Source organism: Myxococcus sp. RHSTA-1-4 (assembly GCF_020037125.1).
GTDB lineage: Bacteria > Myxococcota > Myxococcia > Myxococcales > Myxococcaceae > Myxococcus.
Genome location: NZ_JAIQDG010000001.1, coordinates 573,445 through 631,115 on the forward strand (window position 1 = coordinate 573,445; position 57,671 = coordinate 631,115).

General features: G+C 71.3%; 41 protein-coding genes and 1 riboswitch (2 of these 42 only partly in view). Of the genes, 20 read left to right on the plus strand and 21 right to left on the minus strand.

The genetic code is table 11. From position 1 onward, the window contains the following. The 13 genes from K8638_RS02360 to K8638_RS02425 form a co-directional block, all read right to left on the minus strand. On the minus strand, positions 1-159 hold the beginning of the coding sequence (locus tag K8638_RS02360; protein ID WP_223752726.1) for a hypothetical protein. It extends 303 nt beyond the left edge of the window; only the first 159 of its 462 coding nucleotides appear in the window; it begins with the start codon at positions 157-159; the stop codon falls past the left edge of the window. 74 nt (positions 160-233) lie between these two features. Beyond that, positions 234-614, minus strand: a complete 381-nt coding sequence (locus K8638_RS02365; protein WP_223752727.1) for a cupredoxin domain-containing protein — start codon at positions 612-614, stop codon at positions 234-236. 771 nt (positions 615-1,385) lie between these two features. Next, positions 1,386-3,671, minus strand: coding sequence for a cation-translocating P-type ATPase (locus tag K8638_RS02370; protein ID WP_223752728.1), 2,286 nt, complete (start codon positions 3,669-3,671; stop codon positions 1,386-1,388). A 93-nt stretch (positions 3,672-3,764) separates the two neighbouring features. Further along, positions 3,765-4,856 carry an aromatic ring-hydroxylating dioxygenase subunit alpha gene (locus K8638_RS02375; protein ID WP_223752729.1) on the minus strand — a complete coding sequence of 364 codons (1,092 nt, stop codon included), beginning with the start codon at positions 4,854-4,856 and terminating at the stop codon, positions 3,765-3,767. Between the two features lie 60 nt (positions 4,857-4,916). After that, positions 4,917-5,330, minus strand: coding sequence for a four-helix bundle copper-binding protein (locus tag K8638_RS02380; protein WP_223752730.1), 414 nt, complete (start codon positions 5,328-5,330; stop codon positions 4,917-4,919). Positions 5,331-6,147: 817 nt separating this feature from the next. After that, positions 6,148-8,625, minus strand: coding sequence for a heavy metal translocating P-type ATPase (locus K8638_RS02385; protein ID WP_223752731.1), 2,478 nt, complete (start codon positions 8,623-8,625; stop codon positions 6,148-6,150). Between the two features lie 171 nt (positions 8,626-8,796). Next, entirely contained in the window at positions 8,797-9,816 is a 1,020-nt protein-coding gene (locus K8638_RS02390) for a GIY-YIG nuclease family protein (RefSeq protein ID WP_223752732.1), read from the minus strand. 183 nt (positions 9,817-9,999) lie between these two features. After that, complete coding sequence (locus K8638_RS02395) at positions 10,000-10,560, minus strand: RNA polymerase sigma factor (protein ID WP_223752939.1); 561 nt, start codon at positions 10,558-10,560, stop codon at positions 10,000-10,002. A 39-nt stretch (positions 10,561-10,599) separates the two neighbouring features. Next, on the minus strand, positions 10,600-11,709 hold the full coding sequence (locus K8638_RS44805; RefSeq protein ID WP_305071139.1) for a cupredoxin domain-containing protein: 1,110 nt from the start codon (positions 11,707-11,709) through the stop codon (positions 10,600-10,602). Between the two features lie 38 nt (positions 11,710-11,747). Further along, entirely contained in the window at positions 11,748-14,924 is a 3,177-nt protein-coding gene (locus K8638_RS02410; RefSeq protein ID WP_223752733.1) for an efflux RND transporter permease subunit, read from the minus strand. Further along, positions 14,921-16,129 carry an efflux RND transporter periplasmic adaptor subunit gene (locus K8638_RS02415; protein ID WP_223752734.1) on the minus strand — a complete coding sequence of 403 codons (1,209 nt, stop codon included), beginning with the start codon at positions 16,127-16,129 and terminating at the stop codon, positions 14,921-14,923. Before K8638_RS02415 ends, K8638_RS02410 begins: the two co-directional genes overlap by 4 nt. Beyond that, a complete protein-coding gene (locus K8638_RS02420) occupies positions 16,126-16,680 on the minus strand; it encodes a hypothetical protein (protein ID WP_223752735.1) in 555 nt (184 codons plus the stop codon). Before K8638_RS02420 ends, K8638_RS02415 begins: the two co-directional genes overlap by 4 nt. Beyond that, positions 16,677-18,062: a TolC family protein gene (locus K8638_RS02425; protein WP_223752736.1), complete on the minus strand. Its 1,386-nt coding sequence runs from the start codon at positions 18,060-18,062 to the stop codon at positions 16,677-16,679. Before K8638_RS02425 ends, K8638_RS02420 begins: the two co-directional genes overlap by 4 nt. A 232-nt stretch (positions 18,063-18,294) precedes the next feature. Here K8638_RS02425 and K8638_RS02430 point away from each other — a divergent pair, with 232 nt between their 5' ends. The 8 genes from K8638_RS02430 to K8638_RS02465 all read left to right on the plus strand — a co-directional run bounded on the left by K8638_RS02430 (position 18,295) and on the right by K8638_RS02465 (position 28,170). Then, on the plus strand, positions 18,295-19,836 hold the full coding sequence (locus K8638_RS02430) for a peptidoglycan-binding protein (RefSeq protein ID WP_223752737.1): 1,542 nt from the start codon (positions 18,295-18,297) through the stop codon (positions 19,834-19,836). A 131-nt stretch (positions 19,837-19,967) separates the two neighbouring features. Further along, positions 19,968-20,091: riboswitch (SAM-I-IV-variant riboswitch) on the plus strand. Between the two features lie 305 nt (positions 20,092-20,396). Further along, entirely contained in the window at positions 20,397-22,898 is a 2,502-nt protein-coding gene (gene thrA / locus K8638_RS02435) for a bifunctional aspartate kinase/homoserine dehydrogenase I (RefSeq protein ID WP_223752738.1), read from the plus strand. A 33-nt stretch (positions 22,899-22,931) separates the two neighbouring features. Continuing rightward, a complete protein-coding gene (locus tag K8638_RS02440; RefSeq protein WP_223752739.1) occupies positions 22,932-24,059 on the plus strand; it encodes a PLP-dependent aspartate aminotransferase family protein in 1,128 nt (375 codons plus the stop codon). Next, a complete protein-coding gene (locus K8638_RS02445) occupies positions 23,971-25,128 on the plus strand; it encodes a PLP-dependent aspartate aminotransferase family protein (RefSeq protein ID WP_223752740.1) in 1,158 nt (385 codons plus the stop codon). Before K8638_RS02440 ends, K8638_RS02445 begins: the two co-directional genes overlap by 89 nt. Before the next feature lie 279 nt (positions 25,129-25,407). Next, complete coding sequence (locus K8638_RS02450; RefSeq protein WP_223752741.1) at positions 25,408-25,677, plus strand: hypothetical protein; 270 nt, start codon at positions 25,408-25,410, stop codon at positions 25,675-25,677. Beyond that, positions 25,670-26,665 (plus strand): ATP-binding cassette domain-containing protein, encoded by a 996-nt coding sequence (locus K8638_RS02455; RefSeq protein ID WP_223752742.1) that lies wholly within the window; start codon positions 25,670-25,672, stop codon positions 26,663-26,665. The genes K8638_RS02450 and K8638_RS02455 overlap by 8 nt, the downstream gene beginning before the upstream one ends. Continuing rightward, a complete protein-coding gene (locus K8638_RS02460; RefSeq protein WP_223752743.1) occupies positions 26,658-27,317 on the plus strand; it encodes a methionine ABC transporter permease in 660 nt (219 codons plus the stop codon). Before K8638_RS02455 ends, K8638_RS02460 begins: the two co-directional genes overlap by 8 nt. Before the next feature lie 25 nt (positions 27,318-27,342). Next, positions 27,343-28,170, plus strand: a complete 828-nt coding sequence (locus tag K8638_RS02465; RefSeq protein ID WP_223752744.1) for a MetQ/NlpA family ABC transporter substrate-binding protein — start codon at positions 27,343-27,345, stop codon at positions 28,168-28,170. A gap of 336 nt (positions 28,171-28,506) precedes the next feature. Here the strand turns inward: K8638_RS02465 and K8638_RS02470 are convergent, their stop codons facing one another. Together K8638_RS02470 and K8638_RS02475 are read right to left on the minus strand one after the other, a co-directional pair. Further along, positions 28,507-29,928 (minus strand): sigma-54 dependent transcriptional regulator, encoded by a 1,422-nt coding sequence (locus K8638_RS02470; protein WP_223752745.1) that lies wholly within the window; start codon positions 29,926-29,928, stop codon positions 28,507-28,509. Next, complete coding sequence (locus K8638_RS02475; RefSeq protein ID WP_223752746.1) at positions 29,925-31,385, minus strand: ATP-binding protein; 1,461 nt, start codon at positions 31,383-31,385, stop codon at positions 29,925-29,927. Before K8638_RS02475 ends, K8638_RS02470 begins: the two co-directional genes overlap by 4 nt. A 1,332-nt stretch (positions 31,386-32,717) precedes the next feature. Here K8638_RS02475 and K8638_RS02480 point away from each other — a divergent pair. Together K8638_RS02480 and K8638_RS02485 are read left to right on the plus strand one after the other, a co-directional pair. Beyond that, positions 32,718-33,653, plus strand: coding sequence for an MBL fold metallo-hydrolase (locus K8638_RS02480; RefSeq protein WP_223752747.1), 936 nt, complete (start codon positions 32,718-32,720; stop codon positions 33,651-33,653). 31 nt (positions 33,654-33,684) lie between these two features. After that, complete coding sequence (locus K8638_RS02485; RefSeq protein WP_223752748.1) at positions 33,685-35,448, plus strand: M14 family zinc carboxypeptidase; 1,764 nt, start codon at positions 33,685-33,687, stop codon at positions 35,446-35,448. A 114-nt stretch (positions 35,449-35,562) separates the two neighbouring features. On the opposite strand, the gene cglD is transcribed toward K8638_RS02485, so the two are convergent. Further along, on the minus strand, positions 35,563-38,961 hold the full coding sequence (gene cglD, locus K8638_RS02490; RefSeq protein ID WP_370643906.1) for an adventurous gliding motility lipoprotein CglD: 3,399 nt from the start codon (positions 38,959-38,961) through the stop codon (positions 35,563-35,565). Between the two features lie 221 nt (positions 38,962-39,182). On the opposite strand from cglD, the gene K8638_RS02495 reads away from it, so the two are divergent. Both K8638_RS02495 and K8638_RS02500 read left to right on the plus strand, forming a co-directional pair. Beyond that, on the plus strand, positions 39,183-40,064 hold the full coding sequence (locus K8638_RS02495) for a TIGR02266 family protein (protein ID WP_223752941.1): 882 nt from the start codon (positions 39,183-39,185) through the stop codon (positions 40,062-40,064). Between the two features lie 2 nt (positions 40,065-40,066). Then, positions 40,067-40,996, plus strand: coding sequence for a serine/threonine-protein kinase (locus K8638_RS02500; protein WP_223752750.1), 930 nt, complete (start codon positions 40,067-40,069; stop codon positions 40,994-40,996). A gap of 18 nt (positions 40,997-41,014) precedes the next feature. On the opposite strand, the gene K8638_RS02505 is transcribed toward K8638_RS02500, so the two are convergent. Together K8638_RS02505 and K8638_RS02510 are read right to left on the minus strand one after the other, a co-directional pair. After that, on the minus strand, positions 41,015-44,809 hold the full coding sequence (locus K8638_RS02505; protein ID WP_223752751.1) for an AAA family ATPase: 3,795 nt from the start codon (positions 44,807-44,809) through the stop codon (positions 41,015-41,017). Further along, complete coding sequence (locus tag K8638_RS02510) at positions 44,806-46,050, minus strand: exonuclease SbcCD subunit D C-terminal domain-containing protein (RefSeq protein WP_223752752.1); 1,245 nt, start codon at positions 46,048-46,050, stop codon at positions 44,806-44,808. Before K8638_RS02510 ends, K8638_RS02505 begins: the two co-directional genes overlap by 4 nt. Positions 46,051-46,339: 289 nt before the next feature. Here K8638_RS02510 and K8638_RS02515 point away from each other — a divergent pair, with 289 nt between their 5' ends. Together K8638_RS02515 and K8638_RS02520 are read left to right on the plus strand one after the other, a co-directional pair. Beyond that, on the plus strand, positions 46,340-46,981 hold the full coding sequence (locus tag K8638_RS02515) for a hypothetical protein (RefSeq protein ID WP_223752753.1): 642 nt from the start codon (positions 46,340-46,342) through the stop codon (positions 46,979-46,981). Between the two features lie 172 nt (positions 46,982-47,153). Further along, positions 47,154-48,428 (plus strand): hypothetical protein, encoded by a 1,275-nt coding sequence (locus K8638_RS02520; protein ID WP_223752754.1) that lies wholly within the window; start codon positions 47,154-47,156, stop codon positions 48,426-48,428. A 119-nt stretch (positions 48,429-48,547) separates the two neighbouring features. Here the strand turns inward: K8638_RS02520 and K8638_RS02525 are convergent, their stop codons facing one another. Then, positions 48,548-48,919: a hypothetical protein gene (locus K8638_RS02525; protein ID WP_223752755.1), complete on the minus strand. Its 372-nt coding sequence runs from the start codon at positions 48,917-48,919 to the stop codon at positions 48,548-48,550. 512 nt (positions 48,920-49,431) lie between these two features. After that, complete coding sequence (locus tag K8638_RS02530) at positions 49,432-50,868, minus strand: Kelch repeat-containing protein (protein WP_370643896.1); 1,437 nt, start codon at positions 50,866-50,868, stop codon at positions 49,432-49,434. Positions 50,869-50,936: 68 nt separating this feature from the next. On the opposite strand from K8638_RS02530, the gene K8638_RS02535 reads away from it, so the two are divergent. From K8638_RS02535 to K8638_RS02550, 4 genes are all read left to right on the plus strand, one after another. Then, on the plus strand, positions 50,937-51,914 hold the full coding sequence (locus tag K8638_RS02535; protein ID WP_223752756.1) for a hypothetical protein: 978 nt from the start codon (positions 50,937-50,939) through the stop codon (positions 51,912-51,914). Positions 51,915-51,978: 64 nt separating this feature from the next. Further along, positions 51,979-52,488 (plus strand): RNA polymerase sigma factor, encoded by a 510-nt coding sequence (locus tag K8638_RS02540; protein WP_223752757.1) that lies wholly within the window; start codon positions 51,979-51,981, stop codon positions 52,486-52,488. Then, positions 52,485-53,225, plus strand: a complete 741-nt coding sequence (locus tag K8638_RS02545; protein WP_223752758.1) for a tol-pal system YbgF family protein — start codon at positions 52,485-52,487, stop codon at positions 53,223-53,225. The genes K8638_RS02540 and K8638_RS02545 overlap by 4 nt, the downstream gene beginning before the upstream one ends. 105 nt (positions 53,226-53,330) lie before the next feature. Continuing rightward, a complete protein-coding gene (locus K8638_RS02550; RefSeq protein WP_223752759.1) occupies positions 53,331-54,473 on the plus strand; it encodes an SMP-30/gluconolactonase/LRE family protein in 1,143 nt (380 codons plus the stop codon). A gap of 47 nt (positions 54,474-54,520) precedes the next feature. Here K8638_RS02550 and K8638_RS02555 read toward each other — a convergent pair whose 3' ends face one another. Further along, entirely contained in the window at positions 54,521-55,252 is a 732-nt protein-coding gene (locus K8638_RS02555) for a hypothetical protein (protein WP_223752760.1), read from the minus strand. A 413-nt stretch (positions 55,253-55,665) separates the two neighbouring features. Between K8638_RS02555 and K8638_RS02560 the strand changes: the two genes are divergently transcribed. Beyond that, on the plus strand, positions 55,666-56,979 hold the full coding sequence (locus K8638_RS02560) for a family 16 glycosylhydrolase (RefSeq protein ID WP_223752761.1): 1,314 nt from the start codon (positions 55,666-55,668) through the stop codon (positions 56,977-56,979). A gap of 386 nt (positions 56,980-57,365) precedes the next feature. Next, on the plus strand, positions 57,366-57,671 hold the 5' portion of the coding sequence (locus K8638_RS02565) for a DUF4256 domain-containing protein (protein WP_223752762.1). 297 nt of this gene lie beyond the right edge of the window; 306 of the gene's 603 nt are visible here — the first part of the coding sequence; its start codon is at positions 57,366-57,368; the stop codon falls past the right edge of the window.

The following is a 57,671-nucleotide window of genomic DNA, read 5'->3' on the forward strand; positions in this document are numbered from 1 at the left end:
TGGGTCGGCATCGGCCAGCACCTCGGCCAGGGTGGGACGGGGAGCTTCGGGGGCACGAAGGGACGTGGGCGACGTGGGGTCCGCGTCGAGCGCGCTCCAGGAAGCGGCGGCGCAGGCGGACAGCGGCGACACGAGGGAAAGGACGAGGAGCTTCTTCATGGTGGGATTCCTTTCGGAGCGAGTGCTTCAGCGCCGCAAACGCGGAAGGGGCCGGAGACTTACAGGCGCGAAGCTCAGGTCTCGGCGATGAGGCGGCCGCGCAGCATGTTCATTCCGCAGGTGAAGTCGTACGCACCTGGAGTGAGCGCAGGCAGGTCGATGCTCACCACGCGCCCGGTGGGCAGGGAGCGCGACACGCCGAGGTCACCGAGCACGAGCTGCTCGGAGCACGCGGAGCGGTCCGTGCGCAGGACGTTGAGCTTCACCGGCACGCCCGCGCGCACCACGATGCGGTCGGGGCGGTAGCCGCCGTCCACCATCAGGTCCACCTCCTGGGCGCCGCCCACCTCACTCCGGGCCCGGGTGCGCTTGCGCGGGCCGAAGAAGAACAGAACGGTGGCCACCGCCAACAACATGCTTCCCGAGACGACTCCGACTTCCACAGGGTCCAACATGGCGCTCTCCGTTGACGCGAGGTCCGAGCGGCGGGGAGCTGCCTTCCGAGCCCGCCGCCGCTTTCATCCACGCAAACGCGGAGGGCGCCGGGCTCTTACAGGTGCCGATGGGAGCCCGCGTCCGGGAGCGGGCACCGAGCGGAACCGGGCGTCCCTGAGGCGAGCGCCACGGCCCCCGAGTCCCACACGTTCAGCGGACGTGAAGGCACGTGCGTCACGGCCTCGCGCGGAGGAGCCGGAACGGAATGCCCATTCCGCATGGCCTTGCCCTGCCTCCACCGCTCACGGGCCCTTCCGCCCGTGCAGGCCAGCCCCCCGGAGCGCCCGTGTCCGGAATGGAATGTCCATTCCGCGTGGCCGCCCCAGCCTGCACCGCTCACGGGCCCTTCCGCCCGTGCAGGCCAGCCCCCCGGAGCGCCCTTGTCCGGAATGGAATGTCCATTCCGCGTGGCCGCCCCAGCCTGCACCGCTCACGGCCCCTTCCACCCCTGCATGCAGGCCAGCCCCCGGAGCGCCCGTGTCCGGAATGGAATGTCCATTCCGCGTGGTCTGCCAGCCCCGCCCCGCTCGAGGGCCCTGCCTGCCCGGCCTGTCAGCCTCCTGGGGGAGCATGTCCGGAATGGAGCCTCCGTTCCGCATGACCTGCCAGGGTCCTCGCCGGTCGGGGGCCTTCGCCGCCTCGTCGGGCCCGGAGGCGCCTTCGATCCCCCCCGTGGCCCAGGCCTCAGCGGGCGGCACCTTGCCTCATGCGATTCCCCGCCGCGTCATGAATCAGACCGCGCGGGTGACCGGCAGCGACAGGCCGCGCAGCCGCAGGCTGTTGAGCAGCACCGACACGCTCGACAGGGACATGGCCAGGCTGGCGAGCATGGGCGACAGCAGCCAGCCCGTCATTCCGTACAGCAGGCCCGCGGCCACCGGAATGCCGAGCGCGTTGTAGAGGAACGCCCAGAACAGGTTCTGGCGGATGACCCGCATCGTGGAGCGGGCCAGGCCGAGCGCCGCGGGCAGGCTCCTCAGGTCGGCGCGCAGCAGCGTCACGTCCGCGGCGTCCCGAGCCACGTCCGAGCCGGAACCCATGGCCACTCCCAGGTCCGCTTCGGCCAGCGCGGGGGCGTCATTGATGCCGTCCCCCACCATGGCCACCCGCCGCCCCTCGGCTTTCAGCGTTCGCACCACCTGCGCCTTGCCGGACGGAAGCACGCCCGCGAAGACCTGGTCGATGCCGAGCGCGCGCGCCACCCGTGCCGCCGGTGCCTCGTGGTCTCCGGTGAGCATGACCACGTGCAGCCCCATGCGGTGCAGCACCTGGACGGACTCGGCCGCCTCCTCTCGCGCGGTGTCGGCCAGCCCCAGCGCACCGGCGAGCCGCCCCTCCACCGCCACCAGCACGGGCGTCTGCCCGTCGGCGGCCAGCTCCTTCTCCAGGGCCGCAGCGCCGGCCACGCCCTTCGTGTCCAGCAGCTTCCGGCTGCCCACGAGTACGGTGCGCCCGCTCACGCTCGCCTCCACGCCCAGGCCCGGGGTGGCGTTGAAGGACTCGGCGGCGCCCGTCGTGAGCCCCCGGGTGGACGCGGCGGAGACGACGGCCCGGGCCAGCGGGTGCTCGCTGCCGGACTCGGCCGCGGCGGCCAGGGACAGCACCTCCGCCTCCGTGAAGCCCCGCGCGGCCAGGATGCGCGTCACCTCGGGGCGTCCCCGGGTGAGCGTGCCCGTCTTGTCGAGCACCACCGTGTCGATGCGGCTGGCGCCCTCCAGTGCGGCGGCGCTCTTCACCAGGACGCCAAGCTGCGCGCCCCGCCCCATGCCCACCATGAGCGCCGCGGGCGTGGCCAGGCCGAGCGCGCAAGGGCAGGCGATGACCAGCACCGCCACCGCGTTGAGCACCGCCATCGTCAGCCGCGTCTCCTCCGGGGCCAGGACGAACCAGGTGGCGAAGGTGGCCAGGGCCACCAGCAGCACCACCGGGGTGAACACGCCGCTCACCACGTCCGCCAACCGGGCGATGGGCGCCTTCGTGCCCTGTGCGCGCTCCACCACCTGGACAATCTGCTGCAGCGCCGTGTCGCGGCCCACCTTGCTCGCGCGGAAGACGAGGCGGCCCGTGCCGTTCATCGTGCCGGCGAAGACCTCCGCGCCCTCGCGCTTCTCCACCGGCAGGCTCTCGCCGGTGAGCATGGCCTCGTCCACGGAGGATGAGCCCTCGACGACGGCGCCGTCGACGGGAATGGACTGGCCCGGGCGGACCACCACCCTGTCGCCCACGCCGACGCTGGACAGCGGCACCTCGCGCTCCACGCCACCCTCCTCCACCGTGGCGGTGGCCGGCGCCAGTGCCTGCAGGCGACGGATGGCGTCACCCGCGCGAGTGCGGGCACGGGCCTCCAGGAAGCGCCCGAGCAACACGAATGCAATCACCGCCGCGGCCGCCTCGAAGTAGACGGGCAGCGCAGTCCCGTGGCCCTCGCCGTGCCCGTGGCCCTCGGGAGCGCCGAGACCGGGCCACACGGTGGCCACCACCGAGTACACGAAGGCCGCCCCGGTGCCGAGCGCCACCAGCACGTTCATGTCCGCCGAGCGGTGCCGCAGCGCCGCCCACGCCGAGCGGAAGATGGGCGCGCCGCTGTAGACGATGACGGGCAGGGTGAGGCCGAGCTGCACCAGGTTGACGCCCGGGAAGTCGAGCGCCCCATGGGCCATGGCCAGCACCACCACGGGCAGGCCGAAGAGGACCGCCACCGCCAGCCGGCGCCGGAGCGCGCGGTCCTCATCGAAGTCCGCCTCCTTCGCGGTCTCGGCTCGCGGCACCTCGGCCTGGTAGCCCGCGTCCGCCACCGCCCCGGTCAGGGCCTCCACCGAGGTGGCTCCCGTGTCGAAGACCACCGAGGCCCGGCGGGTGGCGAAGTTCACACTGCACTCGAGGACTCCCTCCACTTCCCCCAGGGAGCGCTCCACCCGCCGCGCGCAGGCGGCGCAGGTCATTCCCGAGACGGCCAGGTCCAGGTGCTCCAGGGCGCCCACGGGGGACGGGGACGGAGATGCTTCGACGGCACGCATTGCGGCTTCCTCCTGCCCGCTTCGTGGCGGGCTCGTCCCCACGAACGAAGCACCCGCCAGGGCCTTACAGCCCGGCGAGGAGAGCAGGAGGGCTCAGGTCCGCATCTTCAGCCGCGTCTCGTGGACGGCGTCGCCCACGGCGCCGGGCTTCTCCTTCTCGGCGGCGCGCAGCAGGCGGAGGATGCCGGGCCCGAGCACGTCAATCTCCGTGGAGGCATAGGACTCCGTGCCGAAGCGGCGGATGGTCTCCGTCTGGGTCTTCAGGATGCGCGCGTCCTGGCCGAAGATGTGGAGCGCCACCGGCATCGCCAGCGGGAGCACGGCGCGCGTCAGCCAGCGCGGCAGCGGCAGGCGGAACGTCACCACCGCGTACACCAGGGTGTCCCAGTCCGACACGGGCGTCATCGCCGAGGTGACGACGATGTGGCTGCCCTCGCCGAGCCGGTACTCCACCTGGGCAATGGACGGCATCAGGAAGCGGTCGAAGTGCTGCACCTCGCCGCCGCCGGGTGCCAGCAACCGGCCCACGAGCCCGCTGGGACGCGGCTCGCCGATGTACTCCGCCTCCACCTTGTCGGCGCTCCGGCGCACCACCACGTCAATCTCGTTGCGCTTCTCCTCGGTGCGGAACAGGCCGCCGTGCAGGTACGCGGTGTGCGGCACGTCCAGCGTGTTCTCCAGCGTGGCGTGCAGCGAGCCGGGAGCGCGGAGGATGCGGCGCACGGTGGTGTACTCGCGCGCCTCCAGCAGCGGGAAGCGGAAGGGCTCCGTCGCCGGCGTGACACCGGGCGTGGAGTAGACCCAGACGAAGCCGTCCTGCTCACGCGTGGCATACGCGGTGGCGCAGCGGGCCCGGGCGCCGGGCTCGCCAAGGAAGCCGGGAATCGCGCGGCACTGGCCCTCGGTGTCGAAGCGCCAGCCGTGGTAGCCGCACTGGAGCTGGCCCTCCTTCACGCGGCCCAACGACAGCGGCACGTTGCGATGCGGGCAGCGGTCCACCAGGGCCGTGGGCTTGCCACCCTCGCCGCGGAAGAGCACCAGCGGCGTGCCCTGGAGCGTGCGGGCCAGCGGCTTGCTCCCCAGCTCGCGCGACGCGCAGAGGATGAACCAGGCGTTCGGCAGGTGGACGACGGAGACGTGACCGGCGGGCGCACCGGGGGTGCGCGCCTCCTCGCGAGGAGTCATGGAGGGCACTCTAATCCCACCCCCGGGGGGGCGCCATGCCGGGACCGCCTGGAGCGCCCTTTACGCCGGCAGGTCCGCCGCGCGCTGGGCGGCTTCCAGGTTGGGGGCCTGGGGCATGATGCCCGCGCTCATCTTCCGGCAGGACTCCTCGCACCGGCGGCACATGTCCGCGCACGCCTTCATCATCGAATCGCCGCCCAGGTCCTCGCAGGACTCGGCACAGCGCTCGCACACCTCCGCGCAGGCGAAACATGTGCGGGTGTGGAGCTCCGAGCCGCGCAGCAGGAAGTTCGCGCTCGTCTGGCAGATTTCCACGCAGTCCAGCAGCAGGCGGATGTGACTCACCTCCGCGTGCCTCCCACCCCTCTGCACGCAATACGTCACCGTCTCCAGGCAGGTGCGGTAGCACTCCAGACAGGCCTGGATGCACTGCTGCATGTCCTTGTCGGGTCTCACCACTTCGGCGGGAGCCATCGCTCACCTCTCGTTGTTGGGGTTCCAAGCAAGGAAGATGGGCACGCAACGGCGTGCGTCCGGAGAGGCCCGGGCGCACGCTCGCTCTCGCCTCAGCGCGGCGAGCCGGCATCCGCACTGGAGCCGCCGCGCGCGCCGCCCCCTCCGCGCCGCTGCTCGTGCCGTGGGCACGGGCAGGTCCCCGCGTCCGCCCCCGGGCATGGGCACTTCATGGCGCCCTGGTGGTGGGGACACGGGCACGTCCCCGCGTCCGCATTCGGGCACGGGCAGGTCATGGCGCCCTGGTGGTGGGGACACGGACAGGTTCCGGTGGTGGCGGCGCCCTCGGGCCTGCACGGGCACGCCTCGACATCCTGGTGGTGCGGACAGGGGCAGGGCCCGGTGGGGTCCTCGGGCTGGCACGGACAGGTGGGCGACTTCTTCCCGTTCGGCGCCGACGGAGCGGCCCCCGCGCCACCCGTGGCGGGTGTCTCGTCTCCGCTGCTGGGAGAGGTCCCCACCGCGCCCGTGGGAGGAACGGGGTGGCCCGCCTGCTCATGTTCTCCCACCCCCTCGGGAGCCCCGGGGCTCTGCCGTTCCCCGGTGATGGGCGTCGTGTCGTCTTCCTCGACGGGAGGCGGCGGCGAAGGTTGCGGTGGAGCCTGCGCGCCCGCCCCGAGCGGGACGGCGAGCAACCACAAGGACACGGCCAGGAGTGGAACGCGCATGGGACAGCCCCCTTGCGCCTGAAGCTGGAGACACTCCGGGCCGGGAGGAAGCACCCCGAGCGTGGCGGCCCACCGGTTGCCCACCTGGCGGGCGCCACTCCGCCCGGGAGCTACAGCCCCAGCTTCCGCAGCCGGAGCGCGTTGCCGATGACCGACACCGACGAGAGGCTCATGGCCGCGCTGGCGAAGATGGGGCTGAGCAGCAGGCCGAAGAAGGGGTACAGCACGCCCGCCGCCACCGGCACGCCCAGCATGTTGTAGACGAAGGCGAAGAAGAGGTTCTGCCGGATGTTGCCCAGCGTGCCCCGGCTCAGCCTCCGCGCCCGGGCGATGGCCCGCAGGTCGCCCTTCACCAGCGTGACGCCCGCGCTCTCCATCGCGATGTCCGTGCCCGTCCCCATGGCGATGCCCACGTCCGCCTGAGCCAGCGCGGGCGCGTCGTTGACGCCGTCACCGGCCATGGCCACCACCCGCCCCTCCCGCTGGAGCCGCCGCACCACGTCGCCCTTCGCCTCCGGCAGCACCCCGGCGATGACCTCCGAGATGCCCAGCCGCCGCGCCACCGCCTCCGCCGTCGTCTGACTGTCACCGGTGAGCATCACCACGCGCAGCCCCTCGTGGCGCAGCAACTCCAGCGCCTCCGGCGTGGACGCCTTCACCGGGTCCGCAACGCCGAGCAGCCCCGCCATCCGCCCGTCCACCGAGACCAGCACCACCGTCTGTCCCTCGCCGCGCAGCGACTCCGCGCGCGAGGCCAGGCCGTCCGCGTCGACGCCTCGCGCCCGCATCAGCGCCACGTTGCCCAGCGCCACCTCGGCGCCGTCCACCCGGCCGGTGACGCCCTGGCCGGTGTGCGAGCGGAAGTCCTCCACCTTCGACAACGTGACGCCGCGCTCCTTCGCGCCCTCGACGATGGCCGCGGCCAGCGGGTGCTCGCTGCCGCGCTCCAGCGTCGCGGCCATCCGCAGCAGGCGCGCCTCGTCGAAGTCCGGGGCCGGCACCACCGACACGAGGCGCGGCTTGCCCTCGGTGAGCGTGCCCGTCTTGTCCACCACCAGCGTGTCCACCGCCTCGAGCCGCTCCAGCGCCGCCGCGTCGCGGATGAGCACGCCCGCCTGCGCGCCCCGGCCCGTGCCCACCATGACGGACATGGGCGTGGCCAGGCCCAGCGCGCACGGGCAGGCGATGATGAGCACCGCCACCGCGTTCACCAGCGCGTGCGCCAGCCGGGGCTCCGGCCCCCACACGCCCCACACCACCGCCGTCACCACCGCCACCGCGATGACCATGGGCACGAAGATGGCCGCCACCTTGTCCGCCAGCCGCTGAATGGGCGCGCGGGTGCGCTGCGCCTCGCTCACGCGCTGGACGATGCGCGACAGCAGCGTGTCCTTCCCCACCCGCTCCGCGCGCATCACCAGCGAGCCCGTGCCATTCACCGTGCCGCCCGTCACCTTCTCGCCCGGGGACTTCTCCACCGGGAGGGACTCGCCCGTCACCATGGACTCGTCCACCGCGCTGGCGCCCTCCAGCACCACGCCGTCCACCGGCACCTTCTCACCGGGACGCACGCGCAGCCTGTCTCCCACGTGGACGTGCGTGAGCGGAATGTCCTCCTCGTGCCCGTCCTCGCGGATGCGCCGCGCGATGGCCGGCGCCAGGCTCAGCAACGCGCGCAGCGCACCGGACGTGGCGTGCCGGGCGCGCAGCTCCAGCACCTGCCCCAGCGCCACCAGGGTGACGATGACGGCGGCGGCCTCGAAGTAGAGCGGCGCCGTGCCCCCGTGCCCCGTGCGCAGGCCGTGCGGCAGGGCGTCGGGCAGCAGCGTGGCGAAGACGCTGAAGACATACGCCGCGCCCGTGCCCAGCGCGATGAGGGTGAACATGTTCAGGTGCCGGTTGCGCACCGACGCCCAGCCACGCTGGAAGAAGGGCCAGCCGGACCAGAGCACCACCGGCGTGGCCAGCAGGAGCTGCGCCCACGCCAGCACGGACGCGGGCACCGCGTGCTGCACCGGCTGGCCCGGAATCATGTCCGACATGGCCAGCACCAGCAGGGGCACCGTGAGGCCCAGGCCCACGAGGAAGCGCCGCCACATGGACTGCAGCTCGGGGTCGGGGGCCTCCTCCGGCAGCACGGTGCGCGGCTCCAGCGCCATGCCGCAGATGGGGCAGCTCCCCGGCCTGTCCCGGACAATCTCCGGGTGCATGGGGCACACGTACTCGACGCGGGCCTCCAGCGTGGGCGGGGACTCGGGCTCCAGCGCCATGCCGCACTTCGGGCACGCGCCCGGGTGGTCCTGCCGGACCTCCGGGTCCATGGGGCACACGTACATCGTCCCGGGCGCCGCGGGTGGCTCGGGCTCGGCGGGCGTGGGCTCGGGCGATAGAAAGCGCGCCGGGTCCGCGCGGAAACGCTCCCGGCACTTCGGGTTGCAGAAGAAGTAGGTCTGCCCCTCGTGCTCCAGGCTGCCCCCCTTGGGAGCACGCGGGTCCACCTTCATCCCGCAGACCGGGTCGATGGCAGGCGCCTGCTCGCCCGGGGGAGGAGCCGGCGTGGAGTGATGGTGCTCGTGGGAGTGGGACATGGGGCTTCTATGCTCCTTTCACCCAGGCGAACGAAACACCCTGCTGGCTCTTACAGCGGGCTCCTCCAAGGAGAGGTAACAGTCATCCTCCAGGACGGTAGGGCCCTGCCCGCCAGTCAGGGGAGCAGCCCTGGCGGGCCGGATGGGAGACGCCCCCCTGCCCCGCCCGCCTCACGCCGGCGGTGGTGGCTCGTTGTAGCCCGCGTCACCGTAGGGCTTGAGCCGCTCCAGCCAGAGCTCCTCCAGCACGCGCAGCTCCTCCTTCGGGTCCTCGCGAGGCTCCTCGGTGGGAGGGAGGACGTCGAGCACCTCGAAGGAGAAGCTGTCGGCGCCGTAGCGGTTCCAGTCATCCAGCAGGGCGGGGATGCGCCGCATGCCGGTGGTCAGCTCGAAGCGGATGCGATTGAGCGCGCCCGGGACATTGAGGCTGGAGCCCACCAGCACCTTGCCATTGGCGCGGTTGCGGACGGCGAACACGCCCATGGGTGGAGGCTTTTCCTTGTAGGCGCGCTTCAGCTCGGCGCGATTCGCCTTGCCGCGACTCGGCTGGGGCGAGACATCCGGGGGAGAGTCAACAGAGGACATGACGGCCTTCCTGGGTGAGTGAGAGGGATTGCGCTTCTTCGCGCGAAGAGGTTCCGCGAGACGGGCGAGCCGCACCGCGAGCCGCGCATGGGCGGCCCGGTCCAGCGGCTCCACCCAGTTGGGACCCGCCCGCGCCCAGTCCGGGTCGGCGAGGTCCACTCCGAGCGTCGTGAGGAGGCTGGCCTCGCAGACGAAGAACTGGCGGCGGAAGGGAAAGAGATAGCCACCCTCCACCCGCAACGAGGCGAGCGCCTCGTCGTACGAGGTGAACCAGCGGTTGAGGAAGAGGCCACCGACGCCGGAGAGCAGGGCCTCGAAGTCCACGCTGGACGCGGCCTCCTCCTCGCGCGCGTCCTTCAGCTCCACCCAGGACGCGAATCCCTGCTCGCGGGCGATGACCGCCAGCGCATGCTTGCGCTGCACCGAGTCCCTCCGAGCGAGCAGCTCGCCGGGTGACAGGTCCGCGAAGGCGGGGAGCACGCGCAGCCGCTCAGCGGCCCGCGTGGCGCGCGAGGTGTCGGCCGAGCACAGCTCCTTGAGGAGGAGCGATGCGCGGACCTTGCATTCCTGGAGGGAGAGCGGCGCGGCGCGGGAGTCGGTTCCCATGGCAAGTCCCTCGTAATCGGCCCTCACCCGAGAATGGGCCGTGGAAGGAACTCATCAGGAACTGTCGAGCTGCCGGGAAACGAAGTGAGGGTGACGTCGTCTTTTTCGGGTACAGGCGCCCCTCGGCACCTGCCCCGGAGTCAATGCCGGGCCGGCGTCTTCCGCAAGCCCTTTCTCACCAGCTCACGCGCGGGACTTCTTGCACGAACAGTCCAGGCAGCCGTGCGAGGCGCAGGTCCCACAGCTCCTCTCCAGCTGCTTCTTCAGGGCCTGCCGCGCCCGGTGCAGGCGCACGCCCGCGTTGTTGGCGGTGATGCCGGCCTCGCGGGCCACGTCCGGGACGCTCCGCTCCTCCAGGTCCACCTGGCGCACCATGTCCGCGTACTCGGGCTTGAGGGTGGGCAGCAGGTCGCCCACGCATGCGCACACGGCATGCTTCAGCTCGGGGTCTTCCGTGGGTTCCTCCGCCTCGCGCGCCTCGCGCTCCAGCGCGCGGCCCTCGACGGACTGGCGGCGGTAGTGGTCCACCAGCGCGTTGCGCAGCAGGCGGTAGAACCACGTCACCGCGCCCTCGTCATCGGCCGGCACCCCGCCCTTCTCCAGCGTCTTCACGAAGGCCGTCTGGAGGATTTCCTCCGCCACGGCCCGGTTGCCCACACGGCGCTCCAGGAAGGCGAGGAAGCGGCGGTGGTTGGCCACCAGTGCCTGCGTCACCTCGTCCCCCGGGGCCCGCGCCGCTTCCATGCCGTCCGCCACATCCCGCTGGTCCACTTCCCGCCCTCCCTATTCACGCACCACCAGGGTGCCCTTCATCATCTGCATGCCACAGGTGAAGGGGAACGAGCCCACCTTGTCCGGCACGAAGGACACCACCGTCTCCTTCAGGCCCGGCAGCGGCTTCTGGATGCCAAAAGCCGGAATGAGCAACTCCTCCCCGCACCCGCCCGAGTCCTTGCGCACGAAGCGCAGCCGCGCCGGCACGCCCTGCTTCAGCACCACCTCGCTCGGCGCGTAGCCGCCCTGCACGGTGATGGTGACTTCCTGCACCGCTCCGGCCTGTGCCACCGCGCCGGCCGCGGCCGCCTTGGGCGCATCCACGGGCGTGAGCATGAAGCCGATGAAGTACTCGGGGTCGTCCGGCATCGGCAGGCGCACCGTCACCTCGCGCTCGGCCTCGGAGGGTGAGAGCTTTCCGGTGAGGTACTCGCCCGCCGCATCGGGAACCAGTGGAACGGCGGTGCCTTCCACCTCCACCGTGCCCTTCTTGCCCTCCAGCGACACCGGCTGACGGTAGGCATCCGTCACCCAGACGCGGACCTCACCGGACTTCAGCGACAGCACCTCCAGGTGCGTGTCCCCGCTCATCGCCACGATGCCGCCGTGCAGCGGCGTGTGGTCGTGCGCCTGCATCGGCGTGTGGGGGGCGCCCTCCGGCCCGTGGGGGTTCGCCTCCAGGTGCGCGGTGAAGCGCGCCACCTCCGGCTTCCCGTCCTTCACCACCGTCACCACCATGGCGAGGTGCTCATCCGAGTGCTCCGGCCCCTGTCCCGCGAGGTGGTCTCCCGCGGGCGCCAGCTTCACGTCCGGGTAGCCGCCCTTCGCCACCTTCACCGAGCCGCTGGCGCCATCCACCGGACGCACGTTGAGCGCCTCGTCCAGCAGGTACACGCGATACGTGCCTCCACGCGCCGCCACCAATTCCATGTGGCCATGCTGCGTGGACTCCACCAGTCCGCCATGCGGCGCGGCGTGGGCATGAGGCGCCTCCGCGGTGTGCGACTTCGCGGGCGCGGCCACCGCCTTCGGAGCCGAGGCCTCGGAAGGTGCGTCCTTCTTGCTGCACGCGGCCACCAGTCCCAGGGCCATCACCGCCGTGATGATTCGCTTCTTCATCGAACGTCCTCCCAATCCCGAATCCCGTGGGCCCGCCTTCACAGCGAGCCCGCGAGCCGCTCCGCCGGAGGCGCCGCCTCCGGAAGACCGGTGTCCTCTTCGGCGCGAGCCACCGCCTTGCGCGCCAGGTAGCGCTCCAGGGCCGGACGCCCGAAGCGGTAGAACACGGCCGGCGTGACGAGCAAATCCAACAGGGTGGAGCTGATGAGCCCCCCGAGGATGACCGTCGCCACCGGGTGCAGAATCTCCTTGCCCGGCGCGCCCGACGCGAGCGCCAGCGGCACCAGCGCCAGCCCCGCCGTCAGCGCCGTCATCAGCACCGGCACCAGACGCTCCAGCGAGCCGCGCAGCACCAGCTCCCTGCCGAACTGCTCGCCCTCCACCTCCACCAGGTGCAGGTAGTGGGAGATGAGCATGATGGTGTTGCGGCTGGCGATGCCACACAGGGTGATGAAGCCCACCAGCGTGGCCACGGACAGCGGCTGCCCGGTGAGCACCACCGCCGTCACGCTGCCCACCAGCGCCAGGGGGATGTTGAGCATGACCTGGAGCACGAGCCGCACCGAGCGGAAGTGCGCGTACAGCACCAGGAACATGCCGCCCACCGACAGGAGCGACAGCAACGCGATGAGCCGCGTGGCGGACTGCTGGCTCTCGAACTGGCCCTCGTAGGTGACGAAGGCGCCGGGAGGCAGCGACACCTGCGCGGCCACGCGCTCGCGCACCTGCTCCACCGCGCTGCCCAAATCACGTCCCGCCACGTTGGCCATCACCACGATGCGCCGCTGCAGGTGGTCGTGGTGGATGACGTTGGGCCCCTGAGACTCCACCACGTCCGCCACCGCGGCCACCGGCACCCGCGCGCCCGACGGCGTGTCCACCAGCGCCCGGCGGAACGCCTCCGCGTCCACGCGCGCCCGCTCGTCGTAGCGCACCAGCACGTCGAAGGTGCGCTGCCCTTCCAGCACCTGCCCCACCACCACGCCGTTGAACGCCTTCTCCAGTTGCTCCGCCATGGCGCCGGGCTGCACACCCAGGCGCGCCGCCTCCTCGCGCTTCAGCTTCACCTGGAGCTGGGGAATCAGCGTCTGCTGCTCCACCTGCAGGTCGACGATGCCGGGCACACCCGCCATGACGCCGCGGACCTCCTCCGCCTTGCCGCGCAACACGTCCAGGTCCTGCCCGAAGAGCTTCACCGCCACCTGCGCGCGGATGCCCGACAGCAGGTGGTCCAGCCGGTGGGAGATGGGCTGCCCCACGGACACGGACATGCCCGGGAGCTGGGACAGCCGCTCACGCAACTCCGCGAGCACCACCTCGCGCGGGCGGCCCTCCCCTTCCTTGAAGTCCACGTCCAGCTCCGAGTAGTGCACCCCTTCCGCGTGCTCGTCCTGCTCGGCGCGGCCGGTGCGCCGTCCCACCGTCTCCACCTCGGGCACGGCGGCGATGAGGCGCTCGGCCAGCAGCCCGAAGCGGTTGGACTCCTCCAGAGATGTACCCGGCGGCGCGATGAGCGTCACCGTGGCGGTGCCCTCGTTGAAGGGCGGCAGGAAGGAGCGCCCCAGGAAGGGCACCACCGCCGCCGCCCCGAGCACCAGCACCCCCGCGCCCACCATCACCGGGCGGGAGTGCGCCAGCGCCACCTCCAGCACCCGCCGCGCCCGCGCCTTCAACCACCGCACCAGCGCGCCGTCGCCGTGCTCCAGCAGACGCCCCTTGGGCAGCAGGTACGCGCAGAGCGCCGGCGTCACCGTGAGCGAGACCAGAAGCGAGGCGAGGATGGACACGATGTAGGCCACGCCCAGCGGCGCGAAGAGCCGGCCCTCGATTCCGCCCAGCGCGAACAGCGGGATGAACACCAGCACCACGATGAGCGTGGCGAAGACGATGGAGCCCCGCACCTCCGACGACGCCCGGAAGATGACGCGCAGCGCGGGCTCCGGCTGCTCCTTCGCCCGGTTCTCCTTGAGGCGCCGGTAGACGTTCTCCACGTCCACAATCGCGTCGTCCACCAGCTCGCCAATGGCCACCGCGAGGCCGCCCAGCGTCAGCGTGTTGATGGACAGGCCGAACGCCTTCATCACCAGCGCGGTGATGACCAGGGACAGCGGAATCGCGGTGAGGGTAATCGCCGTGGTGCGCAGGTTGACGAGGAAGAGGAAGAGCACCACCACCACCAGCAGCGCGCCGTCGCGAAGCGCCTCGGCCACGTTGCCGATGGCGGAGTGGATGAAGTCCGCCTGCCGGAAGAGCGTCCGCACCCGCACGTCCCCGGGCAGCGTGGCCTGCAGCTCCGTCACCGCGGCCTCCACCTTCTCCGTCAACTCCAGCGTGCTGGCCCCGGGCTGCTTCTGCACCGCGAGGATGACCGCGGGCTGGCCGTTCATCCCTCCGTCGCCGCGCTTCACCGCCGGGCCCACCACCACCTCGCCCACCTGGGACAGGCGCACCGGTACACCGTCGCGCACCGCCACCACCGTGTTCGCCAGGTCCTCCACGGAGGCGCTGCGCGCGAGGTTGCGCACGAGGTACTCGCGGCCGCCCTTGTCCACGAAACCGCCCGTGGTGTTGCCCTGGGCCAGCCCGGCCGCGCGCTCCACCTCCTCGAAGGTGAGCCCGAAGGCCAGCAGCTTCTCCGGGTCCACGCGCACCTGGAACTGCTTCACCCCGCCGCCCAGCACCGTCACCTGGGCGATGCCCGGAATCGTCAGCAGGCGCTGGCGGATGGTCCAGTCCGCCAGCGTGCGCAGCTCCAGCGGCGAGGTGCGCCCGCCCTCGCTCTGCACGCCGAGCAGCAGGATTTCGCCCATGATGGAGGACACCGGCGCCAGGTGCGGCGTCACGTCACGCGGCAGCCGCTCGCGCGCCACCTGGAGCCGCTCGGACACGAGCTGCCGGTCCAGGTAGATGTCCGTCCCCCAGTCGAACTCCACGTAGACGATGGACAGGCCCACGCCCGACGACGAGCGCACCCGCTGCACGCCCGGCGCGCCGTTCATCGCCGTCTCAATCGGCGTGGTGACGAGCGTCTCCACCTCCTCCGGAGACAGGCCGCCCGCCTCCGTCATCACCGTCACCGTGGGGCGATTCAGGTCCGGGAACACGTCCACCGGAAGGCGCGTGACGGCCCAGCCGCCGTAGAGCAGCAGCGCCACCGCCGCCAGCACCACGAACAGGCGATGCCGCAGCGCCATCAGGATGACGTGGTCAATCACCGGGTGCCTCCCCGGGCCATGCGCAGCGCCGCCACGCCGCCCACCACCACCCGCTCGCCCGCCCTCAGCCCCTGGCGCACCTCGCGCCACTCGCCGTCCCGCCCGCCGAGCACCACCGGCCGCAGCTCGAAGGCCTCGGCCGCGGTGTGTACGAAGACGAAGGCGCGGCCCTCCTCCTCCACCACCGCGGGCCCGGGCACCGCCAGCGCGTCACGCCGGCCGCCCTGGCCGATGGCCACGTCCACGAACATGCCCGGCCGCAGCCGGCCCTCGCGGTTGTCCACCTCGAAGAGGACGCGCACGCTGCGCGTGGACTCATCCACCATCTGCCCCACGTGGTGCAGCCGCGCCGCGAAGTGCTGGCCCTCGTACGCGGGTGTACCCACCAGCGCGCCCGAGGCGCTCTCCACCCGCGCCACGTCGCCCTCGTACACGCGCGCCTCCACCCAGACGACGGAGGCATCCAGCACCGCGAAGAGCGGGCGCGCCGGGTCCACCTGCTCGCCCACCGAGGCCCGCGCCTCCACCAGCACCCCGTCGATGGGCGCCACCAGCGGGAAGCGCGCCGTGCCCTGCCCCTGGCGCGCACCGGACAGCACGTCCCGCGCCGCCTTCGCGCGGGCCCACTCCTGCTCCGCCGTGCTCACGACGAGCCGCGCCTGCTGGACCTCCTTCTCCGCCACCACGCCTTGCAGCGACTCCAGGCGCGCCAAATCCCTCCGGGCCTGCTCCAGCGCCGCCTGCGCACGGGACACCTCCGCCTCCGCCTGGATGTAGCCCGTGGACAGGCCCGTGGCCTCCGACGTGGAGAGGCTCTGCTGCACCAGGGCCAGCACCTCGCCGCGCTTCACGCGCTGCCCCACCAGCGGCACCGAGGCCCCGGACGCGAGCACGCGGCCCGGCACCGGCGCGGACACCTGCGCGTAGCGGTCCGTGCGTGGCGCCACCTTGCCCGGCGCCACCAGCCGCGACTCCAGCGGCCGCACCGCCGCCCGCTGCGTGCGCACCTCCAGGAGGAACTGCGTCTCCTTGGGCACCGTGAAGGCCACGCCGGGGACGATGGGCTGCTGGGAGGGCCGGGCCGCCTCACCATGGCCCTCGTGCGCCTGGGCCTCGGGGCTCCCCGCGAGACATATAAAGGATACGGCCAGGAGCGCCGTCAGCGCCCGCCTCGGGGCCTTCGCCAGGGTCATCACGTCACTCACAGCAGTCCCCTCTTGCGGCGCCACACCCACAACGCGCCCAGCGCCACCAGCACGGCCACGCCTCCCGCGACGCTCCAGGCGAGCTCCGCGCCGCGTTGCTCGCCGGCGTGCTCTTCGTCCTCCGCCTCCACGTGCACCGTGCCCAGCGCCAGCACGTCCACGGCGTCACCACGCGTCACCGTCGCCACCGCCGCCAGCTCCACCTCGGGCGACAGCTCCGCCTCCGCCACGTAGATGCCCGGCGACTCCATCTTCGGCACCAGCGACTGCACGGCCGAGCCGGTCAGCGTCAGCTCCACCCGCGCCCCGCTCACCGGCGCGTTCGTCTCGCTGTCCGCCACCAGCACGCGCAGCGGCGTCCTGGGGCCCTCCGCGTGCTCCGGGTGCTTGAGCACCACCTCGAACACGTCTCCCGTCGCCGCCAGCACGTGTTGTGCCTCACCCGGCGTGGGGGCCCTGGGCGCCTCGCCGTGCGACTCGCCCCCGTGTGCCGCCGCCACTCCGGGCAGGGCCAGGCACACCGCCACCAGCATCCACAATCCGCGTCTCATTGCGGCACCCCTCCCGTGGGCAGCCGTCCTTCCGCGCGCAGCAGCGCGGTGCGCGCCCGGGCCAGCTCCGCCGCCGCGTCCACCGCCTCGGCCCGCGCCGCGAAGGCCCTGTCCCGCGCCAGCAGCAGGGCATCCAGGCCCAGCTCGCCCGCGTCGTAGGCACGACGTACCAACTCCAGGTTGCGCTCCACGGAGGGCAGGGCCGCCTCCAGCGCCGTGTTCGCCGCGCTCGCCGCCTCGAACGTGGCACGCGCCGCGCCCGACTCCGCCTCCAGCTCGCGCTCGCGGGCCACGCGCTCCGCCTCGCGTGCCGCGCGCCGCGCCCGCGCCTCCGCCAGCTCGCGACGGTTGAGGTCCCACACCGGCAGGGGCACCGACAGCCGGGCCACGAACAGTTGGGCCGTGTGCAGGTCCGTGATGACGCCGTGCGACTCGGGACGCCGCTCGCGCTCGTAGCCCACGCCCACGGTCGGGTCCGGGAAGCGCTCGCGCCGCAGCAGCTCCACCTCCGCCTTCGCCGCGGCCTCCTCGGCGCGCGCGGCCTGAAGCTCGGGCCGCTCGGTCCGCAGCGGCGAGGGCAGTGTCGCGCGGGCGGCACGCAGCAGGGACGTGTCCTCCTCCTGCCTGGGCGATTCCCCCGTCACCTCGCGCGTCTCCCCTGCCTCCGTCACAGGCGCGGCCCGCGACTCTCGCGCCGCCCGTGTGCCCTCGTCGACGGAGGAAGCCCCCGCGCCCACCACCAGCACGGACACCGTCAGCGGAGCCGCCGCCGGGCGCCCCAGCCTCCGGTTCAGCGCCGCGCGCGCGCCTTGCGCCTCGGCCCGTGCCAGCGCGGCCCGCGCCTCCGCCCGCGCCCGCTCCAGCGCCGCGCCATTGCGCTCCAGTTCCGGCACGTCCCCCGCGGCGAAGCGGCGCGCGGTGGCCTCCTCCAGCGCCCGCGCCAGCCCCAGCGCCTCCTCCGCCAGCCTCGCCCGGGCCTCGCGCCGCTCCAGTTCCACCGCCGCGCTCACCGCCTGCGCCGCCGCTTCCAGCATCACGGCCCGCCGCCGGGCCCGGGCCGCCTCCAGCGCGGCCTCCGCCCGCTCCACGCGCAGTCCCCGCTGCCCGGCGACCTGCAGTGTCTGGCTCAGCATCAGATTGATGCGCTGATCGCCCTCATTGTCCGTGAGCGCATCGCTGGCGATCTCCGCCTCCAGCTCGGGGTTGTCCTGGAGCCACCGCCCATCCGACGACCGCACGCCCGCCGCGCCGGCCTCCTCCGCCCGCGCCGCCGCCACTTCCGGGCTGCGCTCCACCGCCTCCGCGACCACGCGTTCCAGCGTCCAGGCCTCCTCGGGCGAGGCAGCCAGCATGAGGGTCAGGGCGGCGGACACGACGAACATGTCCCCATCCCAACGCAAGCCGCGTACCGAACCAGGGCCCAGTGATTTCGCGGACCTGGACGCGCCGGAACGCGCCCGGGTGTGACCGCGGCGGTCACACTGTGATGTGCCGGGAGGAAGCGCACCGGGCCCAGGCAACTTTTCCACACCCTGTCGGATAATTCCCACAAACCCCGAGAGCACCCGGCCCCAACCGGAGCCTCGAGGCCCCCCGTGCCCCGGAAGGACCCCCATGTCGAACTCCATGACCGTGCGTTCGAGCAACGTCTCCCAGGTTCGCGCCACGCCGAGCCCCGCGGAGCAGGACCTCAACGCCATCCTGTCGCGATACCAACCCTCGGGGGCCTCCGCGAGGACGGCGAGCCAGGACGGCCTGTCCGCGGGTGTGGGCGCCTCCCAGAAGATGGCGCAGACGGACCTGTCGAAGCTGAAGAAGTACGAGGCCGCGTTCGAGGCCGCGGGCAAGAAGTACGGCCTGCCTCCGGCGCTGCTGGCCGCCATCGCCAGCCGTGAGTCGCGCGCGGGCGGCGCGCTGGACAGCCGCGGGCGCGGTGACGGCGGCAACGGCTTCGGGCTGATGCAGGTGGACTTCCGCTACCACAAGCCCGCGGGCGGTCCGTACAGCAGCGAGCACATCGACCAGGCCGCCGGCATCCTGAAGGACTACTTCAACCAGGTGAAGAAGAACCACCCGGACTGGCCGCCCGAGCAGCAGCTCCGCGGCGCGGTGGCCGCCTACAACTCCGGCGTGAGCAACGTCCAGACCCTCAAGGGCATGGACATCGGCACCACCGGCAACGACTACTCCAATGACGTGTGGGCCCGCGCGCAGGCGCTGACGAAGCACTTCGGCGGCACCACGAGCACCGGCGGCACCAACACGCCCACCGGCGGCACCCCGGTGAAGCCCTCCGAGCTGCCGAAGTTCGACGGCCGCTACACCCCCGCGCCGAGCCTCGCGGACGTGAAGTCCGGCAAGGCGTCGCTGCACATCGGCCACCAGGGCCCGGCCGTCAAGGAGCTCCAGAAGAAGCTGGGCATCGAGGCGGACGGCTACTTCGGCCCGAAGACGCGCGAGGCCGTCTACAAGTTCCAGCTCGAGCACAAGCTGACGCCCCCCGCCGGCAAGGAGGGCACCGTCGGCCCCACCACGCTGGAGTGGATCAACGCCGGTGGCCGCCCGTCCGCGACGAACACCAAGCCGACGACGACGCCGGGCACGAATGACACCTTCGACGCCGGCAGCACCGGCAAGACGCTCGGCAACGGCGTCAGCATCAACACCAACCACCCCGCGCTGAAGAAGCTGGCCACGTCGCACCTGAACAACGGCCCCACCGGCTGGTGCGTGCTCACCACGCTCAACAACATGAAGCGGCTGGGCATCCCCAACACGCCGGAAGCCACGGGCATGGACCCGAACAACCCGCGCGGCGGCATGGCGCAGATGCTCCGCAACGGCTGGGAGTCCATCCCCTTCCCGGGCGCGCGCCAGCAGACCATCAAGAGCCCGTACGGCAACGCCACCGCCAACGTGGTGTCCGCCGACCAGTACCGGAAGCTCGTCGCGCAGGGGAAGGTGCCGGACGGCGCCATCATCTTCCAGACGCGCCACGGCTGGGACTACAGCGGCGGCTCCAAGGGCAATGACATGGGCATCGTGCGCAACGGCGGCAAGACGACGCACAACTACGCCGACATGAGCTCCATCATCTACCGGGACTGCAAGGACGTGGTCATCCTCGTCCCGAAGGGTGCCATCCAGCGGGACTGAGCTGACGCACGACAGCTTGACTTCCGCGCGCCGGGCGATGAGGGGCTCCAAGACCCTCACCGCCCGGCGTCCTATTTCACGCCTGAAACAAGAGAGGGATTGACAGGCGAAGGCTTCGCGTTTATCTGCTGTCCCAGCATCCAGAGCGGCCTCCGCCTCGCGGCGGTGGCCCGACAACCTGGGGTCGGACCTCCAAGGTGTCCAAACGATGCGGCTCGGGGAGAAATACCTCCACGGGCAATCCAAGTGTCCGAAGCCCCTCGGCTTCGGTGAGAGAGGACCCCCGTGGTTCCATCCACCTGCTCCGCATCCCTGAACGCCACCGCTGAGCACCTCACGCCCGCCGCGTGCATGTGTCCGCCGCGCGTGTGGCGCGCCCGAATGCGCCGGCCCGGCGGCCTCCGCTAGTCCGCGTCCGCCCGGGCCCCGCCTCCTCCCGCTTTCAATTCCTTGCATCGTGGCGCGCGTGCGCCGCGCCGGGCCCGCGTGTGCCCGGAGCGCGGCCCGTGTCTGCCTTTGACTGTCTTCCAGGGCCCGTGCGGCCCGTTGAGGTCTTCCAGATGAGCAGCGCTCCGTTCCAGGTGATGAAGTTCGGAGGTTCCTCCGTGGGCTCCCCGCGGCGGCTCCGGCAGGTCGTGGAGCTGATTGGCAGGCATGCGAAGCAGGGGCCGCTCGCGGTCGTCGTCTCCGCGATGGGCGACACCACCGACTGGCTGATTGAAGCGGCGGGGCTCGCCACGTCGGGAGATTTGGAGGGCGCGCTGACGGTGGTGGCGCGCATCGCCCACCTCGCGAAGACCAACGCCGCGGCGCTCCACCCGGAGCAGTCCACCGCGCTGGCGGCGCGCGTGGACACGCTGCTCGCGCCGCTGCAGCAGCTCCTCCAGGGCATCTCCCTCACCCGCGAGTGCTCGGCGCCGTCGCGGGACAGGGTGCTCTCCTTCGGCGAGCGGGTCTCCGCCACGCTCCTGGCCGAGCTGCTGACGGCCGCGGGCACCCAGGCCACCTTCCACGACGCGAGGCAGCTCCTGGTGACGGATGACCGCTTCGGCGCGGCACGGGTGGACGTGGCCCGGACGCGTGAGCGGCTCCAGGCGGTGGTGGGAAGCTGGAGGGCCTCCGTCCCCGTCCTCCCCGGCTTCATCGCCGCGACGCCGGACGGACGCACCACCACGCTGGGGCGCAACGGCTCCGACTACACGGCGGCGCTGGTGGCCCAGGGCATCGACGCGGCGGAAGTCACGGTGTGGACGGACGTGCTGGGCCTGCACACCGCCGACCCGGACCTCGTGAGTGACGCGTACCCCGTCCCGCACCTCACCCACGCCGAGGGACTGGAGCTGGCGGCGGTCGGCGTCCGGATGCTGCACCCGCGGACGATGATTCCGCTCATCGAGTCCGGCATCTCCCTGCGCATCCGCAACACGATGCACCCGGACCATCCCGGCACGCTCATCGACGCCATCGGCTCGCGCGACGGCCAGCGGCCCACGTGCATCGCCACGCGCGAGGAGCTCGCCCTGCTGGGCATCGAGGTGCGCAAGCTGTCCGACCAGTTCCAGCTCGGTGAGCGGGTGCTGGCCGCGCTGCGCGAGGCGCAAGTCACGGTGTGGCTGTCCACGCAGTCGGCGAACGGCCAGTCCATCGCCGTCGTCGTGCCCCGGCCGGACGTGGCGCGCGCCCAGAAGGCGCTGGAGTCCGAGCTGTCCCAGGAGCAGGCGCGCCACGAGGTGGAGCCCCTGGCCATCCGCCAGCCGGTGACACTGCTGACGCTGGTGGCGGAGGCGATGGGCCAGGGCGTCAACGTGGCCGGGCGCTTCTTCAGCGCGCTGGGAGCGGTGGGCGTCAGCGTGCGAGCGAGCGCCCAGGGCGCCAGCTCGCGCTCCATCTCCTGTGTCGTCGACGCGGCGGACACCGCCATCGCGGTGCGCACCACGCACGCGGCCTTCAACCTGGCCCACCAGCAGGTGAGCCTGTTCCTCCTGGGCCGGGGCACGGTGGGAGGACAGGTGCTGGCGCAGCTCCGCGCGCAGCAGGCGCTGCTGCGGGACAGGCATGGCATCGCGCTGCGGGTGGTGGGCCTCGCGGACAGCCGCCGGGCCCTCTTCGACGCCGCGGGCCTGCCGCTGGACGGACTGGAGGAGCGCCTTGCCCGCGTCGAGCCGGAGGCCCCGGAGAAACGCACGCTGGTGCCGCTGCTGGACGAGCTGCGGCGGCTACCGGTGCCCATCCTCGTGGACTGCACCGCCGCGAGCGGCATGGAGGCCGTCTACACGGCGGCGTTCCAGCGCGGCATCCACGTGGTGGGGGCCAACAAGAAGCCGCTGGCGCTGCCCTGGAATGAACGCGAGGCGCTCCTCGGTGAGGCGCGGCGCCACCACGTGGCCTACCACTACGAGACGACGGTGGCGTCCAGCCTGCCCGTCATCGACACGCTGGCGAACCTCGTCCGCACGGGCGACACGGTGCGCCTCATCACCGCGTCACTCTCCGGCAGCCTGGGCTTCATCTGCAACGAGCTGACGGCCGGCGTGCCGCTGTCGGTGGCCGTGCGCACGGCCCGCGAGCGCGGCTTCACGGAGCCGGACCCTCGCGAGGACCTGGGCGGAACGGACGTCGCGCGCAAGGCGCTCATCCTCGCGAGGGAGCTGGGCCTGCCGCTCTCCCTCTCCGACGTGGCGCTGGAGCCATTCGTCCCCGCCGAGTCCCAGCCCGGCACCTCGGTGGACGCGTTCCTCCAGGGGCTGAAGGCGCTGGACGCCGCCTACGCGGAGCGCGTGGCCCGCTACCGCCAGTCGGGCACGGTGCCGCGCTACCTGGCGCGCATCGACCCGTCGAAGGTCGGCACCGGCACGCCCGTCATCCGCGTGGGCCCCGTCCCCGTCGAGGCGGGCCAGGCGGCGGCGGACCTCCGCGGCTCCGAGTCCTTCGTCTCCTTCACCACCACGCGGCACAGCGACTTCCCGCTCACCGTCCGCGGCGCGGGAGCCGGAGGCGCGGTGACGGCCTCGGGTGTGCTGGCCGACATCCTCCGCATCTCCCAGACGCTGCGAGGCCGCTGACCCATGTCCCTCCCGAATGCAGGAACTCCTCCGATGAAACTCGCCACCGCCCTCGTCCACGCGGGCGTGCGCCGGGACCCGTCCACCGGCGCGGTCGCCGTCCCCATCTACCAGTCCGCCACCTTCCAGCACCCCGCGCTCGGCCAGTCCACCGGCTACGACTACTCGCGCACGAAGAACCCCACCCGCTCCGCGCTGGAGGACGCGCTGGCGCGGCTGGAGGGTGGCAGCCTCGGCCTCGCCTTCAGCTCCGGCATGGCGGCGCTGCACTGTGCCTTCCAGCTCTTCGGCCCGGAGGACCACGTCATCCTCACCGAGGACCTGTACGGCGGCACGTACCGGCTGGTGGACCGCCTCCTCCACGTGCCCTGTACCTTCGTGGACACCACGCGTCCGGACGCGGTGCGGGCCGCGCTGCGCCCCAACACGCGAGCCATCCTGGTGGAGTCCCCCACCAACCCGCTGATGAAGACGGCGGACCTCCCGGCGATTGCCCGCATCGCGCACGAGGCCGGGGCGCTGCTCATCGTCGACAACACCTTCCTGACGCCGTGGCTCCAGCGCCCGCTGGAGCTGGGCGCGGACCTCGTCGTCCACAGCGCGACGAAGTACCTCGCCGGGCACAACGACGTGGTGGCGGGCGCGCTGGTGGTGAAGGACGCGGCGCTGGGCGAGCGCCTCGCGTACGTGCAGAACGGCATCGGCGCCATCCTCGGGCCGCAGGACGCGTACCTCGTGATTCGCGGGCTGAAGACGCTGGCCCTGCGCATGGAGCGCCACCAGGCCAACGCGCGCGAGGTGGCCGCGTGGCTGGACGCCCACCCGCTGGTGGAGCGCGTCTTCTACCCGGGCGTGGGCGGCATGTTGTCCTTCACCGTCACCGACGCGGCCCTGGTGCCCGGGGTGCTCGCCTCCGTCCAGGTGTGCCTCTTCGCCGAGTCGCTCGGCGGCGTCGAGACGCTCATCACCTATCCGACCACCCAGACCCACGCCGACATCCCCGTCGCGCGCCGGGAGCAACTGGGTATCTCCGACCGGCTGCTTCGCCTCTCCGTGGGAATCGAGGACTGTCATGACATCATCGCCGACCTGGCCCAGGCGCTCGAAGGAGCCCGCCGTGCGAACCCGACTCGCCACGCGCTTGCTGCACACGGGTCATGAAGTCGACCCCGCGACGGGCGCCGCGGCGGTGCCCATCTACCAGGTGTCCATGTTCGACCAGCCGGGGTTGGAGCGTCCCGGCGAGTTCGACTACGCGCGCTCGGGCAACCCCACGCGCAAGGCGCTGGAAGGCGTGCTCGCCGAGCTGGACGAGGCCCACGCCGCCTTTGCCTTCGGCTCCGGCATGGCCGCCATCTCCACCGTGCTGATGCTCTTCAGCGCGGGGGACCACCTGGTCGTCACCGACGACTGTTACGGCGGCACCTACCGGGTGCTCACGCGCGTCTTCAGCCGGTTCGGCCTCAAGGCCACCTTCGTGGACACGAGCGACCCGGAGGCCGTGCGCGCCGCCCTCCGCCCCAATACCCGCGCCCTGCTGGTGGAGAGCGTCAGCAACCCGTTCCTGAAGCGCACGGACATCACCGCGATGTCCATCATCGCGAAGACGCATGGCGCGCTGCTCGTCGTGGACAACACGTTCCTGTCGCCCTGGGTGTCGCGCCCGCTCACGGAGGGCGCGGACATCGTGGTGCACTCCGCCACGAAGTACCTCGGGGGCCACAGCGACGTCGTCGCGGGGACGGTGGCGGTGAAGACGCCGAGCCTGGCGCAGGAGGTGTACTTCCTCCAGAACGCGGTGGGCGCGGTGCCAGGCCCGCAGGACTGCTTCCTCCTCCAGCGCGGCATCAAGACGCTGGGGGTCCGCATGGAGCGGCAGGTGCGGACGGCGGCGGCGCTCGCTCGCTGGCTCGCGGACCGGCCCGAGGTGCGGGAGGTCTACTACCCGGGCACGGGCGCGGTGGTGTCGTTCCGGCTCGCGCGGGACGAATGGGCGGCGCCCTTCGTGGAGGCGCTCCGGCTTCCCCTGCTCGGCGTCTCGCTGGGCGCGGTGGAGAGCATCGTCACCGTGCCGGCCCGGCACTCCCATGCCTCCGTCCCCGCCGCCGAGCGGCAGCGCCGCGGCATCACCGACGGGCTCATCCGCTTCTCGGTGGGGCTGGAGGAGCTGGAGGACCTCCAGGAAGACCTCGCGCTCGCGCTCGGACAGGCGGTGCGCGCGGCGGCGTGAGCGGCAAGTCGGGTTGACAGGCCCCGGGGGCGTCCGTTACCTCTGGGGCCGATGCTCATTTCCGTCGCCATGTTCGGGACCTGTTGTGGAGGCATGTGTTGCCATGCCCCCATGGGTCCGTCCGTGCGCGCGAACTGAGCTTCCCTCACGCCTCCGCGTACTTCCGGCCCGTGCCCCGCTTCCAGGGAACGGGCCGTTTCGTTTCCCCTCCCCGCGTGCACCTTCCCGGGGATGGGGCCCTCCACCATGCAGTGGCGGCACGCCGCCCAGGAGTCTCGGATGTACCGCAGCACCCAGGAGGACTCTCAGCACCCGCGTCCCGGAGAGAGCGCCGCCGGCCCCACCCGGGATGACACCTGCGAAGGCCCGACGGTGGTGTCACCGCTCGGCACGCCCACCATCGGCCTCACCGGCTTCACTTCGCGGGTGGTGACGCGATGGCTCCGCCGGGAGGTGCGCCGCGATGGAGCTTCACCGCGACAGCAGGATGTACGGGCGGGGCGAGCAGGCCGTCACCTGCTGCTCCGCCGGGAGGTGCGCCGTGATTGAGCTGCGCGGTGTCAGCAAGGTGTACGGGCGCGGCGAGCAGTCGGTGACGGCCCTGCGGAACGTGTCGCTCCGGGTGGAGTACGGCGAGGTGTTCGGCATGCTCGGGCAGAGCGGCGCCGGCAAGTCCACGCTCATCCGCTGCGTCAACCTGCTGGAGCGTCCCTCCTGCGGCGAGGTGCGGGTGGACGGGAAGGACATGCTGGCGCTCACGCCCGCCGAGCTGCGCGAGGCGCGCCAGGGCATCGGGATGATCTTCCAGCACTTCAACCTCTTCGCCTCGCGGACGGTGGCCGGCAACGTCGCGTGGCCGCTGGAGGTGGCGGGCTGGCCCCGCGAGCGCATCCGCGAGCGCGTGGAGGAGCTGCTGGCGCTGGTGGGGCTGTCCGACAAGGCACGGGCGTACCCCGCGCAGCTCTCGGGTGGGCAGAAGCAGCGGGTGGGAATCGCCCGGGCGCTGGCGCCCCGCCCGCGCATCCTGCTGTCCGACGAGGCCACGTCCGCGCTGGACCCGGAGACGACGCGCTCGGTGCTCGGGCTGCTGCGGGACATCAACCAGAAGCTCGGGCTGACCATCCTGCTCATCACCCACCAGATGGAGGTGGTGAAGTCCATCTGCGACTCGGTGGCGGTGCTGGAGCAGGGACGGGTGGTGGAGCAGGGCAAGGCGGTGGACCTCATCGCGCGCTCCGGAACCCGGCTGCACGAGCTGTGCTACCCGCCCTCCGCTCCGGCGGACGGCTCCGCGCTTCCCGGAGGCCGGAGGGTGGAGCTGTCCCTGGTGGGCGAGCACTCCACCCGGCCCATCCTCACCACCCTGGCACGGCGCTTCGGCGTGGACGCATGGCTGCTGGAGGGCTCCATGGAGCGCGTGGGAGAGACGCGCGTGGGCCGGCTCCTCTTCGAGCTCACCGGTCCGCCGGAGGCCGTCGACGGAGCGCTGGGCTTCCTCCGCGAGCAGGGCCTGACGCCGGAGGTGCCCCGTGTCTAGCGAGCTGCTGCGCGCCCTGTGGGTGGCCACGGGGGAGACGCTCTACATGACGTCGGTGGCCGCGGTGCTGGTGCTGCTGGCGGGGCTGCCGCTGGGTGTGCTGCTGGTCGTCACGGACCGTGGCGGACTGTGGGAGCGGCCGGCGGTGAACCGGGTGCTGGGAACACTCGTCAACGTGGGCCGCTCCGTCCCCTTCATCATCCTCATGGTGGCCATCGTCCCGCTCACCCGCCTGCTGGTGGGCACCACCATCGGCACCACGGCCGCCATCGTCCCGCTGGTGGTGGCGGCGATTCCCTTCATGGGCCGCGTGGTGGAGCAGGGCCTTCGCGAGGTGGACTCCGGGCTGGTGGAGGCCGCCGTCGCCATGGGCGCCACCCGCCGCCGCGTCATCCTCGGAGTCCTCATCCCGGAGGCGCTGCCGTCGCTCGTGCGAGGCACGGCGCTCATGGTCATCAGCCTGCTGGGCTACAGCGCCATGGCCGGCGCGGTGGGCGGCGGGGGCCTGGGCGACCTGGCCGTGAAGTACGGCTACATGCGCTTCCGCACCGACGTCATGCTGGGCTGCCTGGTGGTGCTGCTGGTGCTCGTGCAGCTCGTCCAGTGGCTCGGTGACGGACTGGCCTCGCGCTTCGAGCGCGCCTCTTCCTGAACTTCTCTTCCTGGAGTCCTCAGCCGTGAAACGCTTCTCTGCCTTCTTTCTGCTCTCCGCCGCCGTGCTGCTGGCCGGCTGCAAGCCGTCATCCGGGTCCTCCACGGGTGGCGATTCCTCCGGCGTCCGTACCTTGAAGGTGGGCGTCAACCCCGTGCCCCACGGAGAAATCCTGCGCGCCGCCGTGCCCGCGGCCCTTCGCGAGGGCGTGCGCATCGAGGTGGTCGAGTTCACCGACTACGTGCAGCCGAACATCGCGCTGGCGGATGGACAGCTCGACGCCAACTACTTCCAGCACGTACCGTACCTGGAGCGCTCCAGCGCGGACCGGAAGCTGTCCCTGGGCAGCGTGGGCGCGGTGCACCTGGAGCCGCTGGCGCTCTACTCCACGAAGTACCGCCAGCTCGCGGAGCTGCCCGAGGGGGCGCAAGTCACCATTCCCGCCGACCCGAGCAACGCCGCCCGAGCGCTGCGGCTGCTCGAAGCGCAGGGGCTGGTACGGCTGAGGGAAGGCGCGGGCGCCACCGCCACCGTGCAGGACGTGGTGGGCAACCCGCGGAAGCTGGAGCTGCGGGAGATTGATGCCGAGCAACAGCCTCGCACCCTGGAGGACGTGGCCGGTGCCGTCATCAACGGCAACTACTTCCTGGAGGCCCAGAAGAACCTCCGGCTGGAGGCGAGCGTCCTCGCCCGCGAGTCTCCGAAGGACAACCCGTACGCAAACGTGCTCGCCGTGCGGAAGGGCGATGAAGGCCGGCCCGAGGTGCAGGCGCTGGTGAAGGCACTCCACTCCGAAGAGGTGCGGAAGTTCATCGAGGCCACCTACGGGGGCGCGGTGGTTCCGGCGTTCTGACGGTGCGGGCAGACCGGGTGCGCCCCGTACCCGAATGGGTGCGGAGCATGAGGCGGCTGGAGGCTTCCGGCCGGGCTGCCGTGGAATGGAGGCTCCATTCCGCGCGAGCCCGCCCCGGGCGTGTGCCCTCTCGTGTGAGGTGGCTGGACGCTTCCGGCCGGGCTGCCGTGGAATGGAGATTCCATTCCGCGCGAGCGCCGCCCGGGAGTGCCCTCTGGAGCCTGAGGTGACTGGAGGATTCCGCTCAGGCTGCCGTGGAATGGAGGCTCCATTCCGCGCGAGCTCCACCCGAGGCATGCACAAGACCGGGAGCGAGGCGTTCCCCCGCTTCCTGTCTCAGTCCGGGCGCTTGAAGTCGTCCGAGCGCACCCCGTAGCGCTTGAGCAGCCGGTGCAGGCTCTCCCGCTCCATGCCGGCGCGCTCGGCGGCGTGAGTGACGTTGCCGCCGAACTCCTGCATCAGCGCGGAGAGGTACTCGCGCGACACCGCGTCGCGCGCGCTATCCACTGCCTCACGGTAGGGCAGCTTCGCGAGCGCCTCGGCCGGAATCCGTCCAGCCGGGGCTCCAGAGACATCCGCCGCCCGGGCCGCGCCCAGCTCCGGCGGCAGGTCCTCCACGCCAATGCGCGGCCCCTGAGCCACCGCGACGGCCCGCGCCACCGCGTTCTCCAACTGCCGCACGTTGCCGGGCCACGCGTACGCCGCGAGGGCCCGCAGCGCCTCGGGCGCGAAGCCCTCCAGCTCCGGCCGCCCCGCGCGGGAGAGGAAGTGCATGGCCAGCAACGGAATATCTTCGCGCCGCTCGCGCAGCGCGGGCAGCAGCACCGTCACCACGTTGAGCCGGTAGTAGAGGTCCTCGCGGAAGCGGCCCGCCGCCACCTCCGCCGAGAGGTCGCGGTGCGTGGCCGCCACCACCCGCACGTCCACCTTCACCGGCGAGGTGGTGCCCACGCGCCGCACCTCCTTCTCCTGCAAGGCGCGGTTGAGCTTCACCTGCACCGGCAGCGGCAGGTCGCCAATCTCATCCAGGAAGAGCGTGCCGCCGTGCGCCTCCTCGAAGAGGCCCGGCTTCGCCACCGTGGCACCGGTGAAGGCGCCCTTCGCATGACCGAACAGCTCGCTCTCCACCAGCTCCGCCGGCAGCGCCCCGCAGTTCACCGCCACGAAGGGCTTCGCCCTGCGCGGGCTCTCCGCATGGACGGCGCGCGCGGCCAGCTCCTTGCCCGTACCCGTCTCGCCCGTCAGCAGCACGGTGAGGTCCCGGGCCGCCACCTGGGACAGCAGCGCATGCAGGCCGCGCATGGCAGCGCTCGTGCCCAGCAGTCCGTGGAGGGCCGGTGCCTCCGCGAGCCGCGCCTTCAGCCCCGCCGCGTCCTTCCGCTGCCGCCGCTGCTCCAGCGCCCTCGCCACGATGAGCGCCACCTCGTCCGGGTCGAACGGCTTGGACAGGTAGTCGTAGGCGCCTTCCTTGATGGCCTCCACGGCCTTGGGAATGCTCGCGTACGCGGTGACGAGCACCACCTCCGTGTCCGGTGCGCGCCGCTTCACCTCACGCAGCACCGCGAAGCCGTCCGCCCCCGGCATCTGGATGTCCGTCACCACCACGTCGAACTCGCGCGACGCCAGCAGCGCCAGGGCCTGGGCCCCATCCGCCGCCTCCGTCACCGCGTAGGCATCCCCGAGGATGCGCGAGAACAGCTTGCGCATGTTCTCCTTGTCGTCCACCACCAGGACGCCCGGCTTCTCCGGCGCGCTCATGCCATGGCCTCCTGCGCGGGCGAGGCGGGCGGCAGCCGCAGCGTGAAGCGCGCGCCTCCCAGCGGGCCCGTGTCCGCCTCAATCCGTCCGCCGTGCGCCTCCGCGATGGCCTGGCTCACCGCCAGCCCCAGGCCCGTCCCCGAGGGCTTCGTGGTGAAGAAGGGCTCGAAGAGGCGCGGCCGGTCCTCCGGCTTCACGCCCGGCCCGGAGTCCGACACCGCCACGCTCGCCCCGCCATCCGGCGCCGCGTCGATGCGCAGCGCCACCCGGCCCCCCTGCCCCGCCGCCTCCGCCGCGTTCTTCACCAGGTTGAGCAACACCTGCCGCAGCCGCGGCGGCCACGCCCAGGCGGACGCGTCTCCCTCCACGCGCACCTCCACGTCACCCAGCCGCGAGGACTCGCGCAGCCGCGCCACCACTTCCTCGCAGACCTCGCGCAGGGGCACGCGCTCCACCGGGCCACGCCCCGGGCGGGACAGGTCCAGCAGCCCCTCGACGATTTGCTGGCAGCGCACCGCCTCTTCCTCCACCACCTTCAGGTCCTCCGCGAGCGAGCCCTCCGCCTTGCGCTGCAGCAGGCGCACATACCCGAGGATGACGCCCAGCGGGTTGTTGATTTCGTGCGCCACACCCGCCGCCAGCCGGCCGATGCCCGCGAGCTTCTCATGCTGGACGAGCTGCGCCTGGTGCGCGCGGAGCGCCTCCGTCATCCGGTTGAACTGCGCCGCGAGCTGGCCGAGCTCACCCGGGTCGCCCTCGGGGATGCGGGTGTTCAGGTCGCCGCCGGCCAGCCGCGCCGCGCCCTCGGAGAGCCGCGCCACCGGCCGCGCCACCGAGTTGCCGATGTAGACGCCCACGCCCACGGCGAACAGCGTGGCCCCGCCGAGGAAGAGCAGGGCCCACCGGAAGCTGGCGTGCTCCACCGCGCCCACGTGCTCCTCGAAGGAGCCGATGGACGCATCGAAGCGCTGCGCCAGCGAGTCCGCCCGGGCCTGGATTTGCGAGACGAGCTCCAGCGCGCGGCCGTGCGCCGCGGTGACGGCGGCCTGGTCCTTGGCGAGCACGGCGGGGAGGAGCGTGTCGCGGTAGAGCCGGTCCAGCGCGTCGCCGTTCTGCTGGATGTCCGCGACCCAGGTGTGCTCCTGCGCGTCGCGCGCCTGCTCCCGGAGCCGGCGGGTGAGCGCCTCCACGCGGGCCCGGGCCTCGTCGTGAAAGCGCGAGTGGCTGTCATTGCCGAGGATGATGGTGTGCGCCAGGTGCGCGTACTGGTCCCTCACGGCGGTGGCCAGTTCCAGCGCGTCGCGCACCCGGCCACCGGCCTCGCGGAGGGTGTGCGAGCCGTCGTGGATGTCCGTCAGCCGGGCGAGCGCGAAGCCGGACGCGGCCGTGAAGAGCGCCACCAGCGCGCCGAAGGCCAGGAGCAGCTTGCGGGTCGTCGAGCCGGAGGGGGAGAGCATCGGGCTCTCTATATCGGGAAGTGAGGGCCTGGGCTGCTCACTGTGCGTCGGCCGGGTGCCCTCCGGGGTGGGTGGAGCCGGGGAGGGCTGCCGGTAGGCTCGTCAGGCTGCCTGCTTCCTCCGCGGGGGACTCCGATGCAATGCCCGGCCACGTGGGTCTGTGCGCTGTCTCTTGCCCTGATGGGGTGCCCCGAGATGCACAGGCCCGGCGGCCTCATCGACCGGGCGGCGCACAAGGATGCGCTGGAGAACATTCCAGAGCGATGTACGCCGGAGGAGTTCCGGAGATACTGCGAGGGAGACAAGAAGCACAGCGCGGCATGCCGCGAGACGTGTGGCGAGACCGAATGAGCTGGCGCACGGCACTCAGGGCAGTCTTCGGGCTTCTACTGCCCCTTCCCATGGTGCTGCTCCTGGCCAGTGCCCTCCCTATGGGCATGCCGGCGCAGCACCAGGTAAATGGACATCAGGTCAGCCCCGTGCTCGCCGCCGAGGAACGCGCGCGCCTGCAGACCTACCACCGGAACTGCGCGTTGAGTTCCGAGTGTGAGCCGCCCCTCGGGTGCCTGCTGGATACCCGGGCCGGGGCCCAGTACTGCTCCGACAGCCAGTGCCTGACGGATGTGCAATGCCGGGATGGACAGGTCTGCCGAACCCTGACGACGTCTGGAGACGGGCCGTTGGTCCGCATCTGCGTTCCAGTGGGTGTCCGCAAGGAAGGCGAGATGTGCGTCGAGATTGGGAGAGCGCTTGATGATGCGTGTGCTCCCGGGCTCACCTGCGGCGGACAGGACGGCTTCTGCGCCCGCCCATGCAAGAAGAAGGACCCGGCAAGCTGCCCGGAGGGCTTCTTCTGCGCGGAGACCGAGCTCGAATCCCTATGCCTGCCGACCTGTGAAGAGACGGGATGCCCCGATGGCCAGCACTGCATCCAGTACGAAGACGGTGCCTCCGCGTGCGAGAAGGTCTACGGAACCAACTGCCGCCAGACACCGTGCACTGACAACCAGGAATGTCTGCTGGACCACGAGACGAGCCGCCCCGCCACGGTATGGATGCATTGCTGGCAGTCCTGCCGCGGGGACCCGTCCTCCTGCCCCCCCGGACTCATCTGCGATGGCTGGAGCTGCCACCCTCCCTGTGACCCCAACGGCCCCAACACCTGCGCGGAGGGCTATCGTTGCAAGAAAGCCCGCCCCAACCGGCCGTGGGTCTGCCTGCCGGACTACTAGCGAGCTACGCCATCCCCCTTGCACCCCCGCCTCCGCCCGAGCATGACAGGGCCCCTCCCCAGCCCACACGGGCCCACGGAAGGGACGGAGGAACAACCACATGGCCCCGCGATTCAAGAACCTCGACGGCAGCGGGCCGCAGCCGTTCGACCGCATCTTCAAGTGGGCCGTGACGGACAAGTTCACCGGCCGCCGCCGCAAGTCCCCGGACCGCGCGCCCGTCCCCCGCGTGGAGCCGGACCTCGCCCTGCTCGCCACGCCTCCCTCGCCGGGTGAAGGCGCCCGCCTCACCTGGCTCGGCCACGCCAGCTGGCTCGTCCAGCTCGACGGCGTATCCCTCCTCATCGACCCCGTGCTGCGCGATGCCATCAACGTCGTCATCCGCCGCAACGTCCCTCCCGGCGTCCCCGTGGAGAAGCTGCCGCCCATCACCGCCAGCCTCGTCTCCCACAACCACTACGACCACCTGGACCTGCCCACCCTGAAGGACGTCGGCGCGCCCATCGTCACCGGCCTCGGCCACACGCCCGTGTTCCGCGGCTCGGGACAGCCCGTCACCGAGCTGGACTGGTGGCAGTCCACGAAGGTGGGCCCCGTCACCGTGCACTTCGTCCCCTCGCAGCACTGGAGCCGCCGCGGCCTCAACGACATCAACGAGATGCTCTGGGGCGGCTTCGTGGTGGAGGGCTCCAGCGCCCGCGTCTTCCACTCCGGCGACACCGCGTACTTCGACGGCTTCAAGGAAATCGGCCGGCGCTTCCCCGGCCTCGACGCCGCGCTGCTTCCCATCGGCGCGTATGACCCGGCCTGGTTCATGAGCCACCAGCACATGAACCCCGAGGAGGCCGTCCAGGCCTTCGAGGACCTCGGCGCCGCGCGCTTCCTCGCCATGCACTGGGGCACCTTCAAGCTCACGGACGAGCCGCTCGACGAGCCTCCCCAGCGCCTGGACGCGGAGTGGACCCGCCGTGGCCTGCCGCGTGAGCGCGTCCACGTCCTCCCCGTGGGTGGGACACTCACCGTGCGCGCCGGTTGAAACACTCCAAAGCCTGTGCTGTGGGAAGGCCATGCTCCTCCCCGCCCTCCTCGCCCTGACGCTCACCCAGGCACCACCCCCTCTCACCACCGTCGCGGAACAGAGCGGCTGGAAGCGCACAGGCCGCTACGCGGAGGTGGAGTCGCTCTGCCGCGCCCTCCCCAGGGCCTTCCCCGGCAAGGTGCGCTGCGACACGCTCGGCACCACGCCCGAGGGCCGGCCCCTGCTCGCGCTCGTCGCCAGCGCGGACGGCACCCTCACTCCCGCCGCCGCCGTGAAGAAGGGCCGCCCCGTCGTCTTCTTCCAGGGCGGCATCCACGCCGGAGAGATTGACGGCAAGGACGCCGGCTTCTGGCTGCTGCGGGACATGCTCACCGGCACCGCGCTGCCCGGCGTGCTCAAGGGCGTCACCGCCGTCTTCGTCCCCGTCTTCAACGTGGACGGCCACGAGCGCTTCGGCACCAACCACCGCCCCAACCAGGTGGGCCCCGAGGAGATGGGCTGGCGCGCCACCGGGCAGAACCTCAACCTCAACCGCGACTACGTGAAGGCGGACGCCCCGGAGATGGTGGCGCTGCTGAAGTACCTCCACGCGTGGGACCCGCTCGTCTACGCGGACCTGCACGTCACCGACGGCGCCAGGTTCGAGCCTGACGTGTCCGTGAGCCTGGAGCCGCAGAAGTCCGGCCCGGAGGGCCTGCGCGTCCTGGGCGTGAAGCTGCGCGAGGAGCTCTTCACCGAGCTGGAGTCCCTGGGCCACCAGCCCCTGGAGTTCTACCCGGCCTTCCTCGAGGACGATGACCCGGCCTCCGGCTTCGCCTACGGCGTGCCCCCGCCGCGCTTCAGCCACGCCTACTGGGCCGTCCACCACCGCTTCGGCGTGCTGGTGGAGACGCACTCGTGGAAGCCCTACGCGCAGCGCGTGAAGGCCACCCGAAACGTAGTGGCGGGCCTGCTGCGGCTGGTGGCCCGGGACGGCGCCGCCCTGCGCGCGGCGGTGAAGGCGGCGGACGAGGAGAGCGCGTCCGGCCGGGTGCGCGAGGTGGTGCTCGGCTGGGAGCACACGGAGATGAGCCGCACCCTCGCCTTCCGCGGCTACGCCTACGAGCGTGCCGCTTCGGACGTGTCCGGCCAGCCGTGGATTCGCTACGACGACTCGAAGCCGCGGGTGTGGAACGTGCCCTACTTCGCGGACATCCGCCCCGCCCTCACCGTGGCGCTTCCCTCGGGTGGCTACCTGGTGCCTCCGGCGCACGCCGCGAAGGTGGAGGAGAAGCTCACCACCCATGGCCTGCGCTTCCAGCGGCTCACCCGCGCCGTGCCCGCCGCCGAGGCCGAGCAGTTCCGCGCCACCGACGTGAAGTGGGGCGCGCAGTCCGTGGAGGGCCGGCAGACGCTCGCCGTGAAGGGCGCGTGGGAGCGGACCACGCACGCGCTGCCCGCGGGCACGCTGTACGTGCCGGTGGCCCAGCCGGGCGTGGAACTGGTGGCCCACCTGCTGGAGCCCACGGGGCCGGACTCGCTGCTGGCGTGGGGCTTCTTCAATCCCCACTTCGAGCAGAAGGAATACATCGAGGACTACGTGCTGGAGCCCTTCGCCCGGGAGCTGCTGGCGAAGGACGCCGCGGTGAAGGCCGAGTGGGAGGCGAAGCTGAAGGACGCCGCCTTCGCCAACGACGCGCGCGCCCGCCTGCGCTTCTTCTACGAGCGCCACCCCGCTCGCGACGCCCGCCTGCGCGTCTACCCCGTCCTCCGCACCCAGGCCGCCCCTTCCGTGCTGGCGGCCGGGAAGTAGCGCCCGCCCCCTGAAACGGGAACGCCCCGGGAGCGCGAGGCCCCGGGGCGTTTCGTTCAGCACCTGCCCCGCCCCGGACTCCCGCGTGACGGGAGGCCGGAGCGGCGGGCGCCATCAGCCGATGGTGCCCTCACACGCGCAGGTGCTCGGGTTGCACGTCTCACGGAGGCCGCAGCCACCGCAGTCCGGCTTGCACACGCACGCGCACGCATTGGCATCCGGCTGGTACCGGGAGCCGCAGTTGAGCGCCGCCGTGTCGCACACGCAGCCGCACGCGTTCGCGTCGAAGGTGTAGCCCGCCGCGCAGGTGGCGCTCTGCACGCAGGTGCATGCGCAGGCCGCCTGGTTGCACGTCTCATACGTCCCGCACGTCCCGCCGCAGTCCGCCGTGCAGGTGAAGGCGCACACCGCCGGGTCCGTGTTGCACACCTGGCCCGGCGAGCCACCGCCGCCGCAGTCGGCCGGGCACTCGCACCGGTCCGTCGCGCGGTTGCAGACGAGCTTGCCACGGCAGAAGTCCGCCTCGCTGGCGTCGTAGTACACCGTGTCCGACTTGCACGGAGGCGGCGCCCCGTTGGGGTTGGTGGTGCGGTCGCTCCAGTACCGGTAGGACACTGCCGCCAGCGTGGTGCCCGCCACCTTCGGGCGGCAGGCGCCATAGAAGGACACCGCCCGGCTGATGCCGTCCACGTCGAAGCCGTTCGTCCGGCTGCGCGGCAGGTCGCCCGAGTTCGGGCACGCCGCCGAGTCCGTCACCTCCGCCACCGCCACCTTCAGCGAGGCGCCGATGGGCGGCTTCTGCGTCCTGTAGCCCACCGAGGCGATGACACTGTCGACGATGGCGTTGATGGTGGTGGTGATGGAGGCCGCGTCGCGGATGCTCCCGTACACGCCGCCCGTGGCCTGGATGATGTCCAGGTGCCGCGGGTTGGCGTTCTCCTCGTAGTTGTTCGAGTTGTTCGGGTCCACCCAGCAGCGCGGCCCGTCCGGCGGGCAGATGATGCCGTGGACCTGGATGGCCTGGTCCACCGGGTTGTTGCTCTCCCCCGCCACCGAGCCCGTGTCCATGAAGTACTGCGTGAAGGTGGAGACGGGGTTGGAGGACTGGTCTCGCGTGTCCGTCAGGATGACGACCACCACCTTGGCCCCCGCGCGGATGCGGGTCTCCGCCGTGCCGCCGGCCGCCTTCAGGTCATTGAGGGCCTTGCGCGCGGCGTCCAGCGAGCGCTCCGTGCCGGTGCCGTCGATGTTCACCCAGCACTGGTTGTTGCTCGTGCAGGTGGTGGCCTCACCACCCGCGGGGATGGTGACGTTGGAGCACTGGCCGTTGCCGCCACAGGTGCTGTTCTCCGTCAGCCACGCCCGGAACTGGTTGACGTTGCGGGTGAAGCCGCGCAGCACGCCGGTGTTGGTCTCACCGGACGTGGTGTAGCTCGTCGTCACCATGGCCAGGCGCCAGTCGAGCGTCGCGTTGCCCAGCTTCTGCGCCACCGCCGAGGCCGCGTCCGCCAGCGACTGCTGCGACGTGGCCATGGAGCCGCTGTCGTCCACCACGAAGAGGAAGTCCACCACCGCCTGCCGGGAGGTGAACTGCTCGCACTGCACCGCGTCCGCGTCACCGAACTGCGCCAGCGCCGTGCCACCCGCCGTGTCCGACAGCGTGAAGAGGCTGCCGCCCTCGGTGTACCGGGCCGTGGGGGTGATGGCCAGCACCACCACCACGCTCTGGTTGGAGCGGTGCACGTACTGCGCCTGAATCTTGAACGGACCGGTGACTCCGGCCGTCCCCGCCAGCGCGCCGGCGCTGTTGGGCACCAGCGAGCGGGCCAGGGTGTTGGTGAAGGTCTTCAGGTCCGCCGTGCCCGCCTGCGAGTAGCGCGCGGCCAGCGCCGGGAAGCCGTCCCAGGTGGTGAAGGTCTGCGTGTAGTCGCGCGTGGCGGTGTTGAAGGACGCCGTGCGGATGCCGGCCTCGTCCGCGGTGGGGTCCGCGGCGGTGCCCACCTGGCCACGCTTGTACGCAATCAGCGTCACCTGCTTCGTGTCGTCCCAGCCGATGAGGCCCACCGAGCTGCCATTCACGGTGAGGTTCACCAGGTTGGCGTCCTTGAAGGTGCCGGGCAGCGCCAGCCGGAGGTCTCCGCCGGAGTCCTCCTTGAAGGTGACGGTGCGCAGGTTGGTCGTCTTGCACGCCTGGCCCGCGGGCGTGCCGGCCGCGCCGTCGTTGGGGTTGCGCGGGTCCAGCTCGCCCGGGTCCACCTGGCCGTTCTGGTTGGCGTCCTCCGCGCCGTCCTGGATGCCATCACCGTCCGTGTCGGCGTTCACCGGCGTGGTGGTCGTCGTCGTATGCGTGTCGCCGGAGTAGCCGCAGTTGGTGCGGGGGGCCGCCGCCGTCGCCACGCCGCGCTCCAGGCCGTCCCTCAGGCCGTCACCGTCCGTGTCCGGGTTGGTGGGGTCCGTCTCGTTCGTGTCCACGCGCCCGTTGTTATTGGGGTCCTCGCCCAGGAAGCCGCCGCGGCCGGGGCCATCCTGCAGGCCGTCGCAGTCGGTGTCCGTCAGGCGCGGGTCCGTCTCGTTCGCGTCCACGCGGCCGTTGCGGTTCTCGTCCTCCACGCCGTCCTGCGTGCCGTCACCGTCCGTGTCGGCGTTGTCCTTGTTGGTGCCGGTGGCGGTCTCCACCGCGTCGGGGATGCCGTCGAAGTCCGCGTCCGGCACGGAGGCGGCGCAGTCCGCCACCCGCGGGTCCGTCTCGCCCGTGTCCTTCACGCCATCGTGGTCCTTGTCCTCGTCGCCGTCGCTGCACGAATCGCCGTCGGTGTCCGGCTTGAGCGGGTCCGTGCCCCGGTTCTTCTCCAGGCCGTCCGGCAGCCCGTCGCCATCCGTGTCCCGGTTGCGCGGGTCCGTCTCGCCCGGGCTCACCGTGCCGCTGACGTTGGTGTCCTCCTCGTTCTCCTTCAGCCCGTCGCCGTCCGAGTCGAGCGCGTTCGGGTCCGTCTCGCCCGGCTCCCGCGAGCCGTTGCGGTTGGTGTCCTCCAGGCCGTCCGCGAGGCCATCACCGTCCGTGTCCGCCTTCACCGGCGAGGTGCGCGTGGCGGGGTCCGCGTCCGCGCGGAAGGTGCAGGTGGTGTTGAGCGTGGTGGTGCGGCCCACCTCCACGCCGTCGCGGATGCCGTCGCCATCCGTGTCACGCAGGCCCGGGTCCGTCTTCAGGCCACCGGTGTACACGTTCGCGAACTCCTCCGCGTCCGTCAGTCCGTCGCAGTCCGAGTCCTGCTGCGTGTTGTTCCCATTGGCCACGTCCGTGGGCACACGGCCCGGGTCCGGGTCCGGGTCCGGCTCGATGCCGGCATCCTCTTCCGGCGGTGGGCCGCCGCTGTCGGGCACGTCCGAGCCACCATCCGTACCAGCATCCACGACGGGCTTCGGGTCTTGAGGGTCATCACCGCCACCGCAGCCGGCCAGCAGCGAGGCTGCCAGCAGCGCACAGGTGACGAACTGCCTGAGAGGGGTTCGCATCATCCTTGACTCCAACTGGCTTCGACCCCGGTTGGGGGGGATGGGTCGAAGCAGACATCCAGTCTAGAGAGCGGTTGCGCCCCTGCCGAGTGTCTATTCCCCGCAGGGCGAAAGAAGGTCAGCGCCCGGCCGCTTTCCATGCAGTCTCAGGAGCAGATTGCGCCGGGACTGTGAGCAAAGGGGTGTTCGCGAGGTTGGAGGGCTCGGATATCGTCATGTCCGTGCCAGTCTTCGGTCTAGCGGCATTGTGGAATGGCTCGGCACCGCCGGAGCGCGTGGCGGCCTGGGTGGAAGGGCTCAACGCGCTGCTGCCCATGGCCCAGTCGCTCCAGCTCGTGGTGGCGCTGCGCGCGGAGGACGGCGGCATCGAGCTGAAGGTGGAGGCGCCCGGCTACCCACGCGCCGCGGTGGAGCGGCTCGCGGAGGAGGTGAAGCGCAGTGGCGGCACCTTCGTGGAGCTGTGGCGTCTGCCCAAGGCCGAGCGTGATGGCTTTCGCGCCACCACGTTCGGTGGTGGCACCCCGTACCCGGGCGAGGAGCGCGCCGCCGCCGCTCGGGCGTTGCAGCAGCACCTGAGCAAGCTGGCGGCCAGTGGCGTGCACGCCTCGAGCCCACCCGCCAGCCCGCTGGATGCGCCCGTGCCCGGCAGGGCGACCCCGTCCGGGAGGACGCCCGCGGTCGCCAGGCCGGAGGAGCCCGCCGCTCCCACTCCCCCCGCTGGCGCCGCGGCGCCGCCCACGGCGGCCCAGGCCCACCGCGTGCCCATGGCGCCGCCGGGCAGCCCCCAGCGGCGCGGACGGCGCTTCGCGGTGACGCTGGAGCTGGAGTTCCGCACCGAACTGGACTTCGTGCGCGAGCACGCGCTCAACATCTCCAATGGGGGCCTCTTCGTGCGCACCGCGCACCGGCCGCTGCCCGACAGCGTCGTCACCGTGGACGTGAAGCTGCCCAACGGTGAGCGGCTGCAAGGGGACGCGGTGGTGGTGCACGTGGTGGACGACCCATACACCGGCGGCGTGGGGCTCGCGTTCCTCAGCGACGACGCCACCTTCGCCCGGACGCTGGACCGCTACCTCGCGAGCCTGGCCGGCGGTGCGGGCTGACGATGGACGGCGTGTCGGACACGTGGCCGCGGGACTGTGGCCGCTTCGAGCTGCTGTCGCGGCTGGGGCGCGGAGGCATGGCGGAGGTGTTCCTCGCGAGGATGCGCGAGGGCCCGCGGGCCGGAGAGCGGGTGGCCCTCAAGCGGGTGCGCCCCGAGCGCGCGCATGACGCCGAGGCCCACGAGCAGCTCCTCCACGAGGCGGAGCTGGCCCGCTGCCTGAAACACCCGCACGTCGTCGGCTTCGTGGAGTACGGCGAGCTGCCGGACGGCGGCTACCTCGCGCTGGAGCTGGTGGAAGGCCCGGACCTGGGCCGTGTGCTGGCGCAGTGCCGGCGCCGCCGCATCGAGCTGCCCATCGACATCTCCGTGCTCATCGTCCGGCAGGTGCTGGAGGCGCTCGCGCACGCGCACCAGGCCACCAGCACCACCGGACGTCCGCTGGGCGTGGTGCACTGTGACGTGTCCCCGCACAACGTGCTGCTGTCGCGCACGGGCGAGGTGAAGCTGGCGGACTTCGGCGTCGCCCGCTCGCGCGCGGGCCTGGCGGTGGATGCGCGGCGGCTGGGCAAGCAGCACTACCGCTCTCCGGAGCTGCTCGCGGGCGACGTGTCCGTGGCGGTGGACCTGTGGGCGGCGGCGGTGCTCCTGTACGAGCTGCTGTCGCTGGAGTCGCCCTTCCCCTCCGGCCCCGGAGAGGAGGTGGAGTCCTCCATCCGTGGCGGACGGGTGACGCCCATCCGCATGCTGGTGCCGGAGGTGTCCGACGCGCTGGCCCTGGTGCTGGACCGCGCGCTGGCTCCCAACCCCGCGCAGCGCTTCAAGTCCGCGGAGCAGTTCGCCCGGGCGCTCGCGCCGCTGTGTGATGACCGGGTGGCCACGCCGCTGGCGGTGGCCGCCGTGGTGCGGGGGTTGATGAGCACGGAGCGCTGAGGCCCCGCGCCCGGCCGCTCACGCCACCTGCTGCCCCACGGAGGGCGGCACCATGCCCGGGTCTCCCTCCACCACCAGCCGGCTGCGGCCTCCGCCCTGCTTCACCACGCGCACCTGCACTCCGATGCGCTCGGCCAGCCCGCTGACGTGGGAGATGATGCCCACCTGCCGGCCCGTGGCCTGGAGCGCATCCAGCGTGGCCAGGGCCACCTCCAGCGTCTCCGGGTCCAGCGTGCCGAAGCCCTCGTCGATGAAGAGGGTCTCCACCTGCGTCGTCTCCGACGACAGCGACGCCAGCCCCAGCGCGAGCGCCAGCGACACCAGGAAGCTCTCCCCGCCGGAGAGGCTGGCCACGCTGCGCACCTCGTCGCCCATGTCCCCGTCCACCACCTGCAGGTCCAGGTCGTGCCCGGGCACGCGCATCAGCCGGTAGCGCCGCGCCAGCTCGCGCAGGTGCGCGTTGGCGTGCAGCAGCAGCGCGTCCAGCGTGAGGCTCTGGGCGAACACCTTGAAGCGCTTGCCGTCATGCGAGCCGATGAGGTCTCCCAGCGTCTTCCACACCTCGGCCTCGCGCCGGCGCTCCTCCAGGGCCGCGGCCTCCGCGCCGTGCCGGGCCCGGGCCGTGTCGTCCGCCTCCAGGCGCGCGCGCAGCGTGGCCTCGGCCCGGCGCCGCGCCTCCACGTCCGCGCGCAGCCGCTCGCACGCGGGCACCGCCTCCGGCTCGGACAGGGACGGCGGGCCGGACTCCTCGTGCCGAGTCCGCCGCTCGCGCCGCTCCACCAGCACCGCGCGGGCATGGGCGAGCGCCTCGCGCAGCGCCGCCAGGGCCCGCGCCTCGGCCTCGCACCACGCGGCGTCGTGCGCCAGCAGCGCCTTCACCGCCTCCAGCGTGGTGCCCCGCGCGGAGAGCTGCGCCGCCAGCGCGGCCCGCGCCGACTCCCGGGCCTCGACGGCCTCCGTCCGCGCGCGCACCGCGTCCTCGGCGCGAGCGGTGGCCACGCGCTCCGCCTGCTTCGCGGTATCCGCGGCCTCGCGGGCCCGCTCGAAGGACTCCACCGCCGCGTCCACGCGGGCCCGCAGCTCCGCCCGCACCTCCTCGGTGGGACGGCCATTCAGCAGCGCCGCGCGGGCGCGGGCCGCCTCGCTCCGCTCCTCCTCCTTGAGCGCGGCGAGCCTCGCCTGCTCCTCGGCGTGCTGGGTGCTGACGTCCACCAGCCCCTGGGCCCTGGCGCGGTGCTGCTGCTCCTTCTGCTCCAGCGCCTCCGCCTTCTGCCGCGCCTCCTCCTTCGCCTTCCACAGGGCCACCCGGTCGCCGCACTTGCGGCGGAAGGTGGCCGGGTCCGCCTCCAGCTTCGCCTCCCAGCCCTCGTCCGCCGCGAAGACCGGAGCCACGTCCGCGAGCACCTGCCGCAGCGTCGCGTCGGACGCGTCGATGCGCGCCTGCACTTCCTTGAGCGTGCTCTCCGCGCGCGCGAGTGCCTCCTCGGCGCGCCGGAGCGCCTCGGCCGCCGCCTCCCGCCGCGTGCGCTGGGTGTCCAGCGCGGCCCGGGCCTCACGCGCCGCGCGGACCCGGCCCTCCTCCGCCGCCTCCTCCGCCTTCAGCGCCTCCAGCCGCGCCCGCACCTCCGCGCGCGCCGCCTCCAGCCAGCCCCCCGCCTCGGCGGACTCGCCCGCCTCGGGCGGTGGTGCCGCACCGGAGGCCTCGGCCACGGAGCGCAGCCACCGCTCACGCTCCCGCCCCCAGGCCGCACGGTGCTCCGCGCAACGCGCCGTAGCGGCGTCACGACGCGCGCCCGCCTGTCCCGCGCGTGTCCGCGCCGCCGCTTCACGAGCGCGCGCCGCCATCTCGGCCCGCGACGCCTCGGCTCCTTCCGCCTCCAGCGCCTCCACGCGCGAGGTGGACTCCACCACCAGTCCATCCAGCGCGGACGCCTCGCGGGCATACGGGTGCTCCGTGGCGCCACACAGCGGGCACGCCTCGCCGTCCCGCAGCAGGGCCCGGTGGGACACGTAGCCCTGCGCCGCCTGGGCCAGGGACAGCGCCCGGCGCGCCTCCTTCAGCGCCGCCTCGCGCTCCGTCCGCCGGGCCGCCGCCTCCCGGGCCTCGCCCGCCGCGGCCTCGGCCTCCGTCTTCGCCGCCGTGGCCTCGAGCTCCGCGGCCCGCGCCTCCGCCTCGTCCGAGGTCAGCCCCTCCCGCGCCATCCCCAGCGCCCGCAGCAGGTCCTGCCGGGCCAGCAGCGCCTCACGCAGCGCGCGCCGTCCCGCCGTGGACTCCTCGCCCACCGCGGCCTCGGCATGGGTGGCCGCCGCCTGCGCCATCTCCTCTGACTCGGCCGCGGCCTCCTTCTCCTCGCGCCGCAGCGCCACGTCGCCGCGCAGCCGGTCCACGTCACCGCGCAGCGTCCCGGCCTCCTGGCGCGCCTTCCGTCCCTCTCCCTGCGCCGCCTCGTAGCGCTCCAGCTCGCGCTGCCAGCGGGGCCACTCCCCCGCCAGGGCCGCCCAGTGCGCCTTCTCCGTGAGCCACTTCCTCGCGGCCTCTCCCTCCGCCCGCGCCGCCGCTTCCCGCGTGAGCACGGCCTCCAGCTCCGCCATCGCCGTCGCCGCCGCTCCCCGCGATGACTCCGCGCGCTTGCGAGCCTCCTCCGCCTCCCGCGCCACCACCGCCAGCCGCGCGTCCAGCCCCGCCGCCTCCTCCAGCGCCGGCCTCGCCGCCTCCTCTGCGTCCTGCGCCGCCGCCCGGACCCGCTCCAGGTCCAGCAGCCCCCCGCGCTTCGCGGCGGACTCCGCCAGCGCCTTCTCCGCCTCCGAGGCCCGAGCCACCTGCGCGGCCTCCGCCTCCGCCCACCGGCGCTCCGCCTCCTCCGCCGCCGTCACCGCGCCCCGGAAGGACTCCGCCGCGCGAATCTCCTCCAGCCGCGCCGCCCGGGGCGCCGCCGCCTCCACCGCCTCCGCCGCCTCGGCGGCCTTCGTCTCGGCCGCCAGCTCCGCGCCCAGCAGCGCCGCCCGCTCCGAGTGCCACGCCGCCGCGGCCTCCGCCGCCGCGAGCTGGGCCTCCGCCGCCGAGCGCGCCGCCGACTCCTCGCCGAGCCGCCCCTCCGCCGCCGCCCGCTCCGCCTCCGGCATCAGCGCAATCGCCGCCAGCCCCTGGGCCCGCCGCGCCAGCTCCTCCTGCTCCGTGCGGTTCTTCTCGTGCGCGGCGACGGACAGCCGGCTGTACACCTCCGTGCCCGTCATCCGCTCCAGCAGCTCCGCGCGCTCGCTGGCGTCCGCCTTCAGGAAGGCCGCGAACTCGCCCTGCGCCAGCAGCGCCGAGCGGCGGAACTGGTCGAACGACAGCCCCAGCCGCTCCTGGATGGCGGCGAGCACCTCGCTCTTGGTGCGGCCGAACTGCTGCCCGGTGGCCACGTCCACCAGCGACATCTCCTGCGGCCGGAAGCGCCCCTCCGCGCGGCTGCGCGCCCGCCACACCGACCAGCGCGCCCGGTAGCGCCGCCCGTCCTTGCCCAGGAAGTCCACCTCGGCGAAGCCCTCGCCCGCCCCGCGCCGCAGCATGCCGCGCACGTCGTACGCCGACAGCCGCGCCTCCTCCTCCTCGTCCGCCCGGCCCACCGGCGCGCCGCCGCGCCCGCCCAGCCGGGGCGTGCGGTCGAACAGCGCCAGGCACATGGCGTCCAGCAGCGTGCTCTTGCCGGCGCCGGTGGCCCCGGTAATCGCGAACAGGCCCAGCCTGTCCAGCGGAGGCTGGTCCAGGTCCATGGCGAAGTCGCCCGCGAAGCTCGTCAGGTTGGAGCCGCGGATGGCCAGGATTTTCATGACGCGTCCTCCTGCACCTCGGCCAGCAGCACGTGGAAGGCCTCCAGCAGCACGGGAGACGGAGGCTCCTGGAAGTCGCGCGCGTAGCGGGCCCGGAAGACGTCCTCGGGGGTGCGCTCCTTCAACGACAGGCCCGGCTGCGCCTCCGCCAGCGCGCCGCCGGTGCCCGTGTACGCGGGCGTCAGCTTCACCAGCCGCGCCGCCTTGTTCTCCAGCACCTTCTCCACCTTGTGCCGCAGCGACGGCTCCGGCCGGGGCAGCGCCACGCAGACCTCCAGGTACGGCCGCCGCCACTCCGGCGCGCCCTCCTCACGGTCCGGCAGCGCCTCCAGCAGCGCCACCACCTCCTCCAGCGGCACCGCGTCCCGCGCGGGCACGCGCACCATGTCGGTGGTGCGAGGCACCGTCAGCGGGCGCACCCCTTCCAGCGCGTCACCCTTCAACTCCACCAGCAGCACCTGGTGCCGGTAGCCCGCCTCCGACAGCGACAGCGGCAACGGCGAGCCGCTGTAGCGCACGCCCTCGCGCCCGCCCACTCGCTGCGCCTTGTGCAGGTGCCCCAGCGCCGCGTACGCCAGGTCCTCCGGGAACAGGTCCACCGGCAGCGCGTGCTGGTTGCCGCCGAGAATCTTCCGCTCGCTCAGCACGGACAGCTCCGTGCCCGTCATGTAGCAGTGGCCCATGGCCACCAGCGCCTGCCCCGGCTGGCGCCTGCGCCGCGCCGCCGCCAGCACCTCGCCGTAGACGGCGCGCACGCCTTCCACCAGCCGGTCTCCCGCCTCCTGCGGCACGGGCGGCAGGTCCGCGGGCCGCAGGTACGGCACCGCCGCCACCCACGCGCCCACACGCCCCTTGGCGTCGTGCAGCGGCACCAGCAGCCGCTCCACGTCCGTCTCGCCCCGGGCTCGCGGCAGGCCGCCCACCACGCGCACGCCGAGCGCGGCGAACAGCGGGTCCGGCGCGTCCAGCCGTGCCGCCGAGTCGTGGTTGCCGCCGATGACCACCACGTCCAGCCTCGGCAGCCGCCGCCGGGCCCGCGCGACGAAGTGGTACCAGGCCGCCTGCGCCTCCGCGCTGGGGTTGGCGGTGTCGAAGATGTCGCCGGCCACCAGCAGCGCGTCCACCTCCTGCGCCTCCAGTGTGCCCAGCAGCCAGTCCAGGAAGGCGGCATGCTCCGCCTCCCGGGAGACGTCGTACAGCGTGTGTCCCAGGTGCCAGTCCGACGTGTGCAGCAGGCGCATCCAGCGTTCACCCTCCCTCACCCCGCGGCGCTCGGGCACCGGGCAGCCTCCCCTGGGGAAGCCACCCGCTCCAAGCGGCGGGCGCCTGCTCCCTTACTCGCTCCCTCTGACATGTGCACAAGTTCCTGGAAGTACGAGGACTTGCGAAGGCGGCTACCCCGGCAGGTCCCGCGAACCCGGGCGGACGTGGGGTGTCGGTGACCTTCACGCCGGGGCAGGCCGGCCGCCGCGCCCCGCTTGGAGCGGGTGGCTCGCTCCCGCCCCCCAGGACGGGGGATGCTCACCGGGCATGGTCCCCATCCTCGTGTCAGCCGTTTCCGCCGCCATCTTCATGGCCTTCCTGGCGCTGGGGGTCTCCGCCCTGCGGCGCCATTGGAATCGACGGCGCGAGACGTGGAACACCTTCGCGAGCCGGCATGACTGGGGCTTCAGCGAGAAGTGGGGCGCCGTGGAGGTCCAGGGCCTCTTCCTCGGCCAGCAACTCTCGGTGCTCACGGAGTCGCGCGGCAATGGCAAGCACGGCAGGGAGGTGACGGTGCTGCGGCTGGACCTGGGCATGACGCTTCCGCCGGAGCTGACGCTGTCGCCCGAGGGACTCGGCGACAAGTTCCTCAAGCTGTTCGGCGGGAAGGACGAGGAGGTGGGCGACGAGGAGCTCGACAGGGCACTCGACGTGAAGCGCCTCTCGCCCGAGTCGCGCGCCGCGCTCCGTGCACCTCGGGTGCGAGAGCACCTGCTGAGCCTGCATGCCCGGTGCGCGCGGTTCTCCATCGAGGCAGGGCTCCTGGAGGCGGAGTGGCGCGGTGTGCCTGACACCGTCGACGCGCTGGAGGCGCTGGTGGCTCCAGCGCTCCGTCTGGCCGAGGCGCTGCACGAAGCCGCGGGCAAGCACCGCGAGTCCACGGGCCAGACCTCGCCAGGAGCGCGATAGGGACGGCCCCCGCCACTGCTTCCCCACGAGCAGGTGCTACCGCACCAGGCTCCCACCTCGGAGCCCGGCCAGGCCGGGGCGCTCCTGTCCGTCTGAATAATTCCGAGCGCGCGAGCGTCGGATGCCGCGTTCTTCAGGAGGGGTCACCGTGGTGAGCAACCGGAATGGACGCATGAACGTCCTGGTCGCGGCGCTGCTCGTCGCGTCGCTTGCGCACGCCGATGGCGTCGAGCGCCGCATCAACAAGCCGGACACCCCGGCGCGCTTGCACGCGGTGACCACGATGCTGCCGATGGAGAACGGCGGCTTCGTCACCGTGGGTTTCTCGACCCTGCGTGTGCTCGCCCCCGGCGCGAAGCAGTTCACCACGGTGCACCGGATCCCGAAGGACAACCTGTACCGCGTCGCCTCGAACGAAGCAGGCGACGTCCTCGCGGCCTGGGAGAATGACCCGTCGCTGCACCTCTTCAAGGGACCGGCGAGGCAGCACGTGACGCTCCCGAAGCCACGGCCGCCCACCGAGGAGATTCGCAGCGCTCAGGTGGAGTACCTCGCATTCCTCCCGAATGGGCGCGACGCGCTGGTGCACATGGAGGGACGAAAGGCGCCGCGCGGCGAGGTGAGTATCGTGTACCGCGTGCCGCTCGACGGCGGCGCTCCCGAGCTGCTCTACCGCGTGGACGACGCCCGCCAGCTCCACATGGCTCGCGACGTCGCGGTGTACGTCATTCCAGAGAGACCGGGCCAGATGTGCGAGCACCTCAGGTGCGACCCGGTCCGGCAGGTCGTCGCGTACGAACTGAACGGCAGGGGCGTCAAGCAGACGGTCCTGGTTCACGGCCCGGACATGAAGCTTGAGAATGCGCGGATGATTTGGGGCAACCGGGACGGGCGCATCTTCCTCGAGCTGAGCCTCCCCAGGAACGAGCGCGCCGTGCTCCGGTGGAAACCGGGCCAGCCGAAGGCCGACGTCCGGCCCTTCGCCAGGTCCTTGTCCAGCAGCGAACGCCTCTTCGCGACGAACGACGGGGACGTGCTCCGGCTGCTCAACGACGAGGAGGAGGCGCTCACCCTCCATCGCCATATGCCCGACGGAAGGCAGCAGAGCATCCGGCTGCTCGCCTCGCACGACCCGGACATCATCGACTACAGCGTGCACGCGCTCGGGATGCGGAACAGCGGCGCGTTGTGGCTGCACTGGGGCGACTTCATCTTTCTCTTCGACCGCGACCTGGCCAGACCACCGCGCGCGTACAACATCGAGCCGCTGCTCACGCGTCACACGGAGTGGGCGGACGTCGCCGTGTACGTCAAGGAGCCCGAGGCGCTGTGGATGGGCATCGAGGTGAGGCGCTCACGTGACTTCGTCCGGGTGAGCTTTTCCGAGCTCGAGAAGGGCGCGAAGGCCTGGAACCCGGTGCGGGCCGCCGACACCGGGCTGGACTGACGCGACGCACGCCAGGGCCCACCGGCCGGCCCTGGCGTACGTGAAGGGATATGCGCTCTTGCCGGACCTGTTGCGCTGCTCCCTGGGGACGCTCGCTCACGTCATGGCCACCGCTCCTTCTACTGCTCGAAGCAGATGAGCCGGGAAGTAGAGTAGCAGGGCTGGTTCATCTGCGAGGAATAGGGTCCGCCCTCGGTCCACGTCGTCGTGGTGGAATTCGCGAAGCCCACTCCACCGACGTGGTACTCGCCCCCTGCCTGGTTTGGCGGGTTGCCCGTCCAGTCCACGCAGGTCGCAGGCTCTTGAAGGCCGGAGAAGTTCTTCCAGCTCGCTACCGTCCCCGCCTTCGTGGAGCCCGTCCAGACGGACGCCGACTCGCGCTTCCCATTGTAATAGAAGGACGTTTCTCCTCCACGCTCATCGTACTCGATGGGATTGATGGGCCCGGTGAGGAAGTTGGTCTTGTTGTTGAAGACGAGCTCGCCCTTCATGTTCCTCCAGGGGCCAACATCACTGATCCGGTCCACGGCATTGACGGCTGAGGCCGAGAGCCATGCTTTCCAGACTCCCCCGAGGTTGACGCTGTCCGCCGCTCGGGCACACAGCTTGTCAGCGCTATCGAGCCCGTCGACTCCGTCAGCCACGGCCTTGAGATTGCCGTCGTAGCTGTTCCGCGTGATGAACACTCGCTTGAACTGGGTGCCTGCATCCGCGGGACTGGCCGCTTCGCATCTTCCTGACGAAGTGCAGGTCTGCGACGTGCTGCAGACAATGCAGGCCGCTCCGCTCGAACCACATGCCGACATGGTGATGCCCGTCTCACACCGATCGCCATTGCAACAGCCGCCGCAGTTGCTCCCGTTGCAAGTGCTGCCGGAGGGGACGTCAGGCGGGTCTGTATCCTTGCTCTCGGTGCCGGGCTGAGAACCACAAGCCGTCACGAACAAGAGCGCCAGGGAAAGGGTCGTTGTCTTCATTGAGAATCTCCGTCCCAGAATGGGATTCATGGCGTTAGCACCTCGACCTTGTCTGATGAGTACTCGCTGAAATTGGGTGCCTCGGCGCCGCCGATGACCCAGATCCTACCGTCGGCCGTTCTGACCGCCGCCGTTCCACGACGCGCCGTTGGCATGCTCGCGGCGCTCTTCCACTGACGCCCGAGCACGTCGTAGACGAGGGTGTAACCCAGGTCGCCACTTCCAGCGTTACCACCAAAGACATACACACGACCCGAGGGACCCGGGGCGGCCGAAGCGTCCGCGTTCGCAAACGGCATCTGCGGCAGCGTCGACCAGCCACCCATCGACGCATCAAACATTTCCGCGGAAGCGGTTCGGCCGCCGCCCGAAGGAAACCCACCCGCCACGAAGATGCGCCCATCAGGTAGCTGCGCCGAGGCGTGGCTGTTCCTCCCCGTGACCATGGGGGTCGGAGCAGCGGTCCATGTCGACTGCGATGGCGAGAAGATGACGGGGGTGGCCAGCGTGGTGATGGGATTCACGCTGATGCCGCCGGACACCATGATGCTCTCATTGGCCAGGACTGCCGATGATGCACCCATTCGGCCGTCCGGGAGCTCCGGCAGGTTCGTCCACTGCTGGGCCGTGAAGTCGTAGACCTCGGCTGTCTTCGAAACGCCGTCGACGAACGGAGAGCTGCTGGCGTCGTATTGCCCGCCGAAGACGTAGAGGCGGCCGTCCCGTCCGATGACGGCCGAATGGCCGTATCGAGCACGGTTCATCGGAGGAGCAGTGGTCCAACTGTCTGTTTGCGGGTTGTAGACCTCGACCACCGAGGAGGCTCCGTCTCCATGGGTGAAGCCCCCGATGACCCAGATGCGCCCATCCGGGCCAACAACCGCCGCGGGAGAAAGTCGAGGCGTCGGAAGGGGAGCCTTCGTCGACCACACCCCCGGCAGGCAGTACGTCTGGTCGCACGTCGTGCCGGCTGCGCAATCCGCCTGCTTCGAGCAGTGCCTTCCCGCGGCACAAGCCGCGCAGGTTCCGCCGCAGTCGACATCGCCTTCGCCCGGGTCCTTCATGCCGTTCTGGCAGAGCGGTACGCCGCACTGACCCGGTACGCCGGCACCGCCGCACGATTCCCCTGAGTCACAGCCGCACGCGAGGGTGTCACCGCAGCCATCATCCAACTGGCCACAGCTCACCTGGTCACAGGTGCGCGGAGTACAGCCCGCATCGGCCGCGTCACCGCCAGCATCGGTGGCACCACCGTCCATGGACCCACTGTCTGGCCCCCGTGCGTGACTCCCGCCGTCTTCCGCCCCGGCCTGAACGGTGAGGTCGCACCCCCAGAGCATCGCGAGGAGGCTCGCCACGGCTACGAAGTTCTGGCCTCTTGTCATGTCCTCTCCCGCGAATTCCCAGGGCCTCCAACGCACTCGAGGCCGTTCGGGCGAGGTATTGGAACGGAGTGGCGGCATTTATCTCGAAATCGGGGTTCGTTCTCATGAGGCCAGCCAACAGGTACGCGTGGTAAGAGGGCCACACCGTGCTTGTGGCCGTGACCCGGGCGTTGGGTGTCGCCCTGCTTTCACTCGTGGTGCTCGCGCCTTGGGAGACCAGGGCTGACGGCCGACCTGTCACCCTGACCTACGTCGTGGAGGCCGGACCCGAGCGCTGTCCCGATGAAAGATGGGTTCGACAAGCGGTAGCCGCCCGCCTTGGATTCGACCCATTCCGGCCCGACGGCGACACCCGAATCGAAGCGAGGATTCGAAGGACCGAGCAGGGCCTTGCAGCGAGCCTCGAGGTAACGACGCGCGAGGGCCAGAGAATCGGCCGCCGGCACTTCACCTCTCCGACGGGGGACTGCCTCGAGCTGGCATCGGCGATGGAGCTGGCCATGGCCATCGCTGTCGACCCACGGTACCTCTCCCGGCCAGCCGCCCCCCCTCCTCCTCCCCCTCCTGCCCCGGAGCCCCATCTCGTAGAGCCCACGAAGAACGCGGCGCCGCCCCTGGTGCCACCGCGGCCCGGAGCCCCGGTGCAGGTCCGGGCGGGGGCCGGCGTCCTGGCCGCCGCCGGAGTCTCTCCGGCCGTCGTTCCGAGTGTCCTCATCCAGGTGTCGATGCGATGGCCCAGGTTCAGCATCGGACTCGATGGCAGAGCTGACATCGCCAGCAATTTCTCTGTCGGCAGCGGTCAGGTTTCCTCGTCGGCCCTCCTGGGCACGGTGGTTCCCTGCCTCCACGTCGGCCGATTCGGAGCATGCGGCCTGCTCTCCATGGGCGCCATCCAGGTGACCGGGGAGATCGGCCAGCAACGGAGGGAGACCAGTCCCCTCGTTCTCGCGGGCGGTAGGGTACAAGCGGAGCTGCCGCTCTCGAAGTCGCTCTACGTTCAACCCTTTCTCGATTTTCAGGCGGTGCTGACACGGACGACCATTCTGTCCGGGGAGCAGCCGGTCTGGGTGACCTCGCCGGTGGCGGGAGCAGCGGGTCTCACCCTGGCGTTGCGGTTTCTCTGATGAAGTCGCCGCCCGTCCTGCAATACGTCCAATGATGGATGGCGCCGCCCCAGATGGCCGCAGCATGGGCCTCGAGCAGATCTACAGCGCAGAGCTGCCGTACGTGTACAGCTTCCTCTACCGGCTCGGCTGCCGGAACATCGAGCTGGAAGACCTCGCACACGACGTCTTTGTCACCGCGATGCGGCGCTGGAACACCTACGACTCCAGCCGCCCGGTCCGGCCCTGGCTGTTCGGCATCGCCTTCCGAGTCGTGGTGGATGCCAGGCGCCGAAGAACGGCCCAGCGGGAAGTGATTCAGGAGCCGCCCGAGGACATTCCCCATGAGGGAGAAGGCGCGGAGGAGCGGCTGGCTCAGCGAGAGCGGCGCGAGCTCGTGGAAGAAGCCCTCGAGTCCCTCGAGCCAGAGCGCCGGGCAGTGTTCGTGATGTACGAGCTGGAGGGGATACCCGCTGCGCAAATCGCCGAGGCGATGGGAACGCCAGTGCCGACCACCTACTCACGCCTCCGCATCGGCCGAGAGGAATTCACAGCGGCCGTGCGCCGCATTCAACTTCGGCGAGGTGAGCCATGACGGAACCCGACCTCAAGCCTCTTCCCGCCGACATCCAGGACCTCCTGAGGTCCGCACCCCGGCCAGTCCCTCCGGCCGGCTTCGAGGCCGCGGTGCTGACCCGCCTCGAGGCCAGCCTGGATGCCGCTCCCGGAGGGACGCCGCCCAGCTCCATGGGAGCGGGCGGTATGACCACCGCCACGCTGTCCAGGATGGGAACGTGGGGTATTCCCGTGAGCGTGTTCGCCCTCCTCACGGGCCTCGCTGGCGGGTTGCTCGTCGGGAAGAACATGGCACCGCCGGTTTCACCCGCGCCGATGGTTGAGCTCCCCCAGCGAAACACCCTGTCCGTCCTCGAGCCCCCGCCCAGCATCATCGCTCCGCCGGTTGCTCTGGAGATGCCACGGCCTCCAAGCGCCCCCACTCCACAGCGCCCTCGGCAGGCTTCCAAGGTCAAAGCCCAACCGGAGCCCCTGCGCCCCGAGCGGGACCTTGCGCTCGCGGATGAGCGAGGCTTGATTGAGATTGCTCGAACCGCCCTGGCAAGACGCGACACCGCGAGAGCTTTGGAGGCCATCGAAGACCATGCCAGCCGATTTCCACGGGGTCAGCTCGTGGAAGAACGAGAGAGCCTCTGGGTGCAGGCGCTGGTCAATGCGGGAAACCTCGAGGGCGCTCGGCGGAGGGCCACCGAATTCCGTCGCAGCTTCCCCGAGAGCATGCTGCTGCCCGCCGTCGACGCCGCCCTCGAGAAGTAGCGGCCCGAACGCCTTCAGGAACGGGCACGGGGCATGACTCATCGCGGGCCAGGAGCCTGTCCCGCCCCCCCTGGGAAGCGCTTCGGGTTCGGGCAGAATGCGCCCATGCGAAGAATCCTGACCGTGCTCCTCGTCCTGCTGGTGGCCCTTGCCGCCTACCTGCTGCTGTGGCCCGTTCCCATCGAGCCGGTGGTGTGGAGTGCCCCTCCGGACCCTGGCTACCAGGGGCCCCATGCGGTGAACCACAAGCTGGCGGGGTTGAATCATCTCGAGCTGGGCGAGGACGTGGGCCCCGAGCACATCGTCGTCCGTGACGGCCACGTCTACGCCGCCGTGCTCAGCGGCGCCATCCTGCGCCTGGCCCCCGATGGCGCCTCGAGCGAGGTGGTGGTGAACACGGGGGGGCGGCCGCTGGGCTTCGATTTCGATGCACAGGGCGACATGATCATCGCGGACCCGATGCGGGGATTGCTCAAGGCCACCCACCTCGGAGCGGACGCGAAGATCGACGTGCTGGCCGCCACGGTGGATCACCCCGTGAAGGGAGACCCCATCCTCTATGCAGACGGCGTGGTGGTGGCGCCCGACGGCCGCATCTATTTCACGGACGCCTCGCGCCGCTTCGCTCCGGCGAAGTGGGGTGGCACCTTCAACGCCAGCGTGCTCGACATCCTCGAGCACCAATGCACCGGACGCCTGCTCGAGTACGAGCCTACGACGAAGACCACGCGCGTGGTGATGACGGGCCTGTGCTTCCCCAACGGGCTGGCGCTCTCCGAGGACGGGAAGTCCCTGTTCCTCACCGAGACAGGCGAGTACCGCATCTGGAAGGTGGCCGTGGACGCGAAGGAGCTGGACGCGAAGCAGTTGGCGGCCCAGCCGAGCGAACAGGCCCGGGTGCTGTTCTCCAACCTGCCCGGCTACCCGGACAACCTGATGCGCGGACAGGAGGGTCGCATCTGGGTGGGCTTCACCAAGCCTCGCGGCGCCTTCGTGGACAAGGCGGCCGGCAAGCCCTGGCTGCGCGCGCTCTCGGTGCGGCTGCCCAGGTCCTTGTGGCCCGTGCCGAAGCCCTATGGCCACGTCTTCGCCTTCGACGAGGAGGGCCGTGTGCTCGTGGACATGCAGGACCCGAGTGGCGCCTACCCCGAGGCCACCTCCGTGACGGAGACGGCCGACCGGCTCTACATCCAGAGCCTCCACGCGAAGGCCCTGGGATGGGTGGACAAGAAGGCCGCGGGACTCTGAAGGGACGGAACGAGCCGTGTCTCATCGACCGTCCCCTCGCGACGCGCTCAATTCATGCTGGCGTTGAGCTGCATGCGGAACCAATCGTTCCCGTCGTCCATCACGCCCTGGAGCGAGTACTTCTCGCCCGCCTTCAGGTACAAGGTGGTGCGCACGCTCCGCCCGGCATCAGCCGGCGGCTTGCCGTCGGCGGTGAAGACGATATCCATGGTCGAGACCTCCACGCCGGTCCGCCTCGCCACCTCGTTCCCCTTCGAGTCCCGGAGGACCAGCGTGGCGGCGTCGCTGGAGCCTCCCACCACCGCCGATGCACGCAGCTTGGACCCCGGGGTGTTGGAGAAGAACGAAACCGTCGAGACGCCCCGGTCCTTGAAGTCGCGGAACCATGAGCCACCCGAGGAGAAATCCTGCACCGCCCGCATCGAGGCCGCGGGCGGGCGCGCCTGACTCCGGCGGGGCCGCTCGGTCCTCCCGGCCCCCTTGCCCTCGCCGAAGGCATCGGGAGGCCCGTAGGGCTTCTGCGGGTCGGCCTTCACGTTGTTCCAGTGGGTGCGGATCTTCTCCTGCGTCCAGCTCATCGGGTAGGCAAAGACGCCCTCCCTGACCTCCAGGGGACCGCCCGCGTGGGCCGCGCGAATCAGGTCGGCCTTGTTGGGGTGGTTGGCGGGAATCGCCGCCGAGTCCTTGAACTTCTCTGCGTTGTAGATGTGCTCATGCGGCAGTCCCTCCAGGGTGACGCCCTTGGCGGGCTTGCTGGAGGGCCCGGAGGCCTTGCTCACGGCGGGACTGTTGTGGGCCTGGAGCTTCTGAGTCACACGCGACAGAAAAGACATTCGATTCCCTGGAAGAAGTTGAGAGCGGGCACGAGCGTGACGCGGCACCCGCCGGCATTATCGGCAGGGCTTTTCTGGCGTTGCTTTTTCGAGTGCGCCTGGCGGCATCTTGATGCAAGCACGCACGATTTGCGCCCCTCGCTGGGGGCACGCAGTTCATGCACATCATCGCGCCGTGACGGTGACCTCCACCTCGCCCCCTGCGCCCGTGTGCCATTTCGCACTGTGAGCAGACTTTCCCAGCCACGCTTCATGGAAAAGAACCGCGTCCGCGAAATTCGCAATTAACCTTCAAGTCGCGACTTCATTGCTATATCCGACGACTCCCTTCCCATTTCGGGAACCAGGAGGAGCGTCGAATGGCACGGGGAACTTTCACGGTATCCGGGCGTGGCTGGGTGTTGGCGTTGGGACTTGGAGGTCTGCTGTCGGGGCTGACGGGGTGCTCGCCCGCGGAGGAGGTGGCACCTCCCGCGGTGGAGTCCCAGGCGCAGCGGCTGGCGGCGCCCATCGGGCAGCGCATCTCGCTGAAGGCGTGCTCGACACAGAAGTTCGTCTCCGCGGACCAGAACCTCACCAACACGGCGCTCGTGGCGGACCGGGCCACGGTGCAGGACTGGGAGGAGTTCCAGGTGGTGGACGCCGGAGGCGGGCTCATCGCGCTGCGCGCCGTGTACTCGGACCGGTACGTGTCGGCGGACACCAACCTGGGCGGGCAGCTCGTCGCCAACCGCACGTCCATCCAGGACTGGGAGAAGTTCGAGTGGGTGGACCTCGGCAACAACTCCATTGCCCTGAAGGCGCGCAGCAATGGCCTCTTCGTGTCGGCGGACCTCGACCGGGGCGCGTCCGGCCCGCTGTACGCGGACCGCACGTCGGCCGACTGCTGGGAGTCCTTCACGGTGACCATCCTCGGCGGCGGAGGCGGCTGGGTCGAGCTCTGGCGTGACGACTTCGACGGCACCAGCGTGAATCCGGCCAACTGGACCGCCATCACCGACATCCATGTGAACAGCGAGCAACAGCAGTACACCACGTCGCCGCAGAACATCCAGGTGAGCAACGGGACGCTGAAGCTCATCGCGCGCAACGAGTGGAACAACGGGTACCCCTTCACCTCGGGCCGTCTGGAGAGCGCGGGCCTGCGCGAGTTCGGACACGGCAAGGTGGAGGCGCGCATCAAGATGCCCGTGGGCCCGGGTCTATGGCCGGCATTCTGGATGCTCGGCAACAACATCGGCCAGGTCGGCTGGCCCGCCTGCGGAGAGCTCGACATCATGGAGAACGTCGGCTACGCGGACTGGACGTCCGGCGCGCTGCACGGCCCGGGGTACTCGGGCAACACGCCTATCAACCAGCGCTTCTACCCGGCTTCACCCGTCAGCAACTGGCATATCTATGCGACGGAGTTCTCGTCCCAGGACATCAAGTGGTTCATCGACGGCGTCCTGCTGAAGACCGTGACGCGCGCCGAGGTCGAGCGCTACGGCCAGTGGGTCTATGACCGGCCCTTCTTCATCATCCTGAACCTGGCGGTCGGCGGCACCTACCCGAACGGCACCAATGGCGCGACCACGCCGTACTTCGGCGTGCCGCAGTCCACCCTGGACCTCATCCGCAACACGCCGCAGGCGCTGGAGGTGGACTGGGTCCGCTTCTCCCAGTGGCAGTGACACGGCGGCGTGAGGAGGACTCCGCCAGGCGCAAGGGCACGGCCTCCGTCCAGGCGTAGGCCCTTGCCGCCGCGTGTGTGTCTCCCCCCTGGCTGGCCTGCTCCGGCGCTCCGGAGCAGGCGGCCACGGGAGGTGATGCCGTAGGAGGCTCGGAGCACGCCGTGCTCGCAACGCGGGTGATGGGCCATACATGCCCACGTAGACGGGTGGCATCAATGCCATCCCGTGCCGGCCTTGTCCGCTGCGGCAATCCAGGGCTCGGCGGGACTGCCTCTAAATCCGTGGCTGGCCGGCCGCCTCATCTCCTTATAGTCTCGTCGAGGACGTTATCTTGTGGGCAACTGGCAACTGCGCGTTTCGGGCGCCGTGAAGTGTTCAAGGGAGGCATGAAGAGAATGCCGGCACAAAAGGCACAGAGGCGAGGCGTTGAAACACAAAAGGAGTTGTCACCAGAACAACGGGAAGAGCTACTCCGTACGCTGAAATCCCGTTTCGAGAAGAACACGAACCGCCACAAAGGCCTTGAATGGACAAAAGTACAGGCAAGACTGGAAGCCCATCCTGAAAAACTATGGTCACTCAATGAAATGGAAAGAACTGGCGGTGAACCGGACGTAACTGGTCACGACAAGCAGACTGGCGAGTACATTTTTTGCGATTGCTCAGCGGAAAGCCCCAAAGGCCGCCGGAGT

Bases quoted from the DNA above. Each gene is read 5' to 3' on its own strand.
- K8638_RS02520 (WP_223752754.1), top strand. From the start codon at position 47,154: ATGAACGTCCTGGTCGCGGCGCTGCTCGTCGCGTCGCTTGCGCACGCC.
- K8638_RS44805 (WP_305071139.1), bottom strand. From the start codon at position 11,709: ATGAAGAAGCGAATCATCACGGCGGTGATGGCCCTGGGACTGGTGGCC.
- K8638_RS02500 (WP_223752750.1), top strand. From the start codon at position 40,067: ATGGACGGCGTGTCGGACACGTGGCCGCGGGACTGTGGCCGCTTCGAG.
- K8638_RS02525 (WP_223752755.1), bottom strand. From the start codon at position 48,919: ATGAAGGGCGAGCTCGTCTTCAACAACAAGACCAACTTCCTCACCGGG.
- K8638_RS02450 (WP_223752741.1), top strand. From the start codon at position 25,408: ATGTACCGCAGCACCCAGGAGGACTCTCAGCACCCGCGTCCCGGAGAG.
- K8638_RS02480 (WP_223752747.1), top strand. From the start codon at position 32,718: ATGGCCCCGCGATTCAAGAACCTCGACGGCAGCGGGCCGCAGCCGTTC.
- K8638_RS02485 (WP_223752748.1), top strand. From the start codon at position 33,685: ATGCTCCTCCCCGCCCTCCTCGCCCTGACGCTCACCCAGGCACCACCC.
- K8638_RS02430 (WP_223752737.1), top strand. From the start codon at position 18,295: ATGTCGAACTCCATGACCGTGCGTTCGAGCAACGTCTCCCAGGTTCGC.
- K8638_RS02425 (WP_223752736.1), bottom strand. From the start codon at position 18,062: ATGTTCGTCGTGTCCGCCGCCCTGACCCTCATGCTGGCTGCCTCGCCC.
- K8638_RS02445 (WP_223752740.1), top strand. From the start codon at position 23,971: ATGACATCATCGCCGACCTGGCCCAGGCGCTCGAAGGAGCCCGCCGTG.
- K8638_RS02390 (WP_223752732.1), bottom strand. From the start codon at position 9,816: ATGGGAACCGACTCCCGCGCCGCGCCGCTCTCCCTCCAGGAATGCAAG.
- K8638_RS02510 (WP_223752752.1), bottom strand. From the start codon at position 46,050: ATGCGCCTGCTGCACACGTCGGACTGGCACCTGGGACACACGCTGTAC.
- K8638_RS02515 (WP_223752753.1), top strand. From the start codon at position 46,340: ATGGTCCCCATCCTCGTGTCAGCCGTTTCCGCCGCCATCTTCATGGCC.
- cglD (WP_370643906.1), bottom strand. From the start codon at position 38,961: ATGCGAACCCCTCTCAGGCAGTTCGTCACCTGTGCGCTGCTGGCAGCC.
- K8638_RS02550 (WP_223752759.1), top strand. From the start codon at position 53,331: ATGCGAAGAATCCTGACCGTGCTCCTCGTCCTGCTGGTGGCCCTTGCC.
- K8638_RS02560 (WP_223752761.1), top strand. From the start codon at position 55,666: ATGGCACGGGGAACTTTCACGGTATCCGGGCGTGGCTGGGTGTTGGCG.
- K8638_RS02440 (WP_223752739.1), top strand. From the start codon at position 22,932: ATGAAACTCGCCACCGCCCTCGTCCACGCGGGCGTGCGCCGGGACCCG.
- K8638_RS02530 (WP_370643896.1), bottom strand. From the start codon at position 50,868: ATGCCGCCACTCCGTTCCAATACCTCGCCCGAACGGCCTCGAGTGCGT.
- K8638_RS02420 (WP_223752735.1), bottom strand. From the start codon at position 16,680: ATGAGACGCGGATTGTGGATGCTGGTGGCGGTGTGCCTGGCCCTGCCC.
- K8638_RS02395 (WP_223752939.1), bottom strand. From the start codon at position 10,560: ATGGAAGCGGCGCGGGCCCCGGGGGACGAGGTGACGCAGGCACTGGTG.
- K8638_RS02380 (WP_223752730.1), bottom strand. From the start codon at position 5,330: ATGGCTCCCGCCGAAGTGGTGAGACCCGACAAGGACATGCAGCAGTGC.
- K8638_RS02545 (WP_223752758.1), top strand. From the start codon at position 52,485: ATGACGGAACCCGACCTCAAGCCTCTTCCCGCCGACATCCAGGACCTC.
- K8638_RS02365 (WP_223752727.1), bottom strand. From the start codon at position 614: ATGTTGGACCCTGTGGAAGTCGGAGTCGTCTCGGGAAGCATGTTGTTG.
- K8638_RS02540 (WP_223752757.1), top strand. From the start codon at position 51,979: ATGGGCCTCGAGCAGATCTACAGCGCAGAGCTGCCGTACGTGTACAGC.
- K8638_RS02370 (WP_223752728.1), bottom strand. From the start codon at position 3,671: ATGCGTGCCGTCGAAGCATCTCCGTCCCCGTCCCCCGTGGGCGCCCTG.
- K8638_RS02475 (WP_223752746.1), bottom strand. From the start codon at position 31,385: ATGCTCTCCCCCTCCGGCTCGACGACCCGCAAGCTGCTCCTGGCCTTC.
- K8638_RS02505 (WP_223752751.1), bottom strand. From the start codon at position 44,809: ATGAAAATCCTGGCCATCCGCGGCTCCAACCTGACGAGCTTCGCGGGC.
- thrA (WP_223752738.1), top strand. From the start codon at position 20,397: ATGAGCAGCGCTCCGTTCCAGGTGATGAAGTTCGGAGGTTCCTCCGTG.
- K8638_RS02375 (WP_223752729.1), bottom strand. From the start codon at position 4,856: ATGACTCCTCGCGAGGAGGCGCGCACCCCCGGTGCGCCCGCCGGTCAC.
- K8638_RS02470 (WP_223752745.1), bottom strand. From the start codon at position 29,928: ATGAGCGCGCCGGAGAAGCCGGGCGTCCTGGTGGTGGACGACAAGGAG.
- K8638_RS02385 (WP_223752731.1), bottom strand. From the start codon at position 8,625: ATGTCCCACTCCCACGAGCACCATCACTCCACGCCGGCTCCTCCCCCG.